We start from the raw sequence: 52,326 nt of genomic DNA on the forward strand, positions 1-52,326 counted from the left end.
AGAAAAAGCACCGTCAAAAGGTAGTGTTTTGACAGTGCTCGTATGGTTATCGCCCCTGGTCACGCTGCTTTCGCTTTTGCCACTGTTCCAGCAGCTTGATGATGGTATCCTGCATCTGCTGGGTGGAGTATGACTTGGGGAAGTATTTGCGGAGCGTTTCATTTCGAAAGGTGACACGCTCCAGATCACCCTTCTTCACTTCGGTCATAATCTCTCTGACGGCATCCAGGGTAAAACCGCCCTCCTGACTCAGCTTTTTCATGCGCTGTGCCTGGGAGAGGGAGGGAGCTGTTTGCGCCAGGTCCATGGCCTCCATAAAGATTTCCTGTTCTTCGGGTTTCAGGTAGGACAGTTCAACAGCTGGGTTGAAGGATATCTGCTTCTGATCCACCATTTCAAGAAGGTCGGGAATCAGGTTGGTGAGGCGGATAAAGCGTTGGATCTGTCTTTCGCTTTCTCCAATTTCAGAGGACATTGTTTTTACAGAGGTTTGAGACTTCTCGCCAACTTGGCGAGAAGTTAAATCAGCCCTTTCACCTTGATGTTTCATCGCCTCCAGCTTCATCTTATAAGCAAAAGCTCTCTCACTGGGCAGAATGCTTTCTCGCTGCAGGTTGCTGTCTACCATGAGGACCGTTGCCTCATCATCCGTCATATCACGGACAATGACCGGAACCTCATCCAGCCCTGCGGCTTCAGCTGCGTGAACTCGCCGGTGCCCGGAGATGATCTCGTAGCCGCCCTCCTCCAAAGGCCTTGCGATGATTGGAGTCAGCACTCCGTACTGGGCAATGCTTTCGGTCGTCCTGAGCATCGCCTCATCATCGACTACCTTAAACGGATGATTCTCGAAAGGAACCAGATCAAGTATCGAAATACTCTGAATGCGTTCCTGTTTTGCCTCAGCGCGGCTCGCATCTGTTTCGAAGATATCATCGTAACTGCTCAAGCTGATGTTTGCGCCTTTTTTCGGCATCGTGGATCACCTCCTTTGAAAGCTTCCTGTAGGCATCAGCTACCTTTCCGCCGGGATCATGAGCAAAGATGCTCTTGCCCTCGGCGCTGATCTCGGCTGCACGGACAGATCTCGGTATCTCCACATCGAATACCTTCAGCTTGCTGCCGTAGGCTTCTCGGATAAGAGATGCGATCTCCTTGGCGTTGTTGGTTCGAGAATCTACCATTGTGAGGAGAATTCCTTCCACCCGAAGCTTCGGATTGATCTGCCGTTTCACCTTGTTAACCGTCTGAAGCAGCTGCTCCAGACCCTTTGCAGACAGATACTGTGCCTGAACCGGCACCACCAGCTGGTCCGCCGCAGCCAGTGCATTGACCGTAAGCATTCCAAGGGAAGGCATACAGTCCAGGATAATGAAGTCGTATTCCAGAGGCTCCAGGTACTGCTTGAGAATAGATTCTCTGCTCATGGCATTTACCAATGAAACCTCTAATCCTGACAGAGCAATGCTCGCAGGCATCAGGTCCACGCCTTCTTCGTGAGTCAGGATACCTTCCTTTAAGGGGACAGGCATATCCTGCATGACCTTTGCCATCTGATCGGATACCGTCACCGGCAGGTCATCGGGCCTCGGATACCCTAAGGAAATCGTGAGGCTGGCCTGCGGATCCATATCCACCAGAAGGACTTTCTTACCTTCCTGCACCATGCCGATACCAAGATTCTCAGCTGTGCAGGTCTTACCGGTGCCGCCTTTCTGGTTTACACAGGCGATAACCGTTGCTTTGTTCTGCATTTCTTTTGAACCACCTCCTTAAAACTTGCCGGAAGCCATGTCGTTGTTTACCCATGCCTGATAGTATGGGCTGATGGTCGTCGGGGCATTGAAGAGAGTGGCCAGCAGATACTGCTTCATGTTGCGGACCTCGGTACTGTTCTTCTGGAGACAGATCAGCACATAGTCAATATGGTCCTTTGTCAGCTTCATGAACCGGCTTTTGACCACTTCGATCGGCTTATCATCTCCGGCAATGCGGATAGTCTTTCGTTTGGAACAGCAGGTATCCACCAGCAGATCCAGAATACCTTCCAGAGTTTCCTCGTCGAAGCGATGCTCCTGAAGCAGAATGTCGAAGTAAAGACTTTCTCTGAAATAGCTTTCATACTGAGCATGCTCACGCATCCCTTCATTCCTATCTGCCGATAAGAAAGGATCAGTATCACTATCCTCAGTATTATTAATCTCAGTATTACTACCTCGTACTTCGGCAGATTCCAGAATCTGCGTTTCTACGACTCCAGAATCGTCCATTTTACGATTCAAGAACCGACCATTCTGTCCGACGGACAAAAAGTTCTTCACATAGATGAGATTTGGCTTCCCAAGCCCCTGCCGTTTTCTCTCGATCAGTCCGGCAACCACCTCCAGCTCACGAAGCATCCGGTTGACCTTTTTATCACTGCAGCCGATGGCCTTCATGATCTGGTCGATGGTGTAGATGATATACACACGGCCCTGTTCATCCACCCAGTTGTTTCTGGCAGATAAGCCCATGCGGTCCAGGAACAATCCGTACAGAATCTTGGCTTCTGCGGACACATCCTGAAAGGCAGGATCCGTAAACATCACCTTAGGGACACGATAGAAGGAAAACTGATCTGACTGCGCCCCGTAAAAATAATCAAACACCCAACTTCACCACCTCCTTCACGAACTTGTCCTTCTTCAGAGGCTTATCGCGAAGAGTGGAGCAGTGCTTCTCGAAAGGGCATCTGGCATACAGACAGCTGCGGTACTTGAATTCCGGCTGGAAGTAAGGGCATTTTCTGCAGCTTGCAGGTGCCTGATCTCCGGCCTTTTTCATCAGCTTCTCGTAATGACGGAAGCGTTCCTCGGCTTTACTCATGGGAACCACCTGCTTTCTTACGTCTTTCCTGAAGCCATTTGTCCAGGTCCTTGTAACAGCAGGCGCTGACACAGGGCTGGCCTTTGGCATAACAGCAGCCTTCACATTTCTTTTCCTGTTCGGTCTTTACGACCTCTGCCAGGTAGTAGCAGTTTTCCTTGCCCAGAATGCAGCCGATCTTCCTGTTTTTATAGAAGTAACAGGCGCGGCAGCTGTCCGGACGGTCTGCATGGTATCTGATACCATCGATCACTTTTGTCTTACTCATAGCGATATCCTCCTTGAAGTGTTACATCTCAGGGAAGCCCTGAGACGACAAAAGCCCCGCAGTGATTTGTCGTCACTACGGGGCTATGTAAGATATCGATTATTTAATTGTGAGAGAGCGCGAACTAATATTTAACTCCCAATCAGATAGGCTCATCGAATTGCAATTCATAAAGCTTTCTTGGGACAAGCTTTTACACATTCCATACAGAGAATGCATTCTGTTCCGTTTTCCCGTTTCCTGGAATTATCGGTAACGTCGACATCCATCGGGCAGACTCGTTTGCATTTTCCGCAAGAAACACATTTCTCTTTGTCACATTTTACTCTGAGCAGAGCGAAATAACTCATCGGCTTCAGAAACACCGTGATAGGGCAGATATATTTGCAAAACGCTCTGTTATCCTTGAAGGCAAATGCAAGAATAATTCCGACAGCATAATACAAAACGTTGCCGATAATGAATGCCCAGAACATGATTTGTTCAATATTGCCGACATGACTCAAAAACAGAGATGCCATGAAAACAAGCGCTGCCGCAAAAGAAATGTAGCGGATAAAGCCGATCTTTTTTCTTGGAGACTGCGGTACTTTATACGGCAGAAAATCCAACACCATTGCCGTCCAGCAGGCATATCCGCACCAGCCTCTGCCAAATAGAAGCGGTCCGAAGATCTTCGCCACTGCATAATGAATCGTGGCAGCTTCAAACACACCCGTAAACAGATAGTACCAAAAGCCCTCTATCTGCATATTTTCCCGACAGATGAGTCCGAGATAGAGCAACATATATGATCCAACTAGCAGTTGAACGATTCTGCGGGCATGCTTGTAATTGCGCTGAAACAGAAAAAGGCCGAGCGCAATCGATGTGCCAATATAGCTGAAATTCAAAAGATAGAACAGGTTATCCTTCGCAAGCCACAAAGTGACAGCAACGATTTCAAAAACGGTCCACATTCCAAGAGGGATCAACCAACTTCGCTTATTATTCATATGTCACTTCCTCTACAAACATGGGTTTATTATCCATCACAGAGCGATTAATTACAATTTATTATCATTCGCTAAATCGGAATTTCGAACATCTATAGTTCTTTTGTAGCCTTTCCACCTAAATATAAAGCATAACCACCGGCTACAACGATAATCACAATTGATATTACAATATCGAGTGTTTTCGAACTTTCCCCTGAAAACTTTGATGCTACATCAATAAAACTATGCGTAATAATACAAGGCCATATACTCTTGCTCTTATAAAATACCATTACAAAAGCAAAGCCAATTGCTATTGCATATGCTATCTGCAATAGGGTGTCGAATGAAGCATGACCTGTAAGTAAGTTTATGATATGACCAGCTCCAAAAGTGATTGCAGAAATTATAATCGCCTGTTTCACACTATCTTTCTCTATCGCTTTGAATAATAAGCCACGAAATATTACTTCTTCAACATAACCGACCAACGCCATAGTAAGTACTGCATATATCTGACCAGGGAGAGCATAGTGCACTGAAAAACCAGGCCAAAAGTTTACAGACATCAGTATGATAAATGGTATGAAGAATAAACATCGTTTATGATCTTTCACCTTGACAAATCCATATTTTTCTCCAAGCTTATTCTTAAAAATAAAGCATGTAATAACGGTCGCAATAGCCAAGAGCCCAACAAATGATAAAACACTGTCATCGCCAAAATTGTTTCTTAAATTTCCCATCACAACGACATATATGATTATCCACATTACAGCAAACCATATCTCACTTTTTTCATAAAATTTCTTCATATCCGTATTGCTCCTATATCATCAAAATCAGAATTAAGCATAACAAATTATAATTTCTCTTCCCACCGGCTAACCCAGGCGGGCGATTTTGGCTTTTCAAAGATTTGAAAATCTCTCCGCTAAAGGCCTCTCAAATTTCTTTGCAGAAAAATTTCTCACGATATGGAATCCTCGGAAATTTCAGCCCGAAAACAGGCTTTTCTGCACAGAAATACATAGAGAAACAACGGAGAACAGTTGACAGGCCGCCGAATTTAGCAGAAGCCTCAGAAACGGCATTTTCGGCCGATTAGCATTTCGGCTCGAATATTGGATATCTGCAAGAGGCCCCCTTTTTATATTAGCGGAAAACGGCCTCAAAATCTCTGAAAAAAGTAACGCGGAAGACATTTTTCGTATCTTCCGCGGCTGTTGACTGGCGTCCCTGGCGGGATTCGAACCCACGGCCTTTCGCTTAGGAGGCAAATCAAGGCTTCCGGGTTATCCGTTTTGTAACGGATTCGTGACGTTAGTACCCGGTTTCTGTATTTTCTCCGTGACGATTATAGAGACATCAAGCCGATTAAAACTGGTTACCACGGCTTATACTTAAAAACGCAACTGTACAAATAGCTTGATGTCTCTACAAAATATCACTCACTAAACCACAATTTCGTTTATCGAAGTTGTGGTTTTCTTTTTACATGAAAAAAGCTTCTGTATGGGCAAATACACAGAAGCTCAGACCATGCTATGAACTAAGATATATTACATTATAGCATGGCGAATCTCAAAATACAATAGTACGCAAAGGAGTATTCGCAATGAACGAATTGACTGCAAACATGAAAACCGAAGAAGCGATAAAAGAAAAAATAAAGGAGAGCCGCTTTGAATCCATCAACGGAAAAGATTTGATGGAAATGGACTTGCCACCGCTTCATTACACCATCAGCACCATTTTACCGCACGGTTTCTTTATCCTCGCCGGAGGTGCCAAAGTGGGTAAATCGTGGCTTGCTGAGCAGATATCCTACGCTGTTGCCAGTGGTGGGCAAATCTGGGGCTATCAAGCCATACAGTCCGAGGTCTTGTATCTCGGTCTGGAAGATACCGTAACACGCTTACAGAGCCGTTTTGAGATGCTTGAAGCCTATGAGGGGATGGAGAACATCCACTTTGTCTTAAAGGCAAACAGCATCACTTCCGGCGTTGAGGAAGATATCCGTGATTACTTAACGCAGCATCCCAACATCAAACTGGTGGTCATTGATACGCTCCAACACATCAGAGGGAATGAGTTTGTAAAGAACATCTACGCCGGAGATGTGGAGTTTACCAACATCCTGCGCCAGATAAGCATGGAGTTTGACCTTACCATCCTTGCGCTCACGCACACCAACAAAGGCAAGCACGATGATGATATCAGCAAGATTTCCGGCAGCGAGGGCATGGCAGGAGGAACGGACGGGAACTGGGTGCTGACAAAGAGCAAGCGCACCGACACCAGAGCCAACCTCACCATTTCCAACCGTGACACCGAAGCTTTTGAATTTGCCCTTGAATTTGACAAAGAATCCTGCCGTTGGAACAAGCTCACCCGTGACGAATCGATTGTCAATGAAAAAGAACGGTTTTTACACGCTATCGTTAATTTCATCAAGGCAGAAGAAGCGCACCATTGGGAGGGGACAGCAACAGAGCTGCTGATAATCTTGCAGGCACGAGAGCCGATTCTTGTTAGTTACAGTGCGGCTGTGTTCTCAAAGAGCTTGAAAGCAGCGCAAGATTCGCTGAGAGAGATCTATGGGGTTTCTTATGTGAGCGCATTCCATAACAAGAAAAAATGGATAACTCTTGACTATATCGAAGTCAAATAACTACGGGTACTACGCCAACACCGTTGTTTTTCATAGGATGATGAAGAAAATTTACCCGTAGTCGGGTTTCCGAGGACAACGGCAAAATTCTGCCGCTTATCCTAACGAAAACAACGGTGTACCCGTTGCTGCCGTTGCCCTCGGTTTAAATCAATCAATTTTACAAGCAAAGGAGACGAAATGAGAGATTACAGTTCACAAAAAAATGAGATTGAAACCATAAAACCAAGAACCATAACAGTGAATCTTTCCGATGCAGATGTGAAACGCCTTGCTGAAAAATCCGGCGAGGGTGGGCTGACGATTTCAGAACTGTTAGAGAACTTCATCGGGGATTTAATAGACGGAACATATTCCAACGGAAGTGATGAACGGATGTATGCGGAACAGTGGTATCAGCGTTGTTGGTTCGCCATGTTTTCAGATGATACATTTCTGAAATTTTTGCTGCTGTGGGGGGATTTGGACGATTATATTGATTTGATGGATGAACTTGAAAGCAATAAAAAAGAAATGGCGGAAATGACCGCTGACACCGAAGAATATTCCGCTGAGGAACGGGACGAACTGCAAGAGTATATCAATGAGTTGCAGAAAGAAATTGATTATTATTGGGGCAAATTTTTGGAGCGAAACCGCCAAAAGGAATCCTATATTTTTGAAAAAGAAATCGAAAATATTATGGTATGGAAATCGCAGCTTGACACAATACTCGACCCTAAAAATCCATAGCAAAACATTATTAGCAAGCAGGGGGAAAATGTACCCATTCCCTCATACTTGCATATAGCAAGCATGGGGAAATTGTACCCACTCGCTGTCCATTATTCTCCCTATACTTGCAATAGCAAGCATAGGGGAAATGTACCCACTCGTGTCATTTTCCCACTTGTTAGCCGTTGCACTGGGGCAACGCCCCCTAATACCCCCACCCGTACTATTTTGCAAAACGGCAAAATGATTGTCCCACAGACGGCACAACAAAACTAAAATCACTGACGAACAATTTTGTAATTTCCTCACGGTGAGGAAGTTTTGAAAGGAGAAATAATAAATGGCTGAAAAAGATAGAGTTCGCACAGAGCAATTCCGTTTTACTTTGCTTCCAGAGGAAAATGCTATGCTCACAAAAAATGCTTTTGAGTATGGCTTATCGAAAGCGGATTATTTAAGAAAACTGATTCTTGCAGAATCGTTGTCGGGTAAGCAGTGGCACATGGATAGAGACCAGGCAAAGCAGTTGATTTACGAGGTGAACCGCATTGGAAATAACGTCAATCAAATTGCTTATAACACAAATGTTGTTCGATTTTCTTCTAATAAGGATTGGGGAGAACTCCAAACAAAATATTTTGAGTTAATGACACTGTTTTGCCAGTTTGCGTTGCGAGAAAACGGAGAGGAAAAACACTGGTATAAAAAGATTCTGGAGCTGATGCCAAAGGATGATTCCTCAACAGAGCGCAATTTATGATTCGGAAATATTCCTTACCACCCGACTTATAAAATGAAATTCCATAGCCCTCTCATGCTATATGATTTGATAGCTGGGAGGGCTAATCTTATAGTTTACATTTATGCTATAGTCATAAAACTCATAGCTATGCCCACACATTTTGATGCTAATATTTTAATAATATAATGCGCGAGAGCAATGTATAATTTAAGTTTATGCAAAATATTTCAAAAATATTGATAGTGATATTGGTTTTAGATGATGCAGTAGTTTATAACATTTTAAAAATGTTATCTAATATTTTAAGAATATTGTTGACTATTGGGTATCTAAGTGCTACCATGTAACTAAACAGGAAGGAGGATTTCTCATGAAGAAACAGGCCGAAGAAAGCAAGCACGATAAGTTCGTTAGGCTTGCTGAAGCCAGAACTAATAAAATTATTGACACTTTGCAGCTACTTGGCAATTGTTCAAATACTTCTGTATATGAATATACGCAGGATGAAGTTGAGGAAATTTTCCAAGCCATCGAACAGGAACTGCGAGAAGCTAAAAAGAAATTCACAAAAGTAGAAGCCGAGAAATCAACCAGATTCTCGTTAAGCAAGCGCAAGGGGTGAGAAATATGTTCAATCTTACACAGAAATGGAACTTTCCATCAAATAATTACGGTCAGATATTCGGTATTGCTGATTCTGGCGTTGAAACATTCAAAGGAACTCCTATTAAATCTTTGGCACGAGAAATCTGCCAGAATTCGCTGGATGCTGCTCTTGAAAATGGAAAACCAACCCATATCGAGTTTAAAACCTTCGACATTGATCCTCGTAAAATTCCTGACTACAGCAGTTTAGAAGATGCCCTTAAAAGAGCTTTGGATTTCTGGTCACAACAACAGTCAACCAAAGCTAAGAATTTCTTCAAACAGGCATTGGCTGTAATTCATAAGCCTACTATCACTTGCTTGAGAATCAGTGATTTTAATACTTCTGGACTTGTTGGCTCCCGTGAAGAATATAATTCTCCTTGGTGTAATCTAACAAAATCTTCGGGCGCATCTGATAAATCTGGTAGTCATGGCGGCTCTTTTGGTATTGGAAAATTTGCGCCGTATGCCTGTTCTGCTCTTAGAACGGTTTTCTACAGTACCAGCGATAAAGATGGCGTTTGTGCATCACAGGGAGTTTCGAGATTGACTTCATTCAAGAACAAGAAGAATGAAATCACTCAGGGGACGGGGTTCTATGGCAATGACAAGAACAGTCCTATGTACAAGCAGTATTCTTTAGACCCTGCATACTCTCGTAGCGCTGATAACTCTGGAACCGATATTTTTATTGTTGCATTCAATGGCGATAGTGGATGGCAACATCAAATGGTTGCTTCCGTTTTAGATGGATTCCTTTATGCTATTTACAACGGAACGCTAGTTGTCGATGTTGACGGGACTGTTATTTGCAAAGACTCTCTTGCTGATTTGATGATTTCCCACAAAGAATACTTCAACGAGCACGCTGACGAATACTATCAAACGCTTACAGATGAGAACGTAGCAAGAACATTTACCAAAGAGTTTACTGATGATTCGGAAATCATTGGAAAGCTCACTTTGAAGCTAATGATTATGCCGTCTTTCAGTAGGCGAGTTGCAATGATTCGTCAGACAGGCATGAAAATTAAAGATAAAGGTAATATCAATGGCTTAATTCCCTTTGCTGGAACCCTGTTTATTGAAGGCGATGCTATTAACTCTTACCTCCGTAGTCTTGAAAATCCCCAGCACCTTGAATGGGAAGTTGAACGTGCTGACAACAAGAGTAAAGCCAAACGTCTCCTTACTTCACTAACACGCTTCATTAAGGCATCTTTGGATGAAATGAAAAATGATGAAAGTGAAGAGACCCTTGACCCAACTGTCGGCGAATATCTATCTGCCAATGACTTTGATAAATCCTCCAATCAGGAACGTACCGAAGCACTGCAAGATAGTATTAAGGATATTAAAATTCATGTAACCGAAGTAGCACCAAAGCCGACCGGAACCCAAACGGGAGACCCCGGACAAACTCTTGTAGACGATGAAGATGGTGACATTGTTATTACCGACCTTCCCGGCGAAGGTGGTAGCGGTAGTCAAGGCAAGGGAGGTCATGGCGGTCTTGGTGGTGGAAACAATCCCGGGGATGGCGGTGGTAATGTTCCTATAGAACACCGTAAGAAACTGTCTGCTATTTCCGCAGCCAGTGTTCGTAATGTGGTTCGAAACAAGGCGACAGGTGAGTATACGATTGTATTTACCCCTGATTCTTCTGCTACAGATGGCGTTTTAGAGGTGTTTATGTCGGCTGAATCCCAAAACTACGAAGCTTCTATTGTTACAGCTTCTTGTTCCGAGTGCCCTGATTTAAAATTCGATAAAAACAGAATTATGAATCTGGTATTTACCGAGAAAAAGGCTCTCAGGCTTAATATTCAGCTTGATTATCACGATTATTGTTCTTTGGAGGTGAAGGCGTATGGAAATCAAGTATAAATTATATCCGTATCCTGTCTTGTCCTCTTATTCAAACGATTACGGAACTGGTTCATTTGATGTAGCCATTGATATTGTGCGTGATGGTTATGATTTACGCATCGACTTCCTTGCAACACTTACTTGCAAAAGCCTTCAGGACTGTATCAAACAAGGGCTTGCAAAATTTGTTTACCACTTAGAGTGTGCCCAAACTGGCTTTCGGACTGTTGTTCAAACAGACAAAGTTAGTGAAGTATACACGTTGCTAAATAAGGCTGTGAATGGCAAACTGCAAATATGCCCGTTTATTGTAGCCGTTGATGATTTGAAAGGCTTTACTAGCCCGGATTTCCACGAGGATTATCAAGGAATTGCATTTGATATCGAAGCCGGTTGCGTGATGGCTGTAGGGAAAATGGTTACTGTAGATATTTCCAAAGATATTGATGATTTAGCAAATACACCGTCTATTTTCAATATCAGTAAAAATCCAGATGAAAATTGTAAGCAAATGCTGGTTGACATGTCTCAGCGTAAAATCATCATTAAGCTTCCGCTTAGCGATTTTTATAGCTACAAAGCCTTGAGTGCAACCCCTTTGGCGCTCCCAATTCTCAATTCTCTCACTGTTATACCTGCTCTTGTATACGTTTTGGAAGAGCTGAGAGCTTTACCAATTCAAGAGCGTAGTGAAAATTCAGACACATTGTGGTATAAGGTCCTATCAAAGGCACTGCTAACGCAATTTGATTGCGATATTGAAAGTGAAGAATTCAGCAACCAAAACTGCTTAGTTCTTGCTCAAAAATTGATAGACAATCCTGTTACAGATGCATTCACATTTTTGACAAGTAGCTTTGGTGCGGCGGGAGGTGACGAATTATGAAGCTACAATTTGTAAGCTACGATAACATTGATATTATCAAGTCTAATCTCAAAAGCTGGGTTGATAATTTTAAACAGGATTCTTCGGAATGGTTACAGGAGGAGTTTGGAAACGCATTGTTTTCTGACACAAAATTTACTGAAATACCTGATTTTAGTCTGGATATGTCAGAAGACAAACCATTTCTCACGGAAGCTGAAAATGTCAAACGCATTTACGGCCATTTCCGCTTTCTATCTGACTCGCAAGCTTCTGATGAGCGTTTGTGGGCAGGTCTGTGTCTTGGACCTTTCTGGAACTATGTAAAGTACAGATGGGACATTGACAAGAAATGCACCGTTGGCAATGTGCAGCAGCATTTTCTGTTTGGCTTTGGTGCCAGACGATCTCTAACGAGAAATGCTTTATCCAGATTGTGGTGGATTGGTCGTCTTACATACGATGAAAAGCGTTCTGACCCATGGGAACTTACAAAATTCGTATGTGAAAGCTCCGACTACATCATGCACATTCTGGAACGTAATACATCCAACAATCCGGCTATTATTCGTCCATTCCTTGGCGCAATAATAGAAGCCAAGGCACAGGGACTTCCGATTGACACAAACATTGTTGGAGAACTGGCTAAGTATCTTAACTTACTTGGTGGTATCTACATTTTGGACTGTTTACCTGAACAGCGCATTTACGATAAGATTCTGGCTAAAGCAAATGAGATTTGCAAGGTTCAAGAAAAAGAAACGGCATAAAGCTAACGGGTCGCTCCTTAAAGCAAAGGAGTGACCCGTTTTTTTATTCTATTGACTTGTTCAGAATATTGATAACGCTATCAGCGATAGCTTTTGCCAGATACGGAGGTACTGCATTACCAACCTGCTGGTATTGAGAATCTTTTGTTCCTTCAAAAATGAAGCTATCAGGGAAAGTCTGTAATCTAGCTGCTTCACGGATGGAAATGGCACGATCTAGCTCAGGATGAATCCACATGGATTTACGCACATTAACAACTGTTCCGCACGGTTCATTATACTTCAAACGCATATAGATAGTATTTTGCGTACGCTCTGCGTTGCTATAGGTTGTTTTAAGCTCAGGATTAAGATTATGGAAATTTTCACCTGCTTTGAGTGCCTTGAATCTCTCCATCGCTGTTGCTCTAGTGGCTGTTGTAATATGATTATACAGCGCACGACCTCTCAGCTCTTTTTCCAGTCCTTCCGCATTAGGATGTGCTTCAAGCTCAATATAGTCTCCGGTTACTTCGGTAACAGGTGCTACATCCTGAATGTCTGCAATTGCATCATGGACAGTTCTATAGTTACCCTCTGCAAATCTGATTTCAGGAGCAATATATTTGGCATTCATTTCTTTTTTGAGACCAACAATAATGAAACGTTCCCGTCGCTGAGGTGCGCCATAGTGAATTGCGTTAAGCGTGTTTTCGCTTAATATGTAATTATAAGGCTCATTCTCTAAAATTGCTCTAATGTAATCTAACACAGGATAAGACTTAACTACCGCAACTAAGCTACCGTTATCTTCGGCATACTCGAAAATATGAATATTATTGTCGGTTAACTCCTTGATTTTTATGATAGCTCTCTGTAGTAAAATTGAATTACTAATTGCCGATACTGTATCATCAAAGTTATCCTTCTGCTCAATGTATTGCAATATTTCCCTTGCCATTTTTGCATCGTTTTCCTGCAAAACATTAGGGATTTCAACTTCCGCAGTTATTTTCAAAATTTCGTCGAGTTGTGCAACCAGCTTCTTTTGATACTTTTCAAGGGTAGCATCAAATTTGGAAACGTTAATTCGGTAACGATAAAGAATATTGATAATTTTATAAAAGCTTTCAGCCCATGCAAATCCTATTTCAGTCCGTGCATTTTCAAGGAAGGTAATAGAGTTATTAAAATTCACAGATTTAGGCAAAAGCTCTATCTTATCTTCTGAAAGAGGGAGCGCCATGATTCTTTCGTTATCAAGGTCTTGTTCTTCAAGAAAAAATCTATGAACCTGAGAACGCAACATGGCAACATTTTCCATAACAAAGGCTTTTGGCTTCAGTTCACAGATTGCACGAACATACTCTTTGACCAGTCTGTTGTTCATACTAATTACTGTGGTATGCTGGCGATTTGCATTTGAAAAGCCCTGACACGGAGGGCCACCAATTACAATATCAACGGGGCCGACTGTATCTTGCAACTCTGTATAGTCTATTGTTCTCACGTCCGAATACAGGCGTGCCAATTTGAAATTTCTTTTATAAGTTTTTCTGGCGTTCACATTATTTTCTGCGGCGGCGATTATTTTTACTTGTCCTGTTTGCTTAAAGCCCAAACTTAATCCACCGGCTCCTGCAAACAGGTCAATCACATTATATATCATATTTGTTCTTCCTCCATTAGCTGCTTGCTTACATCGAAGTCGATTCCATGAGCTTCGCAAAAATTATTGATTAACTTCATAGTTTTGAAATTCGGCTTGCTTTTTCCGGATTCCCACCGATTAACGGTAGCAAAAGATACGCCCAAAGCATCTGCAAACTCTGTTTGACTCATCAGGCATTTATGACGAATCATCTTTATATCATTACAAAAGCCCATTTATAGCACCTCCACCGCAAGTATATATCATATATATAGCATCTTTATCTCTTTTTTGCAAGAAAATTCAACCATCACAGATGAACTAGCGTTATTGAGAATCGACTTCGGATGCTAGGAATGTCTAATTCGATTCAAAATAAGAGCGGCGTATCGCAAAATACACCGCTCTTTGGATATCAATAATCTTCCCCGGTAATAATACGCAGAATCAGATTATTGATTACTTTATTCTCTTTAATGCTTTCTTCGACTTGTTCAAGCCACATCTCTTCATTTTCTTTATCAAATGCTTCCAGTTCGGCACGCTGCTCCGGTGATAAGCCCTTGTATCGCTGCTCAAAATATTCTGCTCGTTCTTCCGGGGTTTCCTCTGGGTCTGTGAATCCTGCGATATCTGTTGGGAACGTATCCGGCACTAACTTTCCCTGTCTTGTCAGCCAAGCCAAGGCATCAATGAATCCCATCATGTACGTAAGGCGTTCTTTTGACGTTAGATAGAAGTTCTCCGTCTTTAGGTACTTTGTACGGGGAGACTGTCCAAACGCCTTGTAAAGCCCCTTATCGCTTTCTAAGAGTATTCTAAGACCGTCATGGTACTGCTCGTAGTTATCAAGCACCATGCTTTTCAGCGTATATAATTCGTCCGAGTTCATTTCAATCCCTCCAATATAATTTATAACATAAATTATAACATATAAATCACATCTATGGAAACATAAAATCTAACATAGAGGTGATTTAGCATGAAAGAGGAAAAATTGATAATCCATCCGAAACGTCCCAAGGGGGATGACGGTTATAAGACCTTTTCTGTTCGTATCAGAGAGGACGTTGTGCAGCGCATTGATGAAATATCGGCTCAGACAGGGCGTAGCCGAAATGAACTGATTGGTATACTATTGGAATTTTCATTAGACCGCTGCTCCATCGAGCCCAAGTAACAAAAAATCACAGGCAGCTCCTTTGCGTAATGCAGTAGGAATCGCCTGTGATTTCTTTATTTACCGTATCGTTTAATATCCACCTGTGACAGCGTATGAACAGTGGCTTTAAGCGTTCTCAAATGCTCACGACCCGCTTTATAATCCTTATGAGCAATGCAATCCTCAATCAGTTCTACATTGTCATTCACAATCATATCAAGCTGCTCTAACGAGGATTTCAACCCCAAAATGCGTTCAAAGTCTGTATAACGGGATTCAACTTTTTCTGCCGGGGATTCGTTTTCTTCACACTGCAAAGGGAACGCATCCATCCACTCTTGCAGTTCGGCTTGTGTGATATCCCCGTTCTCCCATTTGCGCCTTTCGTTGTACCATGCTTGTAACGCTTGAAGAATTGTCTCATCCTTTGTCTGGATAGCGTATTTAGGCTCTTGCGGAAGTTCGATAGGAACAAGGTCGTATTTATCCGACAGTTCAAAGAGAATGTGCATGGCATCATTATAGCTGTCGATCTGGCGGTCAACAAGCGTTTCCACAGGAACGCCGAGCCTTTGAGCAATCAATTCCAATTTATCTCTGGAAATTTGGCGATATCCAACCTCATAATTTCTTATTGCAGCTTCATTTACCCCTGCGGCTTCTGCCAATTCTGAAACGGCAGTCTTATTACGCAAACGGATTCTCTTGATTTTCTGTCCCGTTTCGATTCTCTTTTCTATCTTTATATTGTTCAAGAATTTATCCAATAAACTCATTTATTTCCCTCCAAACTGTTATGGTGTAGCGATACACCATAACACTTCAAATAATAACATCCTTTTAGGAAGAAAGCAATGGTAATCTATCGCAAACGGGGTAATCACGCAAAAATTGCCACGTCAAAAAACTGCAAGCCACATAATCGTGTCAAATCACTTGACGCCGGTAAAGCAACTGTGCTATAATGCCGTTGTGGCATAAAAAAGAATAATGCCACATAACCGTGTCTAACCAGTGATAATATAAAGGAGATGAATACTATGGCAGGAGTAACCCCGTCCATCATGGAGTGTCGCAACTACTCTGTGCAGGACATTATGAACATCTATGGTGTCGGAGAGGAAAGTGTCCGCAACTTTATCAAAAAGCATCAGAAAAACAATGATTTCCGTGTATTCATGGTGGGAAAATATCTTCGTATCGACAAGAACAGTTTTGAAGATTGGTATAACAATCATCCGAACGAGTTCTAACGTCTGGTATGGGCAGAAAACCTAAGAAGAAAGACATAGCTGAATATTTGTGGCATAGCGAGCCAACCAAAATTAACGCTACCAATGACAACTGGCGCATCCGCTACGGGTATCTTGATTCTGAGGGTAAGGAACACCAGACCACCGAAACAGTGAACAACGAACGTGCGAAAAACCAGTTCGTATCCTATCTTCTGCTCCGTGAAAAGGAACATAAGGCTGCCAAGGGCACAACGGTAGCTTCCAAAGTTGATAAAACGGAGATAGAGACCGTTGAACAGCTCTTGTATGCCTATGCCGAGCATACCAAGTATCTACATACCATCGGAGACAGATATGGGTGGGACGAGGGCACTTACAGAGCGAATATCGGCAAGATTCGTAATTACATTGTTCCTGTGTTTGGCTCATTCCCTATATGGAAAATAACCCGTGTCGATATGAGACAGGGCTTCAAGGATATGCTTCAATTACCGCAAGCCAACGGGAATCATAAGGCAAATGGGGCAAGGGTATCACAGCGTACTGTTTATGATTGCAAGAAAATCATCAGCCGAGCATTTAAGTACGCTACGGATGATTTGGAGCTTATCACAGAAAACCCCATGTTGGGTGTGACTGTAAAGCAGCCGAAGTCAAGCAGGCGTGAGGTGTGGACAGAAGAACAGTTTAATTTTGCGTATGATAACTGTTCCGATCCACAGCTCAAGCTTCTAATCAGCCTTATGGTGGCATTGAGCAGCCGTATTGGAGAATGTCTTGCCTTAACATGGTCTGATGTATACGATAACGAGGACAAGCATGAACCGTCCTATATTCGTAACTACAAGGAGTTGACTTACCGCACTGAGAAATTTATTAAAGAAACAAATGGTCGGGGGATTCTCAAAGTATTCGACCAAGTTCGCAGCACTCGACCGGATGCAAAGAGACGTGCGGTCTTTCATGTTACCAAGACGGAAAAGGAAATCGAAGCAAAGACGGACAGAATCTATATAGCGCCGGAAGTCATTTTCATGCTCCGTGATTATAGGCTTGTTCAGAATCAGCATAAGCAGCTTGCAGGAGACAGCTACATTGATGATGATTTGATATTTGCTCACGAGGATGGTACGCATATCAGTTCACAATACGCCGATGATATGTTCCGCTCACTCTATGAGCCTTTAGGACTTCCAAAAGTAGACCTGTATAGCCTAAGGCATTTCTCAATCACAAAAAAACTTGATTATAACAGGCATGACTATGTGAGCTTGGCTAAGGATACCGCCCATCGTCAGTTGAGTACGATACAGGACTATTACGAAACGCCGGAGGACAGCGTAAGAATTGATACAGCGAAAGCGATTGGAAAGTTCCTTAGTCGCTCTGGCAAATCGGATTCTGAATCTAAAGTGACAATCTCTCTGGCAGATGAAGATTTTGCAAAAAAGCTTGAGGAAGTGGCTTCTGATTCAGCCGGAAAACAGATGCTTGAGTTTGCCATTGCTATGTACGAGAAGAACAATTCGGGCAAATAAAGTTCATTCGACACCAACCCTATTTAACGCCGTTAATCACCTAAATATTTAGCTACTGTACAAAACCACTGAATTTACTGTATAATATAAGCGATACGAAACACCCGAACCATGATTCCCTTGTAGCAATAAAAGAGAACGTTCTCTCCAAGCGAAGCTTGATTATTTTTTCTTTTACTGCTCAATAAAAAAGCCGAAAACCCTTGAAAACAAAGGCTTTCGGCGTTATTATCTGGCGCGCCAAAAGGGATTCGAACCCCCGGCCTTCCCCTTAGGAGGGGGACGCTCTATCCAACTGAGCTATTGGCGCGTATATCAAATGAAATTGTAAATAGTGAGGATTGAACAACCGCTTAGGAGGCGAACGCTCTATCCTACTGAGCTACAGAGACATTTATTCAATTTTTGGCTTATTTCCTGGGTTTTTGGAACTTCAGCCTGTATTAAGAAGGCTCCGAAGAGCGGTTCTTCTAATCAAAAAGAGATCGATTTTCGACCGGTTTATTAGCGGCTTCCGTATAATTGACCCTTCCGCCATTGTTAGACGGGAAGTCGGAACTGTCGCGTCGGGAGTCATTTCTCAAGAGAAATCGAACTCACAACAGATTTACTGTTTTTCAGCAGACTCGTGCTCGCCCTTTTTCTTAGGAGGCGAACGCTGCTATCCAACTGAGCTACGGGGGCTTATACAGAAAATATTCAATTTTGCAGGGCTTTAGGATTCGAACGATTCGATTTTTAGGAGGCGACCGCTCTATCCTGCTGAGCTATTGGGGCAGCTGACATACACGATCATGCGGGGAAGCGTGCTTTTTTATTTTAGCCCAGGACCGCGGCGGTGTCAACGGATTTCTCTTCCGCCCCTTAAAAATGCCGGACGGTAAAATCTGACCACTTATCCCCGAAAAACGGCCATCCGTCTCAAAAGGATAGACGGGGTAATTAGAATCAGATATACTGGCATTGAAAGGAAGAGGAAAGGGGGTGCGGCCCATGAAGGTAAAGATGGAGATCGAGCCGGGACGGCAAGAGCCTGAGATCATCATTCTGGCAGGTGCGGAATCGGCGGAGCTTGACCGTCTGGTTCAGGAGTTATCCGGTCTGGCCCTGGACCCCATTCCGGTGTGGCGGGGAGATCAGACCCGCCGTCTGCCCCAGGGGGACTTTCTCCGCTTTTTTGCCGATGGTAAGGGGGTATCCGCCCAGACGGCGGAAGCGGTCTATGCCGTCCGTCTGCGGCTGTATGAGTTGGAGGAGCGTCTGGACCCACGGCGGTTTGTCCGCATCTCCAACTCAGAGATCGTCAATCTGGAAATGGTCACCGCCCTGGACCTGTCCCTCACCGGCACCATTCGGATGACTTTGAACGGGACGGTCACCGTCTATGTATCCCGGCGGTATGTAAAAAAGATCAAGGAGACACTGAATTTGGGAAGGAGGGAGCGGACATGAAAAAGCTGTCAGGATGGAAGGCCCGGGCCCTGCTGGGCTTTCTTCTGGGCGCGGCGCTGACACCCCTGGCGGTGTGCCTGCTCAGTACCATGATGCTGCCGGCAGAGGCCCAGGCTGTGGGCTCCGCCTGGGCGGCGGGCCTCCATGTGGTGACCCCGGCCATGGCGGAGGCTTTTGGCTCGGTGGGGCTGGCGGCTCTGGTCCAGTCCCTGCTGGGGGGGCTGTTCGGCGCCGTGGTGGCGGTGTCCACCCTGCCCTTTGCCGACGGCGGCCGGGAGCTGGTGGTCCGGTCCCTGGCCCACTTCTGCGCCACCGCCCTCTCCTTCTCCGCCCTGCTCTGGGTATGCCGGTGGCTGGACGACCCCCGGTTCATCCCCCTGTGGGTGGCCCTGCTGGCCCTGCTCTACGCCTTGATCTGGCTGGGGCGGTGGGTAGGCTGGTATGTGGAGGTGATGCAGCTGCGGACCCTGCTGGGGCTGGATCCGGGACCCACCCCCCTGAAATGGCGGGAGACCCTGCCCTATCTGCCCTTCGTGCTGCTGGTGTGCGACGGGCTGCCCCTGGTCCTCCGCTGGGTGGACCGGACTTTCGTGGTGGATGTTCCGGTGCTGTCCGGGCTGATCCTGCCCTATCTCCTGCTGCCGGTGGCCGGGTTCTGCTCTGGGGTGTCTCTGGGCAAGCGGCAGGGGGTGTGTCCCCTGTACCCCCTGGCCTGCTTTGTGTGCTACATGCCCATGGTATGGCTGCTGTTCAACAGCTCCGCCTTGTTTCACTGTTTCATGGTGGCCATCCCGGCCCTGATGGGCAATGTCCTGGGGTGGCTGTACCGCCGGGCGGTGCCGAAAAAAGGGAACGTGTAACGGCCCGACAGGGCATCTTTCCACTAAGCTGCACGGAAAGGCTTTTCACCGTAGATCTCACCGATCCTTTCATATCTGAGAACGGAGAGTTTTTATGGAAACCTTGATATTTTTTATCATTCTCCCCGCCGCATCAGGTCTTTTACAGTTTTTTCTCACCCGGAGTTCCACCTCACGACGGGTCAAATGTTCCCCGGCAGTGGTGACAGGCGTGGTGTCCCTCACCTGTTTTCTGGGAATGACCGGATGGCTCCCCCTGCCGAAGACCTATTATCTCAGCAAACCAGCCTTTGTCCAATTCCCGGATTTCTGGACGGTGTGGCTGTTCTGTTTTCCCATCTTGTTTGGCCTTGGGATGGGCGCGCTTTTCGGGGTATCTGATCTTACCGAAAGTTGATGGCCTGATCGCCCATGAAGAAAGGAGTCACAATGCAACGAAATTCAAGCGTCTGCCTCCGGTTTCTGGGTTGGTTATTTCTCCTCCAATTATCGGGGGAGCTAATCGGCCTTGCGGTCCTGTACCTCACCTTTGACCCCTTTGCAGATGGCGCGGCGATGTATGGCTATGGTCTTTTCATGCTCCCCCTCTGGGCAGTCTGGGGCTGGTTTACTCCAAAAGCCGCCCGTCCCGAAAGAAAAGAAGCGGTCGGCTGGCTGATGCTGTGGACGGCGCTGATCTGTGGACTGACCATGTTCTTGTCCAGTTATAGGATGCTGTTTGCCATGCCCCAGCAGATGGCCGGAGCCGGGCTGGCCCGACTCACGCCCGTCCACTATGGCTCAGCTTTTTATTTGAATGTGGTGGAACCCACCGCTATCGGCGCGGCCCATATACTTTTGCCCGTCCTGTTGGTGTCAGGACTGTATATGAACCAGCAGAGAGCACTCGACAGCAAATAAAAAAGACGCCTTCCGGCGTCTTTTTTATTTGCTTCAGGACAGCTGGAACTGTCCGGTATACAGGCGGTAGTAACGTCCCTGCTTCTCCAGCAGCTGGTCGTGGTCGCCCTTCTCCTCGATCTGTCCGTGCTCGATGACCACGATGCAGTTGGAGTTGCGCACCGTGGACAGCCGGTGGGCGATGACAAATACCGTTCTTCCCTCCATCAGGGCGTCCATGCCCCTCTGGATCAGGGACTCGGTACGGGTGTCGATGGAGGAGGTGGCCTCGTCCAGGATCATTACCGGGGGATCGGCCACGGCAGCCCGGGCAATGGCCAGCAGCTGGCGCTGGCCCTGGGACAGGTTGGCCCCGTCCCCGGTGACCATGGTGTCATAGCCCTGGGGCAGGCGGCGGATGAAGGAGTGGGCGTTGGCGCTCTTGGCGGCAGCGATACACTCCTCGTCGGTGGCGTCCAGCCGGCCGTACCGGATGTTGTCCATAATGGTTCCGGTGAACAGGTGGGTATCCTGGAGCACCGCTCCCAGGGACCGGCGCAGATCATCCTTGCAGATGGCCTTCACGTCGATGCCGTCATAGGTGATGAGGCCCCCCTCGATCTCATAGAAACGGTTGATGAGGTTGGTGATGGTGGTCTTGCCCGCCCCGGTGGAGCCCACGAAGGCGATCTTCTGGCCGGGATTGGCGTAGACGGACACGTCCTTCAGGATGGGCTTGCCCGGGACATAGGAGAAGTCCACATGGCTGAACCGGACGGCGCCCTTCAGTTCGGTGAGGTAGTAGTCCTCCCCGGGCACGTTGCGGACGGTGCCCCGGATCAGGTGCAGGGCAGCCTTGCCGTCGGGGCCGGGGTACTTCCAGGCCCAGCCGTGGCCGACCAGAGCAGACAGGTCGGTCACCTCGGTGAGGGAGCCGTCCCCGGCCACCTTCACCCAGAGGCCATCCTGGGAGTCCTGGTGGGGAGGCAGCAGCTTCAGGCCGCCCCCTTCCCGCACCGCCTGACCCAGCTCGGTGAGGGTCTCTTTCTCCCCCACCAGCACGGGGACCAGCGTCATGCCGCTGTTCCGGGGCGTCTTCCAGGCCCAGGTACGGGACCGGCCCTCCCCGGTGTGGATGGACAGGGAGCCGTTCTCGTCCTTCTCCGCGGACACCAGGGTGACGGAGCCCTCGTCCACCTCGGGCTTGGTGTCCATCACATCGAAAATACGCTCGGCGCCGGCCAGGGCGGACAGCAGGGTGGTCATCTGCTGGGAGATCTGGTTCAGCGGCTGGCCCACCTGCTTGGAGTAGTTCAGATAGACCACCAGACCGCCCAGGTCGAAGCCCTGAAGGACGGCCAGCAGGCCGCCAAAGGCGGCGGTAAGGGCGTAGCTGACGTTCATCAGATTGCCCGCCACCGGCATGATCATGGTGGAGTAGAAGTTGGCCCTCTGGGCGGCGTCCCGGTAGGCGTTGTTGAGCTGCCTAAATTCGGCTTTGGCCTGTTCCTCGTGGGTGAAGGCCTTGACCACCTTCAAGCCCTCGATCATCTCCTGGATCTCGCCGTTGACCTTACCCAAAGCGGCCTGCTGGGCCTGGTAGTATTTCCGGCTGCGGCCGCCCAGGTTTTTGAACAGGAACATGGTCAGGGCCAGAACCAGGGCCGTGACCAGAAACAGCTTCCAGTTGATGGTCACCATCATGACCACCAGGCCCACGAACATGAGGCAGCTGGACAGCAGGGAGACCACGCTCTGCTCCAAGGCGGTCTGGACGTTGTCGGCATCGTTGGTAAACCGGCTCATCAGTTCACCGTGGGGATGCTTGTCAAAGTAGCTCAAGGGCAGCTGCTGGAGCTTGTCGAACAGGTCCTTGCGCAGGCGGTTGACTCCACGCTGGGCCAGCCGGACCATGGTGGCGGACTGGCCGTAGGTGGCCAGACAGCCGATGAGGTAGACGCCCACCAGCTTCAGGATGGCCAGCCCCAGGCCGGCGAAGTCGGTGCAGCCCGACCAGATGAAGTTGTTGATGATGCCCCGCATCATATAAGAGCCGCCGATGTTGGTACACACCGAGATGAACAGGCACAGCAGGACAAAAAACAGGGGCAGCTTGCTGCGGGTCAGATAGCCCACCAGACGGCGGATGGTCTTGCCCATGTTTTTGGGCTTCTGATAGCCCCCGCGGGGAGGCCGGTTGGGTCCGGGCATTATTCCCCCACCCCCTCTTGCTGAGATTGATAGATCTCCTGATAGATCTGATTGGAAGCCAGCAGCTCCTCGTGAGTGCCCTGGCCGGCGATGTGGTCGTCGTCCAGGATCAGGATCTCATCGGCGTACTGCACCGACGAGATGCGCTGGGCGATGATAATGACGGTGGTGTCCTTCAGATTCTTGGCGAAGGACTGGCGAATGGCCGCCTCGGTGGCCGAATCCACGGCGGAGGTGGAGTCGTCCAGGATCAGAATGGCAGGCTTTCGCAGCATGGCCCGGGCGATGCACAGCCGCTGCTTCTGGCCGCCGGAGACGTTGGTGCCCCCCTGGTCCAGAACGGTGTCGAATCCGTCGGGGAAGGACATGATAAAGTCATAGGCCTGGGCGTCCTTGGCGGCCTGAACGATCTCTTCCTCGGTGGCGTCGGGCTTGCCCCAGAGCAGGTTCTCCCGGATGGTTCCGGTGAACAGCACGTTGTTCTGCAGCACCATGCCGATGCGGCCCCGCAGCTCCTCCAGAGGGTAGTCCCGCACGTCCACCCCGTCCACCAGGACGCAGCCGCCGGTGGCGTCATAGAACCGGGGGATCAGATTGACCAGGGAGGATTTTCCGGTGCCGGTACCTCCCACGATGGCCACAAACTGGCCCGGCTGGACGGTAAAGCTGATGTGGGACAGCACGTCGTCCCCGGTGCCGGTGGCCACATATTTAAAGGACACGTCCCGGAACTCCACCTCGCCCCGGGGAGCGGGGAGGTCGGAACGGACGGCGGTCTCCTTGTCCTCCACTGAGGGCCGGGTGGTCAGCACCTCGTTGATCCGGTGGGCGCAGGCCTGGGCCCGGGACAGCTGGAGCAGGGACATGGCCACCATCATCACGCTCATGAGGATCTGGGTGATATAGGAGATAAATGCCTGGAGGCTGCCCAGATCAAAGGTGGCTCCCATGACCATCCTGCCGCCCAGGTAGAGCACCGATACCACGGCGCCGTTCATCGCCAGCATCATGATGGGCATGATGGCCACGATCCGCATTCCCACGTTCAGACCGGCCTCCATCAGCTCATCGTTGGCCTTTTTAAACTTGCCCCGCTCATGGTTCTCCCGGACGAAGGCCTTGACCACCCGGATGGCAACCAGATTCTCCTGGAGGGTGTTGTTCAGACCGTCGATTTTCTTCTGCATGACCTCAAACAGTCTGGTACAGATCCTCATCAGAACAGCGATAGCCGCTACCATCAGGGGGATGATGACCACCAGCACCAGCGCCAGACGGGCGCTGAGGCGGAAGCAGATGACCAGGGCGACAATCAGCATCACCGGAGCCCGGACCAGCATCCGCAGGCCCATGGCCAGCATCATGGTCATGGCGTTGACATCGTTGGTCATCCGGGTGATGAGGGATGCGGAGGAAAACCGGTCAATGTCGGCAAAAGAGAATTCCTGCACCTTGTCAAACAGGCACTGGCGCAGGTTGCCGCCAAAGCCCTGGCTGGCAAAGGCGGCGTATTTGGCGGCCATGACGCCGCAGAACATGGAGACGGCGGCCAGGACCAGCATCATCGCCCCCAGCTTGAAGATATACCCCGCGTCTCCGGCGGGAATGGCCACATCCACGATCTCCGCCATGACCAGAGGCAGCAGCAGCTCGCAGATGACCTCCAGGATAATCAGGATCGGCGCCTTGACGGCGTCCTTTTTATAGCCCTGGAGGTGGGTAAGAAACAATGAAAGCAACGGTTCAGCCCTCCTGTTCGTTAGAATGGTGGTCTTGTTTGCTCAGGTTTTTCAGCATCCGCCGTCGGAAGGCCAGCAGCTGTTCCCGCTCCTCCTCGGAAAAGCCCTCCAGCATCCGGCCGCTCACCCGCTCAAAGGCCCGGTAGCAGTCCTTCACCGCCGCCGCCCCCTTGTCCGTCAGGAGCACCAGATTGCGCCGGGCGTCTCCCGTGCTGGGCTGGCGGTGGATATAGCCGCCCCGCTCCAGGGATTTCAGCGAGTTTGCCACCGCGGCCGGCGAGATATGCAGCAGCTCCGCCAGCTCCCGCTGGGCGTGGCACTGGCAGCCGGGCTCGCCTTTTCCGGAGCTCTCCAGAATGGTCAGCAGCATGGGGTGCCCCACCTCGCTCAGCCCGGCGGCGGCCAGTTCCTCCTGGACCGCGGTCCGGTGGGCCTGGTTGATCTGACGGGCCAGCAGCTCCATCTCGTGTGAGGATACCATCCGGATCATGCCTCCCTGCGAAATAATTAACCCATTAACGATTAATGCGTTGATTATTGTAACACCCGCCGCAAGAAAGTCAAGAACTTATGACGCAGATTCAAAAAATGTTTACACTTTGGCCCCTTCGTCCCGCAGCCGGCTGTTGGTGTTTCAAAAACCTCCGTTCCGTGTACCCCGTCATACAACCCTCCCCCCGTTTTTCCCATAAGTAGAGAGGCATTTGCGCCCCTTCCGCCCTTTATAAATAAGCATGATGGAGGAGATACACAATGGCAAGCAATCACACGCCCCAATACGGGCTGAACCAATGGCTCAGCTCGGACACGGTGCTCCGCACCGACTTCAACCAGGACAACACCAAACTCGAAGCGGCCCTGCTGGCTCTGGCGGACGGCATCCAGACGCTGAACAGCAATGTTCAGACCATGTCCGGCGAGATCCAGACCCTGTCCAACGGCCTGCAGGAGCTGTCCGGCCGGGTTCAGGCTCTGGAGACCCTTCCCGACAACGTCCAGAGTCTGACGGCCCGGGTCCAGTCCCTTGAAGCCCTTCCCAGCCAGATCCAGACGCTCACCGACCGGGTGAAGGCGAGTACCTATGTGGGTACCGGAAAATACGGGAGCAACAACAAAAACAGCGTCACCTTCCCCGCCCGCCCCAAAGCGGTGTTTGTTTCCGGACCGAATTCGGCTGTCTTTCCCGGAACAGCCGCGTCCGGATTTGTCAACAGCGACGGCTACGACATGATTCCCTTCTCCTGGTCCGGCAACACGTTGTCATGGTACAACGCTCAGGATCCGGCCTACCAGCTGAACGAGAACGGCGTGACCTATACCTGCCTGGCCCTGTACCTGTAAAGAAACGGCCCCGGACTTCTTGTTTGAAGCCCGGGGCCGTTTCTTGTCCTTTCTTTCCATCACCGGGGCCCGGCACAGGGCAGCACCGCCCGCACCAGCAGTCCGCCCTGGGGCCGGTTCTCCGCCGACACGGCGCCTCCGTGGGCCCGGATGATGCTGCGGCAAATGGACAGTCCCAGGCCGGACACCTTCCGCCCCCGGTCCGAGGTATACAGGGGCTCAAAGATCTGTTGGAGCAGCTCCTGGGGCACGCCGGCACCGTTATCGCAGAACTCCAGGATCAGTTTTTGTCCCTCCCGGCGGCACAGCACCTCCAGCTTCAGCGCCCGGGCTCCGCTGTGCTGGATACTGTTTCCGATCAGATTGCCGAAATACCGCTTCATATGGGCGGAATTGCAGATCAGCTCCGCCTGGGGGCAGGTGCAGCTCACCGTCAGCTCCACGCCGGCGTCCTCCAGCTCATCCCGGTACTCCCGCAGCAGGCTGTCGCACAGCGCCTGGGCGGTAATCAGCTCCATGGGGGCCTCGTCCCGCAGGCCCGCGTCCAGGTAGTCGTCAAATTCATCCACAATGGACTTGATGGCCACCCCCTTGTCGTGAATGCTGCGGAGGTACTGCGCCTGCTTCTCCGGGCTGAGCCGGGCGGACAGCAGCCGCTCGGAGTAGCCCAGCACCGAGGTCAGCGGGGTCTTGATGTCGTGGGAGATGGAGGCGATGAGCCGCCGCTCCGACTGCTCCTTGGCCCGAAGCACGCCGGTCAGGTCGGCAAAGGTGTTTTGGAGCTTGCCCACCTCGTCCTTCCGGACGCTGCGGGGGGGCAGGGTGCCCTTTTCCGAATACTCCCGCATGGTCCGGCGCAGTCCGATGATCGGGGAGACGATCAGCAGGTAGAGCAGGACCCCCGCCAACAGGAACAGGCCCAGGTTGAACAGGATCAGCCCCTCAAAAGCCTTCCGGGTCACCAGGTCACTCAGATCCCGGCGGCTCAGGGGGGCGCTCTCCACCCGGACCAGCAGGGTCTCTCCCGAGGGCAGGTGTACAGCCGCGCCGTCGGACACGGTGAGCTGGACATCCGTCCAGATGCCGGGCATGAACTGGAACAGGACCTCCCCCTTGCCGTCCTGCACACCGCAGCCCAGTCCTCTGGCAGCCAAGTATTCCTCCAGCCCGGCGCAGTCGCCCCCGCTCTCCTCCAGGAAGGCGGCCACCTGCCGGGTCTGCTGCCGGGTCTCCTCCACGGCCTGGTCATAGCGCTCCCCCACATAGGCCCGCAGGTAGGTGAGAAACCAGAAAAAGGACAGCAGCCAGCCCAGAATTGCCGCCGCCAGCAGGATGGCAATCATTTTTCGGGACAGCTTGGCGCTGAGCCAGCCCGCCCCCGGGACACGCCACTTTCTCTTTTCAGCCCCCATTGGCCGCTCCTCCCGCCTGCTCGGTATACCCGCTCTTGGTCACAAATCGGTAGCCGGAGCCCCAGATCGTCTTGATATACTCCCACTCCGGGTCGATCTTGGTCCGCAGCTTTTTGATGTTGATGGCCACGGTGCCCACGTCGCCGTAATCGGTCTTCCACACGCTGTGGAAGAGCTGCTCTTTGGACAGGGTCTGGCCTGCGTTGTGCATCAGGCAGGCCAGCAGGTCAAATTCCCGGGTGGACAGCTCCACCGGCACACCGTCCTTGGTCACCGTCCGTTCCTCCGGGTCCAGCCGGATCTGTCCGATCTGGATGGCCGCCTGCCGCTCCCGCTCCCGGGGCGTCCGGTTCCGGTTCTGGGCCCGCAGGTGGGCCCGGACCCGGGCTACCAGCTCCTCCAGGGCGAAGGGCTTGGTCATATAGTCGTCGGCCCCCAGGCCCAGCCCCCTGACAATGTCTTTCACATTGTCCTTGGCGCTGAGGAACAAAATGGGGCAATTCACCCGGTCCCGGACCAGGCGGCACACCTCCAGACCGCTGATTCCCTTCATCATAATATCCAGCAGCACCAGATCGAAGGTCTCATCCTCCAGCAGCGCCAGAGCCTCCTCTCCCGAGGAGGCCGTCCGCACCTCCATATTCTCCTCGCTGAGCACATCGGACACCAGCTCCAGGATGGACGCGTCGTCGTCCACCGCCAGGATCCGTTCCTTCATATGGCTCGCCTCCTTATAACATTCTCGCAAAAATGTCTTGATCCGGGGCTATTATATCATGAAGCGGCCGGTTGAATCATGAAGAATTATTAAGCCCGTCCATTTATTAAGGATTATTAGAAATGGGCCCGATCCGTTGACTTTGCCCCATTGGAATCATAAAATGCGGACCGAGAAAATAATCTTCATTTCAATCCAACAGAGAGGGTGGCCCACTTGCTTGAAAAAATCGCTCAAAAGCTGACCCGGAGGCCAAAGCTGGTCATTCTGATCGCCGTGCTGATGCTGATCCCCAGCATGCTGGGGGCGGCCTTCACCCGGATCAACTACGACATTCTGTCCTATCTGCCCCAGGACCTGGATTCGGCCCGGGGCGAGGCTCTTCTGGAGGACCCCTTCCGGATGGCCGCCACCACCATGCTCATCGTGGAGGGTATGCCTCCCGAATACACCCACCAGCTTCAGCAGCAGGTGGAGGAGGTCCCCGGCGTCAGCAATGTGGTCTGGGTCTCCAGCATGGTGGGTATTCAGCTCCCCACCGAGATGATCCCCCAGGACCTGCGGGACATCTTCTTCTCCGGCGACGCCACCATGATGATCGTCCAATACGACCAGCCCGGCGCCTCCGAGGCCACCATGAAAGCCATCCAGCAGGTGCGAAACCTGTGCAACAAGAACTGCTTTCTGGCCGGTTTCTCCGTCTTCACCAAAGACACCAAGGATCTGATCTCCAAGGAGATGCCCCTGTATGTGCTGATGGCCGCCGTTCTGTCCGTGGCCGCCATGTGCGTCACCATGGACTCCTGGCTGCTGCCCGTGGCTTTGATGCTCAGCATCGGCCTGGCTATTCTCTACAACTTCGGCACCAACATTTTCCTGGGCCAGATCTCCTACATTACCCAGGCCATCGCGGCGGTGCTCCAGCTGGGCGTCACCATGGACTACTCCATCTTCCTCTATGACCGCTACCTGGAGGAGCTTCCCCACTATGAGGACCGGCGGGACGCCATGGCCACCGCCATCGTCTCCGCCTTCCGCTCCCTGTCCGGCAGCTCCATGACCACCATCGCCGGCTTTTTGGCCTTGTGCTTCATGCGGCTGACTCTGGGCCGGGACATCGGCATCGTCATGGCCAAGGGCGTGGTACTGGGCATCGTCACCGTGGTCCTGGTGCTGCCCTCCATCCTGCTGGTGATGGACGGCCCCATCCAAAAGCACCGCCACCCCTGCCTCAATCCGAATATGGACCGGCTCAACGGGTTCATTATCCGGCACCGGCACTTCTTTGTGGTGCTGTTCCTTCTTCTGTTCATCCCCGCGGTATACTCCAACAACCACACCCAGGTCTACTACAAGCTGGATGAATCCCTGCCCCAGGATATGCCCTCCATCGTGTCCACCAACAAGCTGAAGGACCAGTTCAACATGGCGTCCTCCCATTTCATCATTCTCCGGGACGGTCTGGACCGGGCGGACATGCGGGAGCTGGAGGAGGCCATCGACCAGGTCCCCGGCATCACCAGCGTGATTGCCTATGACAATCTGGTCCCCGGCACCATTCCCGACTTCTTCATCCCACAGGAGATCAAGGACCTGTGCAAGCAGGGCGGCTACCAGATGATGATGGTCAACTCCGAGTACGTCACCGCTTCGGACCAGGTGGCACAGCAGCTGGATGAGCTGAACCGGCTGGTCAAGGCATACGACCCGGTGGCCTACATCACCGGCGAGGCCGCCATGACCGCCGATCTGATCTCCACCTCGGCGGTGGACTTCCAGGTCACCAGCTACCTGTCCATCATCGCCATCCTGATTCTGGTGGCCATCGCCTTCCGTTCTCTCTCCATCCCCATTTTGCTGGTGGCAACCATCGAGCTGGCCATCTTTATCAACCAGGGCATCCCCTACTTCACCGGCGCGGAGATCCCCTTCATCGCCCCTACCGTCATCGGCTGCATCCAGCTGGGGGCCACGGTGGACTATGCCATTCTGATGACCACCCGCTTCCAGGAGGAGATCCAGAAGGGCAGGGACCGGAAGCAGGCCATCCGGTCCGCCGCATCCGCCGCCGACGTGTCCATCCTTACCAGCGCACTGGTCTTTTTCTGCTCCACGTTGGGCGTGGCGCTGATCTCCACCATGGACCTGATCAGCGGCATCTGCCTGATGCTGGCCCGGGGCGCCATCATCTCCGCCCTGGTATGTATGTTCATTCTCCCCTCGGTACTGGTGGTCTTTGAGCCCATTATCGCCAAGACCACCCTCCACTGGCGGACCCCCAAGGCCCCCAAGCCGAGAAAACCGGGCCGTCCCGGCCTGCCCCACCGGCAGAGAGAACCCCTGCCCGCCTCCGGGGAGGGCACGGCCGAACCTGTTCCGGCGGAAGAGAGCCTTCCCGCCGATCCCATTTGCTGAAAGGAGCCGCACACCATGAAACGTCACTGCAATTTCATCCGGCGGGGGCTGCCCCTGTCTCTGGCCCTGATTCTCACCGCCGGGCTGGTCACCCCCGCTTTTGCCGAAGAACCCCGGATCGCCGCCGCCCACGACGAGACCTATTACGCCACCCTGGATTACTACGGCGGCGTGCTGGACAGCAGCGTGGTCAAGAGCTACAAGACCTACGGGAACGACACCATCACCGATTACGGCGTCTACGACCAGGTGACCAACCTCACCGACGACCGGCTCCCTGCTCTGGGGGACGGCACCGTCACCTTCCAATTGGGAGAGAACGCCCCCAGCCGCTTCTACTTCGAGGGCAAAACCACGCAGCCCCTGGACGAGTTTCCCTGGAAGCTGTCCCTGTCCTACACGCTGAACGGGGTGCCCACCCCCGCGGAAGAGCTGGCGGGCCAGACCGGTCTGGTGGAGATCACCCTGGACGCGGTGCCCAATCCCGCCGCCTCCGAGTACAGCCGGAACAATCTGGTCCTCACCGCCATGTCCATGTTCAACGGGGACGACATCCTGTCCCTGGAGGCCCAGGGGGCCCAGGTCCAGCTGGTGGGCAACCTGTACTGCGTGCTGTACATGGTGATGCCTGGGGAGGAGCAGCACTTCACCATCCGGGTGGGCGCCGAGGACTTCTCCTATAACGGCATGATCTTCCTGGCCGTCCCCGCCACCCTGCAGCAGCTGGACCAGATCGCCGACCTGCGGGAGGCAAAGGAGAAGACAGAGGACTCCTATGAGGCCATTCAGGACAGCATGGACGTAATTCTCAGCTCTCTGGATGGCATGAGCGGTTCCCTCAACGCCACCGCCAACGGACTGGACCAGCTGAACCAGGCCCGGGGCACCATCTCCGGCGGCAAGGACAAGGTCTATGACAGTCTGGACATCGCGCTGGACGCCGCCGGTCCCCTGGTGGACTCCATCCAGCCCGCGGCCAGCCACCTGGCCACCGCCCAGCAGGCTATCGCCGACGCCGCCGCCCTGCTGAACGAGATGAACGGCAACGTTCAGGCTCTGAAGCCCGAGGTGGAAAACACCCGGAAACTCATCAAAGACCTCCAATCCGACCTGGACGAGCTCCAGGAGCTGCTGGACGACCTGGAGGACAACGGCACCCTGGCCCGGGCCCGCCAGTCCGCCAAGGCGCTGAAGAGCGACTTTACCAAGCTGGGGACCAGTGTAGACCAGCTGAACGGCAGCCTGTCCCAGCTCCAGTCCCAGCTCAGCGACCTTGACCGGCAGCTGGCCCTGCTGGACGACAGCGACGGCAGTTCCATCACCATCCAAGGCAAAAGCCTCAGCTACATCAAGAGCAAGTGGCCCCAGGTCCAGGCCCTCCACGACCAGTACGAGGCCGCCGGACTGGAGGGAGTGACCTTCCAGGAGTACATCCTGGCCGGCGCTCTCCAGCAGTATAACGCCGCGGTGACAGGGGCCGGCGGAGCCCCCGTCACCATGGAGGAGTTTTTGGCCACCCCCACCGGACAGGCCGCGGCAGAACAGGCCCGGGAAGCGGATGAGCTCTACTCCATGGCCTCCCAGACTCCCGACTTTGAAGGCCAGCTGGAGCAGCTGGAAAAGATGGGGAACGCTCTGCAGAAACATGACGTCAGTGTAAACCAGCTGAAGAAGGCGGTGAGCGCCGGTAACGAGATGACCTCTGCCCTATCCGGCCTGTGCGCCGCTCTGGGCAGCAGGAACCTCAGCGGCGATCTGGAGGACCTGTCCCATCTGCTGGAGGACACCTTCGACACGCTGGAGGACCACAGCGGCTCCCTCTCCGGTCTGACCGGCACCCTGAACTCCGCCGGTGACCTGGCCATCCGTGTCAGCGCCAATCTGGACACCGCTCTGGACCAGACCCAGTCCCTCACCGATCTTTTAAACACCTATGAGCCCCAGGCCCAGCAGGCTCTGGAGGACGCCAAGGCCTTCGCCGACTCCGCCTCTACCGGCATTACCGCCCTGGTGGACGCCGCCAAAGCCACCGAGGCGCTGGCCAAGCAGAGCGGTCAGGAGCTGGACGCAGGCACCAAGCAAGCCCTGGCCGGCCTGTCCGCCGCCCTGCGCCAATCCACCAAGGGGCTGAGCCAGACCAGCACCATCCGGAACGCCAAGGACACCATCGACGCTTTGATCCAGGACGAGTGGAACAGCCACACCGGCGGGGAAAACAACCTGCTTCTCATGGACGCCGGCGCCCAGCCCGTCTCCCTCACTGACAGCCGGAACGAGGGCACCGCCAGCATCCAGTACATTATGCGCAGCCAGGAGATCAAGACCCCGGAACCCGAAGCCGAGCAGCTGCCCGCGGCCCAGAAGGACAACGGCACCGTCTGGACCCGGATCGCAGACATGTTCCGGGACATCTGGAACACCATCACCGGCTGGTTCCGCCACTGATACAAGCCCTCCAACAAAGCATACATTTGGATAAAAGCGCCCCTCCTGCTGATGCAGGAGGGGCGCTTTTGTATTTCTTTGGGCGGTCGGAATCAGAGTCCGGCGGGAGCGGAGCTTTTCTTCCCCTTCCGGCGGAAGATATGGCTGATGTTGTCGATGACGGAGTAGTACACTGGGGTGAAGATCAGGGTAATGACGGTGGAAATAACCATGCCCGAGATCATCGTGATACTCATGTCGCTCATCATCTCGGCGGCTCCCTCGGCCATGCCCATGGCCATGGGCACCAGGGCCAGGATGGTGGTCAGGGTGGTCATCAGCACCGGGCGGACACGGAGGGGACAGGCGTGGAGGATGGCCTCCTCCCGGCTCTCGCCCCGCTCCCGGCGCTGGCGGATATAGTCCACCAGGATGATGGAGGCGTTGACCACCGTGCCGGCCAGCATAATGAGGGCTACCAGGGAGATTATGGACAGGTCCCGGCCGGTAAGGGGCAGGGCAAACAGGGCGCCGGTAAAGGCCACCGGCAGGATCATCATGACGATGACCGGCATGAGGAAGGACTCAAACTGGGAGGCCAGCACGAAGTACACCAGACCCAAAGCCACGATCAGTGCCAGCAGCAGATCCCCGAAGCTCTCCATCATATCGGTGTAAGCGCCGGAGATCTGGGCCGTGTAGCCCTCGGGCAGGGTGTAGTTGTCCAGGATCTTGTTGATCTCCCGGGTCATGGCAGTGACGTCTCCGCTGATGGTGTCGCCGGTGACGGACACCTGGCGGGACTGGTCCACACGGGTGATAGTCTGGGGGGCCATCACCACGTCCACATTGGCCACCGAGGACAGGGGCACGGTACCCCCGAAGGCGGTGGTGATGGGCATGGAGCGCAAGGCATCCAGATTGGCGGCGGCTACCCCGTCGCCCCGGATCACCACGTCCAGTTCTTTGTTGTCAATGGTGACGGTGGTAGCCGTGGTGCCGGTCAGCTCCGACCGGACGGCGGAGCCCACGGAGGCGGCGGTGAGGCCGTACTGGGCAGCCGCCTCCCGTTTCATGGTCACCTTGACCTGGGGCACCTGTGTGGCCAGAGAGGTGCTCACATCCACCGCGTCGGGCAGCTGGGCGATCTGGTCCTTCAGGTCATTGGCGATCATGGACAGGGTTTCGTAATCGGTCCCGGTAATATCCACGCTGATGTCGGACCCGCTGAGCATGGCGGTCATATCGGTGGAGACGATGGTGATCTCCGCCCCGGCAATGTCCCGCAGCTTGTCCCGCAGGTCATTGGCCACCTGTTCGCTGGACCGGGTCCGCTCGCTCTTGTCCACCAGGTTCAGGGCCACTGAGGCGGACTCGGACTGGGCGGTGTAGTACAGGTCGTGGAGCTCCGGGACCTGTTCCTGGGCCACCGCCGCGATCTGATCGGCAATGGCGGCGGTCTGCTCCACCTCCGAGCCGATGGGCGTGCTGACGGTGATGGAGATCATGCCCATATCCATTTCAGGCAGCAGCACCGACTTGGTGGACAGACAGGCCACGGTAAACAGGGCCACCAGCGCCACCGACGCCCCAATGCCCACCCAGAGATGGTGAATCAGGAAATTCAGCACCTTCCGGTAGCCATTCAACATCCGGTCGAGGAGGCTGCCCTTCTCCTGCTTGCCAGCCGCCCTCTTCAGCTTCTGCTGGCGCACCTTCTCCTCGTCCAGCAGGAAGTAGCACAGTAGGGGCACCAGAGTAATGGCAATGATAAGAGAGGACAGGATCAGGAAAGAGATGGTCAGACAGAAATCGTCAAACAGCATCCCCGCGATGCCGCCGGACAGCCCCAGGGGCAGGAACACCGCCACGGTGGTCAGGGTGGAGGCGGTGAGGGACAATGTCACTTCCTTCGTGCCCTCCACACAGGCGGTCATGCGGTCACAGCCGTCGCCTGCGTAGCGGTAGATGTTTTCCAGCACCACGATGGAGTTGTCCACGATCATGCCCACGCCCATGGCCACGCCGCCCAGAGACATCATGTTCAGGGTCAGGTCAAAGACATTCATCAGCACGAACACCGTCAGGATACACACGGGCATGGAGACGGCGATGGTGGCGGTGGCGCCCAGGCGGCGCAGAAACAGGAATACCACGATGGCGGCCAGAATGACGCCCAGGACGATGTTTTGAAGGGCGGCGTTCACCGCCAGATTGATATAGTCCGAAGCCAGGTAGGGGATGGAATAGACCACCGAGTTGTTCTTCTGCCGCAGCTGCTCCATGGTGTCCGCCACCGCGTTGGCGGTAGCCACCTCGTTGGCCCCCGACTGCTTGGACACCTGGAGGATCACACAGTTGGTGCCGTCCATCTTGGCGATGGTGTCCGACTCTTCGTTCTCCAGCCGCACGTCAGCCACCTCGGACAGGCGGACCGTGCCGCCGGTGGGCAGGGCCAGGATCATATTGGCCACATCCTGGACCGACTCAAACTTGGCGTCGGTGGTGACGGTAAGGGTCTGGGAGCCGTTCTGCAGCTCGCCGCCGGGGTAGAGCAGGTTCTCCGCCGACAGGAACTGGGCGATGTAGGAGTTGGACAGGCCATACCCGGCGGCCCGGGTGGGATCCACCTCCACGACGATCTGCTGCTCCACGCCGCCGGCGATGGTGACCTGGGCCACGCCGTCGACGCGCTCCAGGGCGGGGATCACCGTCTCCTCCGCCAGGGTCTGGATGTCGGCCAGATCCTCACCCATCAGAGCCACCATGGCGGAGGGCATCAGGTCCCCGATGTTCATGTTGACGATGATGGGGTCCATGGCCCCGTCGGGCAGGGAGAGCATGTCAAACTTCTCCCGCAGCTTGGTGGCGGCAATGTCCAGGTTGGTGCCCTCCACATAGGTGATCTGGACCTGGGTCACGCCGTCGGAGGAAGTGGAGCTTACCGACTCCACGCCGGACACCGACATGACCGCAGACTCCAGGGGGCGGGTGACCAGCTCCTCCATATCGCTGGGGCTTGCGCCGTTGTAATAGCAAAGGACAATGGCCGCCGGGGCCTCCATGTCGGGCAGAAGGGCCAGCTGGAGCTGGGTGGTGAAAACCACGCCGAAGATGCTGACCATAATGACCGCCATCAGGGTGGTGACCTTGTGCTTGATACAGAATTTGGAGATACTCACTTAGGCTCAGCCCTCCCCGGAGACGACCCGTACCGGATCGCCGTCGGCCAGATAGGACTGGCCCACTGTCACCAGCTGCTGACCCGGAGTCAGTCCGGTGAGCACCTCGGTCACGCCGGTTCCGGTCAGGCCGGTGGTCACTTCCACATACCGGGCCACACCGTCCTCCACCACATAGACATACTGGACGTCGCCGCTGGTGAGGATGGCCTCGGTGGGCACCACGATGGTGTTGGCAGAGGTATCGGTACGGAAGGTCACGTCGGCGAACATACCAGCCATCAGTCCGCCCACCTCGGCGGGGACGGAGAGGGTCACGGTATACAGCTTGGTCTGCATGTTGGCGGCCTGCTCCACCGAGCGGATGGTGCCCACGAAGGAAGCTTCCACAGCGCTAACGGACACATCCGCCTCGTCCCCGATGGCAAGCTTGGGCACCAGGGCCTCGGACACGGAGACCTGGACCTTCATCTGGTCCACTCCATCGATGACGGCCACGGGCATGGAGGGGGAGACGAAACCGTTCTCCACCGCGGACAGGGAGACCAGGGTGCCCGAGGCGGGGGCGATCACGTTGCCTCCCGTGTCCACGTTCTCCAGGACAGCGGCCAGCTGCTCCACATTGGACTTATAGCTCTGCATCCCAGCCTCCAGCTGGGCCAGGGTGGAGTCCCGGCCGGCCTGGGCCTGCTGGAGGGACAGCTCCGCCTGGTCGATCTCCAGCTGGGAGGCGGCGCCGATCTCGAAAAGCTGCTTGAGGTTGTTCACGTTGTCCTGGGCCAGCTGGATCTGCTTGTCAAAGATGGCCTTCTGGTCCTGGTAGCTCTGGACAGCGGAGGAGTAGCTGATGTTGGCGGCGTTATAGCTGGCCAGGGTGCTGGCCAGGTCCAGGGTACAGATCTTGTCTCCGGCCTGGACCACATCGCCCGCCTCCACATAGACGGCGGTACACTTGGCGCTGGTGGCCACCATAACGGTATGCTCGTTGTCAGCCACCACCTTGCCGGACACCTTGTTTTCGGTGGAGATGTCGCCGGCGGTCACCTCCTTCACCTGGACCGCCACGCCGGCGGTCTCTTCCTGACTGCCGGAAGTGGAAGATTCCTCTCCTCCGCAGGCACTGAGAGACAGCATCAGGGCAGCCGCCAGGGCGAGGGATAAAATTCGTTTCTGTGACATAATATGCAGGTCCTCCAATTAGTTCAGGATGCCGTGGTCCACGGCCCAGCGGTAATCGTTGTAGGCGGAAAACAGGTTGCGCTCAGCAGTCGCCACCGTGTCCCGTGCAGTATTCAGATCGTCCTCGGCGGTGAGCAGCGCATTTTTGGAGATTGTGCCCTGCTCATATTTCAGTTGATCCACCCCATAGTTGTCCTGCTCCACGGCCAGCGCGGCCTGGGCGGCGGTCAGCGCCTGGGCATAGTCCTTGACCTGGGCGTACAGGGCGCGGAATTTCAGTTCAAAGGTCTGGACGGCGCTCTGATAAGTATACTGGGCGCCCTGCCAGGTATGCTGGGCCTGGAGATACTCATACTTTTTCTCGTTGTAATTGTACTCTTTACCCGCGTCCTTGAAGTCCTCCTGGGCGTCGTCCAGGGTCTTTTGGGCATCGTAGAGCTCAAAGCTGGCTTCCTTGGCGGCGGCCAGATCGTTCTCCCGATTCATGGCCTCCAGTTCCTGGGCGGACACCGTGGGCAGGGCGGTCAACTGGACCGTCCCGGTGAGATCGGCTCCTACCATGGCCTCCAGATTCATGGCCAGGGTCTGGGCGGACATAGACAGCGTCTCCCGCTTGCTGACCAGCGTGGTGCGGCCCGCCTTGGCCTGCTGAAGCTGCATGGCGGAGATCTGGCCCAGCTTGTACCGCAGCTCTAGTTCTTCAATCTGCCGGTCCAGGGCGTTCAGCGAGCGCTCCAGAGCCTCGTCGGCGGCTCTCAGCTCGCTGAGCTGGATGTACATTCCCTCCGCTACCATGACGATACTGTCCTGGGCGTCCCGCAGCTGCCGGACCTGGTCGGCAGCCTCCGCTTGGAGCTTACCCTCCTTTAAGTCGTCAAACTTCTCCCGCAGGGTATCGTACTGGGCCTGGAGAGACTGGGCGGCGGTAGAGGTGGACATGGCGGCAATGCTCTGGAGGGCGGCGTCCAGCCCCTCCATGCCGGGGATGCCCGTGCTGATCTGGGGGCTGCCGGTGGTGAGCTCCCAGTGGGCGTTGGCCACGTCGTTCAGGCCCTTCCGCAGGTCCTCCTTCAGCTTATCATAGTCGATGACCTCAATGATGGAGATGTTTTCCTGGAGGAACAGACTGTTCAGATTCCCCGCACGGACCCGCCGGTCCAGGTTGTCAAAGCTGATGGTGCCCGCCGGGTCGGGGGTGGGCTCGGGCTCCTCCGGGGTCTCTCCCTCAGACTGCGCTCCGGAGGCGTCGCCTTGGGACGCCCCCTGCTGGGTCTCTCCGCCCTCCTCGGGGACTGCATCCCCGTCCTCCCGGGGGATATCCTGGGATACGGCGGACTCCGCCGTATCCGTCTGGACGGCGCTCTGATCTTCGGCCGGGGCGGAGCCGTCCTCTTTGACAGGGTCCGCCGCGAACACGGACACCCCGCACAGGGTCAGAGCCACCGCCGCCGCCAGAAGAATGGCTGTCATTTTTCGATTCAACATGTATGTCCTCCTTGCTCCGCGGGTCCGCCTTTCCCCTCCGGGAACAGGCCGCCCCACTTGACGATCTCGATCCGCTCCTCCAATATCTCCCGCTGCCGCTTCCACTGTTCCGGATCCTGGGTGGTCTCCATGACCGCGTAGGCCAGGGCAGCTACCAGCAGTATACAGATATGGTTGACAAAGGCCGGGTCCTTTCTTCGAAATCCGGACAGATCCACCATCTTCAGCAGAGGCACCGTCATCAGCTCCCCTCCGCGAAGCAGGAGATTCCGAAAATCAAATCCGGGATTGAGCTGCATGATCTGGATACAGCGCTTTAAAATAGGGTCCGTGCTTCCGGTCGGGTCCATGAACCGGTCAAAGACATGGACGGGAAAGGGAAACAGATCCCCCCGGGTCTCTCTGAGGACTTCCTCAAAGACGCCGAAAAAATACTGCCGGATCTCGCCCAGCAAATGCCAGAACAGATCCTCCTTGTCCTGAAAATACTGATAAAAACTGCCCCGCGGGATGCGGGCACTATGGATGATCCGGTTGATGGAGGCATCGGTAAAGCTGGTGCTGGTAAATTCCGCCCAGGCGGCGTCCATCAGCCGCTCCCGTTTTTCCTCCGGTAATCGAAAAAAGGTACTGGTCGGCATGTGATCCCCCCAATGTGACATTTTGTCATTATGACAATCTGTCACAAATTATACCTGCGCTGTCCTACTCTGTCAATCGGAATCATGTGAATGTTTTGTGAATATTGTTTCCCTCTTTTTTCAGAAACAAAGGACGGCGTTCCCGCCGTCCTTCGCCTCTGAATTGTGATGATACATCAACCGTTTCTCTTCCTGCGGCTCCTTGCGTAAAACAGCTCAGCCAGAGCTCCGGGAGTCATGTTTTCCCGCTCTTCCCCGGACAGGTCCAGCACCACCCGGCCCATATCCAGCATAATGGTGCGGCTGCCCACACTGAGGGCGTAGTCCATGTCGTGGGTGATCATCAGGGTAGTGATCTGGTTCCGGATGACGATCTCCTCGGTGACTTCCATTACCTTCTCCGCCGCGCCCGGGTCCAGAGCGGCAGTATGCTCATCCAGCAGCAGGAGTTTGGGCTGGGCCACCGTGGCCATGAGAAGGGAGGCCGCCTGGCGCTGGCCGCCGGACAGCAGACCCATCTTGGTCTTCATCCGGTCCTCCAGCCCCATATTCAAGGTAGCCAGCAGGTCCCGGAAGTAGGCGTTGTCCCGCCGGTTGACGGCGAAAAAGCTCTTGGACGCTTTCCGGGTGTAGGCCAGGGCCAGGTTCTCCTCCAGGGTCATGGTGGGTGCGGTGCCCCGGAGGGGGTTCTGGTACAGGCAGCTCATGTTCAGGGCCCGTCGGTAGTCCTTCTGCCTAGTGATGTCCTCCTCTCCCAGGAGGATGCTGCCGCTGTCGGGAAGGATCCGTCCCAGGATGGTGTTGAACAGTGTGGATTTTCCCGATCCGTTGGAGCCCAGAACAGTGACGAACTGGCCGGCGGAGACCTCCAGGTCCAGGTGGTCCAGGGCCAGCTTCTCATTGACGGTGCCCGCCTCGAACCGTTTGGTCAGGCCCTGTACGGATAACGAACTTCCGCTCATTGCGCGCCCCCTCCCTTCCGGCGTCTGGGCAGCTTCTGGCGGACCAGAGGGACTGCCAGTGCCGCCACCACGATGAGGGTGGACAGCAGTTTGACAGCGTAGCTGGGCATATCCACCTGGTAGGCCGCCTGGATGATGATCCGGTAGAGGAGGGAGCCCCCCACGGCGGACACCAGGCCTCCCACCATTCCCTGGTCCCCAAAGAGGACCTGGCCGATAATGACGGAGGCCAGTCCCATGACCAGCATACTGCTGCCGCAGTTCAGGTCGGCGTACCGCTGCTGCTGGCACAGCAGGGCCCCAGCCAGGGCCACCAGGGCGTTGGCCAGCATGACCCCGGCGGTGCGGGTCAGGTCTGCGTTGATGGAGGAGGAGCGGACCATCTCTTCGTTGTCGCCGGTAGCACGGATGGCCATGCCGGGCCGGGTAAAGAAGAACACCCCCAGAGCGGCGGTCAGGACCGCCACGATGGCCAGAGTCAGGAGCAGCACCTGGACATTGCTGTCGGCAAACAACCCCTCCGCCCCCGCAAAGAGGGCGGCAAAGTTTTTATAGATCGTGGGGCTGGCAGCCTTCACCGCCGCCCCGGCGGAGTTCACCGTGTCGTACTGGAGGTACAGGTTGGACTGTCCGCCCAGCACGGCGTAGTTCACGGTGTACAGTCCTGCCGCCACCAGGATGCCGGACAAAATGGGCTCGATGCGCAGCTTTGTCTGGAGCAGGGCGGTGAAAAAGCCCGCCATCGCCCCCGCCGCCGTCCCAGCCAGCAGGGCCAGCACCGGATGTCCGGCAATGGTGACGGCGGCACACACCGTCATGCCGAAAACGAAACTGCCGTCCACCGTCAGATCCGGGGTCTTTAAAATGCGGAAAGTGACGAACACCCCCAGAGCCATAGGGGCGTACAGCATTCCCTGGCTCAGGGCGGAGATGAGCATACTCAAATAGGCCATAGGCGCCTCCTTTGTCAAACGAGCGGGGTCCGGCGGGAAGCTCCCGCCGGACCTATTATTATAATGTATCCTCAGGTACCGAAGTGGCTGGTGCCGTCGGCCTCCACCAGGACGTCGTAGTCCATGTAGGCGCTGTCAGGGAAGTCGGCCCCGAAGCGGCTGGCGGCCTGGAGGTTGACGAACTTGGCGTAGTCGCTCAAAGTCTCATAGGGCAGGTCAGCGGGGGCGGCGCCATCCAGGATCTTCAGCACCATGTCGGCCACCTGCTCGCCCAGCTGGACGTAGTTGACGCCGATGGTGGCGAAGCCGCCGTCAGCCACCATGGAGTCGGCACCGCAGTAGACGGGGATACCGGCGGCGTAGGCCACGTCGGTGTAGGTGGCCATGGCGGAGGCGATGGAGTTGTCGTTGCCGGTGTACAGGGCGTCCACCCCTCGGGAGATCAGGGTCTCGGCAGCGGTCTGGAGTTCGGACAGGTTGGCGATGGAGACCTCCTCGTAGGCGATACCCTCCTGATCGCAGTAAGCCTTGGCGGCGTTGATGGTGGAGACGGAGTTGGCCTCGCTGGAGGTATAGAGGAAACCGATCTTCCGGCAGTCGGGCTGGAAGTTGAAGATCAGCTTGACGATCTCGGCGGCAGGAATGTTGTTGGATACGCCGGTGATGTACTGGCAGTCGTCCCCGGTGAGGCCGGCGGCCGCGGGATCAGAGACGGCGGCAAAGACGATGGGGGTGCCGTCCCCGTCAAAGACGGCCTTGGCGGACTGGGCAGTGGAGGTTGCGATGGGCACCACCAGGTCCACACCCTCGGCCTTGCAGTTGCTCAGGATGGTGGACAGGGCGGTGGAGTCCCCGTTGGCGTTCTCGGTGGTGATTTCAACGCTCTTGCCGGAGGCCTCCAGTTCGGAGACGATGGTGTCCCGGATTTGGTCCAGGGAGGTGTGGCTCATGGGCTGGACGATAGCAATGCGATACACATCCTCCGATGTGCCGGAGGTGCTGGCCGAGGGGGCGCCAGAGCCGGAGCCGGTGGAAGCAGAGCCGCAGCCGGCCAGAATACCGGCAATAACCAGGGCGGAAGCCATAACAGAAACAAATTTTTTCATTTTATATTACTCCTTATTATCAAATTGTGGGCGGTCACAGGGCCGCCGCCATCGTAATATGCTTTCGGATGACCTGGCAGGAGGCATCCAGCATCCGCTGTTCCTCGTCATTCAGGTCCAGTTGAACGATCTCTTCAATGCCGTTTTTTCCGATGCGGCAGGGGACGCCGCAGTGGACGCCCCGCTGGCCGTACTCTCCATCCAAGAGGACGGAGACGGGAAGGACCCGTTTCGCGTCCCGGAGGATGCACCCGGCCAGCTCGGCCAGAGCACGGCCAATGCCAAACTCCGTGGAGCCTTTGCCTTCAATAATGTCCATTCCTGCCCGGCGGGTCTGCTCCAGGATCTTTTCCTTGTCCAGGCCCAGCTTTTCAAAGGGGAGGCCCCCCACTGTGACGGCGGAAAAGGGAACCATGGAGGAGTCGCCGTGCTCTCCCATGGCGAAGGCGCACACGCTCCGCCGATCCGTCCCGGCCTCCTGGCTGATGACCCGGACCAGCCGGGCGGTGTCTAGGAGGGTCCCGGTGCTGAAACACCGCCATCGCTCCAGCTCCAGGCTCTTGCGCAGGTAGTCGGCCACGATGTCGGCAGGGTTGGTAATGGTCACCACCGGACAGGTGAGCTTCAGGGGCTTCAGTTCCTTCCCGAGGCCCTTCAGCAGCTCCACCGACCGGCCCAGCAGATCCAGGCGGGTCTGGCCCGGGAGGCGGGGCTCCCCAATAGCCACCACCGTCAGGTCGGCGTCCTTGCATTCCCCGTATCCGCCGGAGCGGACGGTAACATTCCGGTCCAGGAAGCTGACGCTATCCGCCACGTCCAGGGCCTGGGCGGCGGCCTTCTCCGCCACGCTGTCCACCAGAACGATCTCTCCGCACACCCCGGAAGCGGCCAGGGCATAAGCACAATGGCTGCCCACATGGCCCGCTCCGATAATGACAACTTTTCCCTGATTCATATCGGTATCCTCCCTTTTGGAACATAAAAAACGCCCTTGACCGAATTTCACTTCGGTCAAGGGCGAAATAACAACGATTCCGCGGTGCCACCTTGATTCAGCCCTTTGACAGGGCCCTTAAGCGGGATACCAACATATCCCCGACGGGTAACGTCCGTCCTAACGTCGGTCCATTTAGAACCGCCCTCCGCAGACCATATTCCTCAGAGCCCTGTGGGGAGCTTCCACCGCCCTCCCCTCGCTGCGACGGGACCGACCTGACTTTTTTCTGCGTCATCAGTTTAGATGGGTGAATTATAAAACCGGCTTTTTACTTTGTCAAGAATTTTTCGCGGAAAAATTTCAACGCGGGTCCCCACGCAAAATCACTCTCTGACGGATCACGGTTTTTCGCGGAATGTCGGTCACATCGCTTCACAAAATGGAATTGTCTTACAGCTCCAGCGGTTTTCTCCCTTTTCTCCGAAAAAATTTCTCCCCTCCTTCCTCTCTTCCCGTCATTTTGCACAGGAATTCTCTCATTTTGTTTTTTCCGGTATTTCCTCCTTTCAATTGTAACATAATTTATATTCTTTTCCGCACCCTCCTGTTCCCGCTTCACTCAAAAGTCCGTTTTTTCTTACTTTTCACTTATTTAGGAAAGTGTTTTCGGAATTTTAACCTTTTTCCTCCTTTTCTCGTCACTTTTTCTTCTTCCCGTTCCGGCATCAAGTTGTGTATTTTTACGATTGACATTTGTTTTTTTCCTCCATATAATGGGCACCAAACCTGAAAAATTCAAAACGGATTCTTTCAGGTACGCGGGCCGCTCCAGACCCGTTTCGGTTTTCCATTCAAGGAGGTAAATGAATATGAAAAAGTATCTTGCCATGCTCCTGGCCGGCGCCATGTGTGTCAGCCTTCTGGCCGGCTGCGGCGGCGGCGACAAGCCCGCCGACAAGAGCGCCGCTTCTTCCAACGCCGCCAGTTCCAGCGCTTCCGCCGAGGCCGGCGTCCTGAAGATCGGCGGCATCGGCCCCCTGACCGGCGGTGCTGCCGTGTACGGCGTCGCCACCAAGCAGGGCGCTGAGATCGCCGTGCAGGAGATCAACGCCAAGGGCGGCCTGCAGTTGGCTCTGGACTTCCAGGACGACGAGGCCGACCCCGAGAAGGGCGTCAACGCCTACAACAAGCTGAAGGGCGACGGGATGCAGGTCGTCTACGGCTGCACCACCACCGGCTCCTGCCTGGCCGTAGCCGCCGAAACCTTCAATGACCGGATCTTCCAGCTGACTCCCTCCGCCTCCTCCGCCGACGTCACTGCCGGCAAGGACAACGTGTTCCAGATCTGCTTTACCGATCCCGGCCAGGGCATGACCGCCGCCAACTACGTCACTGAGAACAAGCTGGCCACCAAGGTCGCCGTCCTCTACAACAACGGCGACGCCTACTCCACCGGCATCGCCCAGGCCTTCATCGCCCAGGCCAAGGCCAACGGTCTGGACGTGGTCACCGAGCAGACCTTCCCCGACGACACCAACACTGACTTCACCGTGCAGCTGAACGCCGCCAAGGACGGCGGCGCCGAGCTGGTGTTCATGCCCATCTACTACACCCCCGCCTCTCTGGTGCTGAACCAGGCTAAGAGCATGAACTACGCCCCCATCTTCTTCGGCGGCGACGGCATGGACGGCATTCTGGAGATGGAGGGCTTTGACAAGTCCCTGGCCGAGGGTCTGATGCTGATGACCCCCTTCAACGCCGCCTCCACCGAAGAGCGCACCGCCAACTTCGTAAAGCAGTATGTGGACGCCTACGGCACCACCCCCAACCAGTTCGCCGCCGACGGCTATGACTGCATGTACGCCATTTACGAGGCCTGCCTGAAGGCCGGCGTCACCGCCGACATGAGCGCTCAGGATATCTGTGAGCAGCTGATCGCCACCTTCACTGCCAGCGACTTCAGCGTGGACGGCCTGACCGGCTCCGGCATGACCTGGGGCACCAACGGCGAGGTCTCCAAGGCTCCCCTGGTCTTCCAGGTGGAGAACGGCGGCTACACTGCCCGCTGAGCATCCCAATTCAAATTTCAGGGGACCCCAAAGGGGGTTGCCGGGCCTCCCCTCGGCAACCCTCTTTCCCCATTTTTCCCGCCGCGTGCTGTATGGCGGAAACATCTGCGTCCCTCATCGCCGGGGCCGCCGATGTTTCTGCCATTCAGTGACTTCTGAATCTCTTCCGACCGGACCCATATTACAAGATCTTAACGAGGTGAGTCGATGTGAGTCTTTTGAGCAACCTCATCAACGGCATCAGCCTGGGCAGCGTATACGCCATCATCGCCCTGGGCTATACCATGGTCTACGGCATCGCCAAGATGCTGAACTTCGCCCACGGCGACGTCATTATGGTGGGCGCCTACATCTGCTTCTTCGCGACCCAGAATTTCGGCCTGCACCCCGTCGTCGGGGCCCTGCTGGCTATGGTGGTGTGCACCGCTCTGGGCGTCGTCATCGAACGGCTGGCCTATAAGCCCCTGCGGCAGGCCCCCTCCCTGGCCGTCCTCATCACCGCCATCGGCGTGAGCTACTTCCTCCAGAACAGCGCCCTGCTGCTGTGGAAATCCGACCCCAAGGTTTTCCCCACTTTCTTCTCCTTCCCCGACAAGGCCACCGGCGAGATGAAAACGGGCATCAGCCTCTTTGACGGCGGTCTGACCATTACCTATGTAGCCATCTTCACCGTGCTGATGTGCGTGATCATCATGGTGGGACTGACCCTGTTCACCGGTAAGACCAAGATGGGCAAGGCCATGCGCGCCTGCTCCGAGGACAAGGGCGCCGCTCAGCTCATGGGAATTGACGTGAACTTCACTATCTCCATGACCTTCGCCATCGGCTCCGCCCTGGCGGCCATTGCCGGCGTGCTGCTGTGCTCCAGCTACCAGACCCTGATGCCCACCACCGGCTCCCTGCCCGGCATCAAGGCCTTTACCGCCGCCGTCTTCGGCGGCATCGGCTCCATCCCCGGTGCCTTCCTGGGCGGCATCCTGCTGGGCGTCATCGAGATCTTCGCCAAGGCCTTCAACACCCAGATCTCCGACGCCGTGGTCTTCGCCGTGCTGATCGTGGTCCTGCTGGTCAAGCCCACCGGCCTGCTGGGCAAGACCATCCATGAGAAAGTGTGAGGTGGCCGCTATGAAACAACTTACCCCCTCCCGCAAAAAACTGGTGAACAATTCCATCACCTACGGAATCGTCATCATCGCCTACATCATTATCCAGATCCTCAACGCCGGCGGCATGATCTCCCCCGCCATTCAGGGCCAGCTGGTCCCCATTTGCGCCTATATCACCATGGCCATCTCTCTGAATCTGGTGGTAGGCTTTTCCGGCGAGCTGTCCCTGGGCCACGCCGGCTTTATGAGCGTAGGTGCCTTCTCCGGCGTGGTGGTCTCCCTGTCCCTGCAGCAGGCCATCCCCTCCGGCCCTGTCCGGCTGGCCGTGGCCATGCTGGTGGGCGCCGTTCTGGCCGGTCTGGCCGGCTTTATCGTGGGCGTGCCGGTACTCCGCCTCCAGGGCGACTATCTGGCCATCGTCACCCTGGCCTTCGGTGAGATCATCAAGAACATCATCAACATCCTCTATGTGGGCGTGGACGAAAACGGCCTGCGCTTCTCCATTGCCAACGAGATGGCTCTAGGGCTGGGCGAGGGCGGCCGCGCCATTCTGAAGGGCCCCATGGGAGTCACCACCAACGTGAAGCTGTCCTCCTTCACCGCCGGCTTTATCCTGGTCCTCATCGCCCTGACCGTGGTGCTGAACCTGGTGAACAGCCGGGCGGGCCGGGCGGTCATGGCCCTCCGGGACAACCGCATCGCCGCCGAGTCGGTGGGCATCCAGGTCACCAAGTACAAGCTGATGGCCTTTGTCACCTCCGCCGTTCTGGCTGGCGCCGCCGGCGCCCTGTACGCCATGAACTACTCCTCCATCGCCGCCAAGAAGTTCGATTTCAACACCTCCATTCTGGTGCTGGTCTTCGTGGTGCTGGGCGGTCTGGGCAACATCCGGGGTTCCATCGTGGCCGCCGCCTTCCTGACGGTGCTGCCCGAGTTCCTGCGGAAGCTGAATCTGGACCAGTACCGGATGCTGGTATACGCCATCGTGCTGATCCTGGTCATGCTGGCCACCAACAACGAGTCCTCCCGGATTTTCTTCTCCTCCCTGCGTCAAAAGCTCTTTGGTTCCTTTAAGCGGAAAGGAGGCGCCCGCTGATGGCAAAAAAGTTTGAAAAGCCCAAAATGGTGCCGGTGCCCAGCCACTCCATCGTCCCCGAGCGGGATCTGGGCAAGCTGCCGGTGCTGGAGTGCCAGCACCTGGGCATCGACTTCGGCGGCCTCACCGCCGTCAACGAGTTCAATATCACCATCGGCCCCTCCGAGATCGCCGGCCTCATCGGCCCTAACGGTGCGGGCAAGACCACGGTGTTCAACCTGCTGACCAAGGTGTACCAGCCCACCCGGGGCACCATCCTCCTCAACGGCAAGGACACCCACGGCATGAACACTGCCCAGGTCAATCAGGCGGGCATCGCCCGTACCTTCCAGAACATCCGCCTGTTCAACAACCTGTCGGTGGAGGACAACGTGAAGATCGGCCTCCACAACCAGATCCGCTACCCCATGTGGGACGGCATTCTCCGCCTGCCCAAGTACTGGAAGCAGGAGAAGCTGGCCCACGAGAGCGCCCTGGAGCTGCTGTCTATCTTCGGCATGCAGGACCTGGCCTCCCACGAGGCCGGCTCCCTGCCCTACGGCGCCCAGCGCCGGTTGGAGATCGTCCGGGCTCTGGCCACCAACCCCTCCCTCCTGCTGCTGGATGAGCCCGCCGCCGGCATGAACCCCTCCGAGACCGCCGAGCTGATGGAGAACATCGTCAAGATCCGGGACACCTTCCACATCGCCATCATGCTGATCGAGCATGACATGAGTCTGGTCATGGGCATCTGCGAGGGCATCTGCGTGCTGAACTTCGGCCAGATCATCGCCAAGGGCACCGCCGAGGAGATCCAGGCCAATCCCAAGGTCATTGAGGCCTACCTGGGCAGCCAGAAGAAAGGAGGCGGCAAGAGATGAGCACGGTTTTAAAGGTGGACGGCATCAACGTCTATTACGGCGCCATCCACGCCATCAAAAATGTCTCCTTTGAGGTCAACGAGGGCGAGGTCGTCACCCTGATCGGCGCCAACGGCGCCGGCAAGTCCACCATTCTGAAAACGGTGGCCGGGCTGCTCTCCTCCCGCACCGGCTCCATCGAGTTTATGGGCGAGAAGCTGGGCGCTATCCCCGCCCACAAGATCGTCACCAAGGGGCTGGCTCTGGTTCCCGAGGGCCGTCAGATCTTCCTCCAGATGACGGTGGAGGAGAATCTGGAGATGGGCGCCTTTACCCGCCCCAAATCCGAGATCGAACCCGGTCTGGCCGACGTGTACGAGCGCTTCCCCCGTCTGAAGGAGCGCCGCCGCCAGATTGCCGGAACCCTGTCCGGCGGCGAGCAGCAGATGCTGGCCATGGGGCGGGCGCTCATGTCCAAGCCCAGCCTGCTGATGCTGGATGAGCCCTCCATGGGTCTGGCCCCCATTCTGGTGGAGCAGATCTTCGACATTATTCAGGAGCTGAACCACCACGGCACTACCATCCTGCTGGTGGAGCAGAACGCCCAGATGGCCCTGTCCGTGGCGCACCGGGGCTATGTGCTGGAGACCGGCAAGATCGTCACCACCGGCTCCGGCGAGCAGCTGCTGGAGGATGAGGCCGTAAAGAAGGCCTACCTGGGCGGCTGATCTCGGCGTTTTCCTCTCATTCCTTTTTCTCAAACAGGGGGCCCCGTTTGCCAATGCAAACAGGGCCCCCTGCACTTATTTTAAAACCCTTTCGGAATCCGCGTCCTCGGTCGCGTCCTTTTCGCTTCTCTGAGCGTCTCAGCGTTTGTTGGAGGCCCGCCAGATCTTCTGAGCCTCCGCCGCCCGGATCAGCTCCTCCCGGAAATCCGGATGGGCGATGGAGACAAGCATCTCCGCACGCTCCCAGGTGCTGCGGCCCGCCAGATTTACCGCGCCGTACTCGGTGACGATAAAGTGGGCCTGGCTCCGGGGGGCGGTGACGATGTCTCCACTGAAGTGGGGCAGGATACGGGACTGGCGCTCCCCGTCCTTGTTGACAAAGTAGGAGGTCATGCAGATGAAGGCCTTGCCGCCCCGGGCCATGGCCGCCCCCGTCACATAGTCCAGCTGGCCTCCGGTGCCGCTGATGTGCCGCAGGCCGGCGCTCTCGGCGCAGATCTGGCCGTACAGGTCCACGGCGATACAGTTGTTGATGGACACCATATTGTCCAGCTGGGCGATGGTGGCAGGCGCGTTGACGTACTCCAGGGGGGCGATCATGATGCTGGGGTTCTGGTCCACCCAGTCGTAGAGGGACTGGCTGCCGAAGACGATGCCGGCCATTCCCTTGCCCCGGAAGTGGGACTTTTTGGCGTTGGTCAGCTTGCCCGCCTTGAACAGCTCATAATAGGCGTCGGAGCACAGCTCCGTGTGCATCCCCAAGTCCTTCAGGTCCGACTGGGCCAGCCGGGCGCCTACCACGTCGGGCATACCGCCGATGCCCAGTTGGATGGTGGCCCCATCCACGATATAGGGGATGATGTGGTCGGCGATCTGAACGTCCTCGGGCGTGGGCTCGGCGATGGGGAACTGGGGCAGGGGGTCGTGGGGACCCTCCACCACAAAGTCCACCTCGCTGATGTGGATGCACTCATCATACATCCCGTGGAGACGGGGCAGATGCTCGTTGACCTCCAGGATAACGATGTCCGCGTCGTCCAATATCCCCTTGGCTACGCCGGTGGCGCAGGAGAGATTAAAATAGCCGTGCTTGTCCATGGGGGTCACGCACATCATGGCCACGTTTACCGACAGGAAATGGCGGTAATAGGCCACCAGGTTCCGGAAGATCATGGGGATATAGTTGCACAGCCCCCTGTCACACAGCTTCCGCTCGTAGGCGGAGCAGTGCCAGCTGTTATAGATGAAGTGCTCCCGCTCCGGGTCGCACTCCACCGTCTGGATGGGCCCGAAGAGCAGGTTGCCCCGGATCTTCACGTCCCGAAGCTCGTCCTTCCGTTTCGCCAGAGCGGCGTCCAATAGGGTGGGGAAGCAGACGTTGGTGGTGTAATCCACCCAGTCCCCACTTCTGACCGCCCGGACCGCCTCCTCCGGCGTGCGCAGCTTGAGCCGATACAGTTGCTGAACGTCCATGCCGTACCTCCTGTCCCCGCCCCTTCGCCTTCCACCGGGCGGGACCTGATCATAATTTGTATCTGATGTCCTTCATTATACCATACTAGTGTCCCGTTATCACTATCATTTCGCTCCGGTTCTCCAGATTCCCTTGCGGCGGCGCGCTCCGGAGTAGTATAATAGTGCCGAACCGGTCCAACTGCCGCGCCGGACCTTCCGGCGTAAGACACCATGAAAAGGAGACACGGCATATGATCTATGACAGTTTAAAGCACCTGGAGGCCTACAAGGGCATCCACCCCGGCATTTACCGCGGTCTGGAGCTGCTGCGGGACACGGACTTTTCCAAGCTGGAGGACGGCCGGTACGAGGTGGATGGAGACGACCTGTTCTATTCCATCCAGAGCTATCAAACCAATCCGGCCAACGACACCCCCGAGGCCCACAGGAAATACGCGGACATCCAGTTTCTCATCTCCGGCCAGGAGAAGATGGGCGTGGGAGCTCTGGAGGATATGACCGACCTGGCGGAGGCCCGCCCCGAGGGAGACATCTGGTTCTACCATGGCCCCCTGGACGAGGTGACCCTCTCCGGTGACAAGTTCGCCGTCCTCTTCCCCGGCGACGCCCACGCCCCCTCCATCGCTGTCAACGGCATTCCCGCCCCTTGCCGCAAGTGCGTGGTCAAGGTCCGCATGGGATAAGCCTTCCGCATTCTTTTTTGCGGCCGACACCCTCGGCTGTCACTGTTCCACCGGCAGAGCCGGCGGGTCAAGCAGTCAAGGGTCCGCAGACGCCAACATACCGTGAAACCGCCGGTTCTGTTGAGAACAGAACCGGCGGTTTTCCCTTTCGTTTTCCAAACCGACGAACCGGTGTGAACGCATGGATACATTCCGCAGCCTCGGCACGCAAATCTTCTCCCCTGGTGGCGGCAGTGCTTGGACAGCGGACTTCCCCCACCCAATGATCGCCCATGCCGGGCAAGCAAGGACGCCAGTTCTCACTTTTTGAGAACTGGCGTCCTTCGGTTCATTGGAACGTTTCTCTATTGTACTGTTCGGAGCGGCGCGGGATCAAAGCCGTTTTTCCAGCTCAGCCTGCTTATCCTCGTAGCCGGGCTTGCCAAGAAGAGCGAACATGTTGCTCTTGTAGGCCTCCACACCGGGCTGGTTGAAGG

Annotated in this window: 48 protein-coding genes and 1 tRNA gene; 23 read left to right on the forward strand and 26 right to left on the reverse strand. The window is 54.7% G+C overall.

Features of this window, described 5'->3' with window-relative positions:
• Positions 1 to 46: 46 nt before the first annotated feature.
• From I6E39_RS03505 to I6E39_RS03535, 7 genes are all read right to left on the reverse strand, one after another.
• Entirely contained in the window at positions 47 to 976 is a 930-nt protein-coding gene (locus I6E39_RS03505) for a ParB/RepB/Spo0J family partition protein (protein ID WP_235380065.1), read from the reverse strand.
• Positions 933 to 1,754, reverse strand: a complete 822-nt coding sequence (locus tag I6E39_RS03510) for a ParA family protein (RefSeq protein WP_235380066.1) — start codon at positions 1,752 to 1,754, stop codon at positions 933 to 935. Before I6E39_RS03510 ends, I6E39_RS03505 begins: the two co-directional genes overlap by 44 nt.
• A gap of 18 nt (positions 1,755 to 1,772) precedes the next feature.
• Positions 1,773 to 2,648, reverse strand: a complete 876-nt coding sequence (locus I6E39_RS03515; RefSeq protein ID WP_235380067.1) for a DUF6017 domain-containing protein — start codon at positions 2,646 to 2,648, stop codon at positions 1,773 to 1,775.
• A complete protein-coding gene (locus I6E39_RS03520) occupies positions 2,641 to 2,865 on the reverse strand; it encodes a hypothetical protein (RefSeq protein ID WP_235380068.1) in 225 nt (74 codons plus the stop codon). The genes I6E39_RS03515 and I6E39_RS03520 overlap by 8 nt, the downstream gene beginning before the upstream one ends.
• The gene (locus I6E39_RS03525) at positions 2,858 to 3,133 is read right to left on the reverse strand and encodes a hypothetical protein (protein WP_235380069.1); all 276 of its coding nucleotides are present in this window, start codon (positions 3,131 to 3,133) and stop codon (positions 2,858 to 2,860) included. The genes I6E39_RS03520 and I6E39_RS03525 overlap by 8 nt, the downstream gene beginning before the upstream one ends.
• 167 nt (positions 3,134 to 3,300) lie before the next feature.
• Entirely contained in the window at positions 3,301 to 4,128 is an 828-nt protein-coding gene (locus tag I6E39_RS03530; protein ID WP_235380072.1) for a 4Fe-4S binding protein, read from the reverse strand.
• Positions 4,129 to 4,220: 92 nt separating this feature from the next.
• Positions 4,221 to 4,925 carry a CPBP family intramembrane glutamic endopeptidase gene (locus I6E39_RS03535; protein WP_235380074.1) on the reverse strand — a complete coding sequence of 235 codons (705 nt, stop codon included), beginning with the start codon at positions 4,923 to 4,925 and terminating at the stop codon, positions 4,221 to 4,223.
• Between the two features lie 803 nt (positions 4,926 to 5,728).
• On the opposite strand from I6E39_RS03535, the gene I6E39_RS03540 reads away from it, so the two are divergent.
• The 7 genes from I6E39_RS03540 to I6E39_RS03570 all read left to right on the forward strand — a co-directional run bounded on the left by I6E39_RS03540 (position 5,729) and on the right by I6E39_RS03570 (position 12,392).
• The gene (locus tag I6E39_RS03540; protein WP_235380076.1) at positions 5,729 to 6,784 is read left to right on the forward strand and encodes an AAA family ATPase; all 1,056 of its coding nucleotides are present in this window, start codon (positions 5,729 to 5,731) and stop codon (positions 6,782 to 6,784) included.
• Positions 6,785 to 6,964: 180 nt separating this feature from the next.
• Positions 6,965 to 7,516, forward strand: a complete 552-nt coding sequence (locus tag I6E39_RS03545; protein WP_235380078.1) for a molecular chaperone GrpE — start codon at positions 6,965 to 6,967, stop codon at positions 7,514 to 7,516.
• A 322-nt stretch (positions 7,517 to 7,838) separates the two neighbouring features.
• Positions 7,839 to 8,258 (forward strand): plasmid mobilization protein, encoded by a 420-nt coding sequence (locus tag I6E39_RS03550; protein WP_235380080.1) that lies wholly within the window; start codon positions 7,839 to 7,841, stop codon positions 8,256 to 8,258.
• A 352-nt stretch (positions 8,259 to 8,610) separates the two neighbouring features.
• Positions 8,611 to 8,862: a hypothetical protein gene (locus I6E39_RS03555; RefSeq protein ID WP_235380082.1), complete on the forward strand. Its 252-nt coding sequence runs from the start codon at positions 8,611 to 8,613 to the stop codon at positions 8,860 to 8,862.
• A 5-nt stretch (positions 8,863 to 8,867) separates the two neighbouring features.
• On the forward strand, positions 8,868 to 10,775 hold the full coding sequence (locus tag I6E39_RS03560) for a hypothetical protein (protein WP_235380084.1): 1,908 nt from the start codon (positions 8,868 to 8,870) through the stop codon (positions 10,773 to 10,775).
• Positions 10,759 to 11,643, forward strand: a complete 885-nt coding sequence (locus tag I6E39_RS03565; protein WP_235380086.1) for a hypothetical protein — start codon at positions 10,759 to 10,761, stop codon at positions 11,641 to 11,643. Before I6E39_RS03560 ends, I6E39_RS03565 begins: the two co-directional genes overlap by 17 nt.
• Positions 11,640 to 12,392: a DUF6339 family protein gene (locus I6E39_RS03570; RefSeq protein ID WP_235380087.1), complete on the forward strand. Its 753-nt coding sequence runs from the start codon at positions 11,640 to 11,642 to the stop codon at positions 12,390 to 12,392. Before I6E39_RS03565 ends, I6E39_RS03570 begins: the two co-directional genes overlap by 4 nt.
• A 43-nt stretch (positions 12,393 to 12,435) precedes the next feature.
• Here I6E39_RS03570 and I6E39_RS03575 read toward each other — a convergent pair whose 3' ends face one another.
• The 3 genes from I6E39_RS03575 to I6E39_RS03585 all read right to left on the reverse strand — a co-directional run bounded on the left by I6E39_RS03575 (position 12,436) and on the right by I6E39_RS03585 (position 14,914).
• On the reverse strand, positions 12,436 to 14,040 hold the full coding sequence (locus tag I6E39_RS03575; RefSeq protein ID WP_235380088.1) for a DNA cytosine methyltransferase: 1,605 nt from the start codon (positions 14,038 to 14,040) through the stop codon (positions 12,436 to 12,438).
• Positions 14,037 to 14,258, reverse strand: a complete 222-nt coding sequence (locus I6E39_RS03580) for a helix-turn-helix domain-containing protein (RefSeq protein ID WP_235380089.1) — start codon at positions 14,256 to 14,258, stop codon at positions 14,037 to 14,039. The genes I6E39_RS03575 and I6E39_RS03580 overlap by 4 nt, the downstream gene beginning before the upstream one ends.
• 179 nt (positions 14,259 to 14,437) lie before the next feature.
• On the reverse strand, positions 14,438 to 14,914 hold the full coding sequence (locus I6E39_RS03585) for a hypothetical protein (RefSeq protein WP_235380090.1): 477 nt from the start codon (positions 14,912 to 14,914) through the stop codon (positions 14,438 to 14,440).
• A gap of 90 nt (positions 14,915 to 15,004) precedes the next feature.
• Here I6E39_RS03585 and I6E39_RS03590 point away from each other — a divergent pair, with 90 nt between their 5' ends.
• Positions 15,005 to 15,202: a ribbon-helix-helix protein, CopG family gene (locus tag I6E39_RS03590; RefSeq protein WP_006773348.1), complete on the forward strand. Its 198-nt coding sequence runs from the start codon at positions 15,005 to 15,007 to the stop codon at positions 15,200 to 15,202.
• A 56-nt stretch (positions 15,203 to 15,258) separates the two neighbouring features.
• Here the strand turns inward: I6E39_RS03590 and I6E39_RS03595 are convergent, their stop codons facing one another.
• Entirely contained in the window at positions 15,259 to 15,960 is a 702-nt protein-coding gene (locus tag I6E39_RS03595) for a helix-turn-helix domain-containing protein (protein ID WP_235380091.1), read from the reverse strand.
• A gap of 264 nt (positions 15,961 to 16,224) precedes the next feature.
• Here I6E39_RS03595 and I6E39_RS03600 point away from each other — a divergent pair, with 264 nt between their 5' ends.
• Together I6E39_RS03600 and I6E39_RS03605 are read left to right on the forward strand one after the other, a co-directional pair.
• The gene (locus tag I6E39_RS03600) at positions 16,225 to 16,437 is read left to right on the forward strand and encodes a helix-turn-helix domain-containing protein (RefSeq protein WP_118040979.1); all 213 of its coding nucleotides are present in this window, start codon (positions 16,225 to 16,227) and stop codon (positions 16,435 to 16,437) included.
• Positions 16,438 to 16,445: 8 nt separating this feature from the next.
• A complete protein-coding gene (locus tag I6E39_RS03605; RefSeq protein WP_235380092.1) occupies positions 16,446 to 17,957 on the forward strand; it encodes a tyrosine-type recombinase/integrase in 1,512 nt (503 codons plus the stop codon).
• A 233-nt stretch (positions 17,958 to 18,190) separates the two neighbouring features.
• Here I6E39_RS03605 and I6E39_RS03610 read toward each other — a convergent pair.
• Positions 18,191 to 18,267: transfer RNA gene (locus tag I6E39_RS03610), tRNA-Arg, on the reverse strand.
• A 683-nt stretch (positions 18,268 to 18,950) separates the two neighbouring features.
• Between I6E39_RS03610 and I6E39_RS03615 the strand changes: the two genes are divergently transcribed.
• The 4 genes from I6E39_RS03615 to I6E39_RS03630 all read left to right on the forward strand — a co-directional run bounded on the left by I6E39_RS03615 (position 18,951) and on the right by I6E39_RS03630 (position 21,169).
• Complete coding sequence (locus I6E39_RS03615) at positions 18,951 to 19,409, forward strand: LytTR family DNA-binding domain-containing protein (RefSeq protein ID WP_235380093.1); 459 nt, start codon at positions 18,951 to 18,953, stop codon at positions 19,407 to 19,409.
• The gene (locus I6E39_RS03620; protein ID WP_235380095.1) at positions 19,406 to 20,269 is read left to right on the forward strand and encodes a DUF3021 family protein; all 864 of its coding nucleotides are present in this window, start codon (positions 19,406 to 19,408) and stop codon (positions 20,267 to 20,269) included. The genes I6E39_RS03615 and I6E39_RS03620 overlap by 4 nt, the downstream gene beginning before the upstream one ends.
• A 94-nt stretch (positions 20,270 to 20,363) precedes the next feature.
• A complete protein-coding gene (locus I6E39_RS03625; RefSeq protein ID WP_235380097.1) occupies positions 20,364 to 20,666 on the forward strand; it encodes a hypothetical protein in 303 nt (100 codons plus the stop codon).
• 32 nt (positions 20,667 to 20,698) lie between these two features.
• Positions 20,699 to 21,169: a hypothetical protein gene (locus I6E39_RS03630; RefSeq protein ID WP_235380099.1), complete on the forward strand. Its 471-nt coding sequence runs from the start codon at positions 20,699 to 20,701 to the stop codon at positions 21,167 to 21,169.
• Positions 21,170 to 21,202: 33 nt separating this feature from the next.
• Here I6E39_RS03630 and I6E39_RS03635 read toward each other — a convergent pair whose 3' ends face one another.
• The 3 genes from I6E39_RS03635 to I6E39_RS03645 are packed head-to-tail and all read right to left on the reverse strand — an operon-like array spanning position 21,203 to position 25,579.
• Positions 21,203 to 23,308, reverse strand: coding sequence for an ABC transporter ATP-binding protein (locus I6E39_RS03635; protein WP_235380101.1), 2,106 nt, complete (start codon positions 23,306 to 23,308; stop codon positions 21,203 to 21,205).
• A 50-nt stretch (positions 23,309 to 23,358) separates the two neighbouring features.
• Positions 23,359 to 25,098, reverse strand: coding sequence for an ABC transporter ATP-binding protein (locus I6E39_RS03640; RefSeq protein ID WP_235380102.1), 1,740 nt, complete (start codon positions 25,096 to 25,098; stop codon positions 23,359 to 23,361).
• Positions 25,099 to 25,102: 4 nt separating this feature from the next.
• Complete coding sequence (locus tag I6E39_RS03645; protein ID WP_235380104.1) at positions 25,103 to 25,579, reverse strand: MarR family winged helix-turn-helix transcriptional regulator; 477 nt, start codon at positions 25,577 to 25,579, stop codon at positions 25,103 to 25,105.
• A gap of 272 nt (positions 25,580 to 25,851) precedes the next feature.
• On the opposite strand from I6E39_RS03645, the gene I6E39_RS03650 reads away from it, so the two are divergent.
• The gene (locus I6E39_RS03650; protein WP_235380106.1) at positions 25,852 to 26,439 is read left to right on the forward strand and encodes a hypothetical protein; all 588 of its coding nucleotides are present in this window, start codon (positions 25,852 to 25,854) and stop codon (positions 26,437 to 26,439) included.
• Between the two features lie 59 nt (positions 26,440 to 26,498).
• Here I6E39_RS03650 and I6E39_RS03655 read toward each other — a convergent pair whose 3' ends face one another.
• Positions 26,499 to 27,851 (reverse strand): sensor histidine kinase, encoded by a 1,353-nt coding sequence (locus tag I6E39_RS03655; protein ID WP_235380108.1) that lies wholly within the window; start codon positions 27,849 to 27,851, stop codon positions 26,499 to 26,501.
• Positions 27,841 to 28,569 carry a response regulator transcription factor gene (locus I6E39_RS03660; protein WP_235380110.1) on the reverse strand — a complete coding sequence of 243 codons (729 nt, stop codon included), beginning with the start codon at positions 28,567 to 28,569 and terminating at the stop codon, positions 27,841 to 27,843. Before I6E39_RS03660 ends, I6E39_RS03655 begins: the two co-directional genes overlap by 11 nt.
• A 216-nt stretch (positions 28,570 to 28,785) precedes the next feature.
• Here I6E39_RS03660 and I6E39_RS03665 point away from each other — a divergent pair, with 216 nt between their 5' ends.
• Positions 28,786 to 30,984: an efflux RND transporter permease subunit gene (locus I6E39_RS03665; protein WP_235380112.1), complete on the forward strand. Its 2,199-nt coding sequence runs from the start codon at positions 28,786 to 28,788 to the stop codon at positions 30,982 to 30,984.
• 15 nt (positions 30,985 to 30,999) lie between these two features.
• A complete protein-coding gene (locus tag I6E39_RS03670; RefSeq protein WP_235380114.1) occupies positions 31,000 to 33,429 on the forward strand; it encodes a hypothetical protein in 2,430 nt (809 codons plus the stop codon).
• Positions 33,430 to 33,521: 92 nt separating this feature from the next.
• On the opposite strand, the gene I6E39_RS03675 is transcribed toward I6E39_RS03670, so the two are convergent.
• The 8 genes from I6E39_RS03675 to I6E39_RS03710 form a co-directional block, all read right to left on the reverse strand.
• Entirely contained in the window at positions 33,522 to 36,590 is a 3,069-nt protein-coding gene (locus tag I6E39_RS03675) for an efflux RND transporter permease subunit (protein WP_235380116.1), read from the reverse strand.
• Positions 36,591 to 36,596: 6 nt separating this feature from the next.
• Positions 36,597 to 37,769 carry an efflux RND transporter periplasmic adaptor subunit gene (locus I6E39_RS03680; protein WP_235380118.1) on the reverse strand — a complete coding sequence of 391 codons (1,173 nt, stop codon included), beginning with the start codon at positions 37,767 to 37,769 and terminating at the stop codon, positions 36,597 to 36,599.
• Between the two features lie 18 nt (positions 37,770 to 37,787).
• The gene (locus I6E39_RS03685; protein WP_235380120.1) at positions 37,788 to 39,254 is read right to left on the reverse strand and encodes a TolC family protein; all 1,467 of its coding nucleotides are present in this window, start codon (positions 39,252 to 39,254) and stop codon (positions 37,788 to 37,790) included.
• Entirely contained in the window at positions 39,248 to 39,895 is a 648-nt protein-coding gene (locus I6E39_RS03690) for a TetR/AcrR family transcriptional regulator (RefSeq protein WP_235380122.1), read from the reverse strand. The genes I6E39_RS03685 and I6E39_RS03690 overlap by 7 nt, the downstream gene beginning before the upstream one ends.
• A 176-nt stretch (positions 39,896 to 40,071) precedes the next feature.
• A complete protein-coding gene (locus tag I6E39_RS03695) occupies positions 40,072 to 40,857 on the reverse strand; it encodes an ABC transporter ATP-binding protein (protein WP_235380123.1) in 786 nt (261 codons plus the stop codon).
• On the reverse strand, positions 40,854 to 41,810 hold the full coding sequence (locus I6E39_RS03700) for an ABC transporter permease (protein WP_235380125.1): 957 nt from the start codon (positions 41,808 to 41,810) through the stop codon (positions 40,854 to 40,856). The genes I6E39_RS03695 and I6E39_RS03700 overlap by 4 nt, the downstream gene beginning before the upstream one ends.
• Positions 41,811 to 41,881: 71 nt before the next feature.
• Positions 41,882 to 42,916 carry an ABC transporter substrate-binding protein gene (locus tag I6E39_RS03705; RefSeq protein WP_235380127.1) on the reverse strand — a complete coding sequence of 345 codons (1,035 nt, stop codon included), beginning with the start codon at positions 42,914 to 42,916 and terminating at the stop codon, positions 41,882 to 41,884.
• Positions 42,917 to 42,950: 34 nt separating this feature from the next.
• Positions 42,951 to 43,871 carry an L-lactate dehydrogenase gene (locus I6E39_RS03710; RefSeq protein ID WP_235380129.1) on the reverse strand — a complete coding sequence of 307 codons (921 nt, stop codon included), beginning with the start codon at positions 43,869 to 43,871 and terminating at the stop codon, positions 42,951 to 42,953.
• An 851-nt stretch (positions 43,872 to 44,722) separates the two neighbouring features.
• Here I6E39_RS03710 and I6E39_RS03715 point away from each other — a divergent pair.
• The 5 genes from I6E39_RS03715 to I6E39_RS03735 all read left to right on the forward strand — a co-directional run bounded on the left by I6E39_RS03715 (position 44,723) and on the right by I6E39_RS03735 (position 49,691).
• Positions 44,723 to 45,922 (forward strand): ABC transporter substrate-binding protein, encoded by a 1,200-nt coding sequence (locus I6E39_RS03715; protein WP_235380131.1) that lies wholly within the window; start codon positions 44,723 to 44,725, stop codon positions 45,920 to 45,922.
• A 209-nt stretch (positions 45,923 to 46,131) separates the two neighbouring features.
• The gene (locus I6E39_RS03720; protein WP_235380133.1) at positions 46,132 to 47,037 is read left to right on the forward strand and encodes a branched-chain amino acid ABC transporter permease; all 906 of its coding nucleotides are present in this window, start codon (positions 46,132 to 46,134) and stop codon (positions 47,035 to 47,037) included.
• Between the two features lie 10 nt (positions 47,038 to 47,047).
• A complete protein-coding gene (locus I6E39_RS03725) occupies positions 47,048 to 48,124 on the forward strand; it encodes a branched-chain amino acid ABC transporter permease (RefSeq protein WP_235380134.1) in 1,077 nt (358 codons plus the stop codon).
• A 26-nt stretch (positions 48,125 to 48,150) separates the two neighbouring features.
• Positions 48,151 to 48,984 carry an ABC transporter ATP-binding protein gene (locus I6E39_RS03730; protein WP_420908176.1) on the forward strand — a complete coding sequence of 278 codons (834 nt, stop codon included), beginning with the start codon at positions 48,151 to 48,153 and terminating at the stop codon, positions 48,982 to 48,984.
• Positions 48,981 to 49,691: an ABC transporter ATP-binding protein gene (locus I6E39_RS03735; protein WP_235380136.1), complete on the forward strand. Its 711-nt coding sequence runs from the start codon at positions 48,981 to 48,983 to the stop codon at positions 49,689 to 49,691. Before I6E39_RS03730 ends, I6E39_RS03735 begins: the two co-directional genes overlap by 4 nt.
• A gap of 138 nt (positions 49,692 to 49,829) precedes the next feature.
• On the opposite strand, the gene I6E39_RS03740 is transcribed toward I6E39_RS03735, so the two are convergent.
• Complete coding sequence (locus tag I6E39_RS03740; RefSeq protein ID WP_235380137.1) at positions 49,830 to 51,164, reverse strand: acetyl-CoA hydrolase/transferase family protein; 1,335 nt, start codon at positions 51,162 to 51,164, stop codon at positions 49,830 to 49,832.
• Between the two features lie 233 nt (positions 51,165 to 51,397).
• Here I6E39_RS03740 and I6E39_RS03745 point away from each other — a divergent pair, with 233 nt between their 5' ends.
• A complete protein-coding gene (locus I6E39_RS03745) occupies positions 51,398 to 51,850 on the forward strand; it encodes a NanQ anomerase/TabA/YiaL family protein (RefSeq protein ID WP_235380138.1) in 453 nt (150 codons plus the stop codon).
• Positions 51,851 to 52,326: the final 476 nt, after the last annotated feature.

This window comes from Pseudoflavonifractor phocaeensis (assembly GCF_021531375.1).
GTDB classification, from domain to species: Bacteria; Bacillota; Clostridia; order Oscillospirales; family Oscillospiraceae; genus Lawsonibacter; species Lawsonibacter phocaeensis_B.

Bases quoted from the DNA above. Each gene is read 5' to 3' on its own strand.
- I6E39_RS03505 (WP_235380065.1), bottom strand. From the start codon at position 976: ATGCCGAAAAAAGGCGCAAACATCAGCTTGAGCAGTTACGATGATATC.
- I6E39_RS03510 (WP_235380066.1), bottom strand. From the start codon at position 1,754: ATGCAGAACAAAGCAACGGTTATCGCCTGTGTAAACCAGAAAGGCGGC.
- I6E39_RS03520 (WP_235380068.1), bottom strand. From the start codon at position 2,865: ATGAGTAAAGCCGAGGAACGCTTCCGTCATTACGAGAAGCTGATGAAA.
- I6E39_RS03525 (WP_235380069.1), bottom strand. From the start codon at position 3,133: ATGAGTAAGACAAAAGTGATCGATGGTATCAGATACCATGCAGACCGT.
- I6E39_RS03530 (WP_235380072.1), bottom strand. From the start codon at position 4,128: ATGAATAATAAGCGAAGTTGGTTGATCCCTCTTGGAATGTGGACCGTT.
- I6E39_RS03535 (WP_235380074.1), bottom strand. From the start codon at position 4,925: ATGAAGAAATTTTATGAAAAAAGTGAGATATGGTTTGCTGTAATGTGG.
- I6E39_RS03540 (WP_235380076.1), top strand. From the start codon at position 5,729: ATGAACGAATTGACTGCAAACATGAAAACCGAAGAAGCGATAAAAGAA.
- I6E39_RS03545 (WP_235380078.1), top strand. From the start codon at position 6,965: ATGAGAGATTACAGTTCACAAAAAAATGAGATTGAAACCATAAAACCA.
- I6E39_RS03550 (WP_235380080.1), top strand. From the start codon at position 7,839: ATGGCTGAAAAAGATAGAGTTCGCACAGAGCAATTCCGTTTTACTTTG.
- I6E39_RS03555 (WP_235380082.1), top strand. From the start codon at position 8,611: ATGAAGAAACAGGCCGAAGAAAGCAAGCACGATAAGTTCGTTAGGCTT.
- I6E39_RS03560 (WP_235380084.1), top strand. From the start codon at position 8,868: ATGTTCAATCTTACACAGAAATGGAACTTTCCATCAAATAATTACGGT.
- I6E39_RS03565 (WP_235380086.1), top strand. From the start codon at position 10,759: ATGGAAATCAAGTATAAATTATATCCGTATCCTGTCTTGTCCTCTTAT.
- I6E39_RS03570 (WP_235380087.1), top strand. From the start codon at position 11,640: ATGAAGCTACAATTTGTAAGCTACGATAACATTGATATTATCAAGTCT.
- I6E39_RS03575 (WP_235380088.1), bottom strand. From the start codon at position 14,040: ATGATATATAATGTGATTGACCTGTTTGCAGGAGCCGGTGGATTAAGT.
- I6E39_RS03580 (WP_235380089.1), bottom strand. From the start codon at position 14,258: ATGGGCTTTTGTAATGATATAAAGATGATTCGTCATAAATGCCTGATG.
- I6E39_RS03585 (WP_235380090.1), bottom strand. From the start codon at position 14,914: ATGAACTCGGACGAATTATATACGCTGAAAAGCATGGTGCTTGATAAC.
- I6E39_RS03590 (WP_006773348.1), top strand. From the start codon at position 15,005: ATGAAAGAGGAAAAATTGATAATCCATCCGAAACGTCCCAAGGGGGAT.
- I6E39_RS03595 (WP_235380091.1), bottom strand. From the start codon at position 15,960: ATGAGTTTATTGGATAAATTCTTGAACAATATAAAGATAGAAAAGAGA.
- I6E39_RS03600 (WP_118040979.1), top strand. From the start codon at position 16,225: ATGGCAGGAGTAACCCCGTCCATCATGGAGTGTCGCAACTACTCTGTG.
- I6E39_RS03605 (WP_235380092.1), top strand. From the start codon at position 16,446: ATGGGCAGAAAACCTAAGAAGAAAGACATAGCTGAATATTTGTGGCAT.
- I6E39_RS03615 (WP_235380093.1), top strand. From the start codon at position 18,951: ATGAAGGTAAAGATGGAGATCGAGCCGGGACGGCAAGAGCCTGAGATC.
- I6E39_RS03620 (WP_235380095.1), top strand. From the start codon at position 19,406: ATGAAAAAGCTGTCAGGATGGAAGGCCCGGGCCCTGCTGGGCTTTCTT.
- I6E39_RS03625 (WP_235380097.1), top strand. From the start codon at position 20,364: ATGGAAACCTTGATATTTTTTATCATTCTCCCCGCCGCATCAGGTCTT.
- I6E39_RS03630 (WP_235380099.1), top strand. From the start codon at position 20,699: ATGCAACGAAATTCAAGCGTCTGCCTCCGGTTTCTGGGTTGGTTATTT.
- I6E39_RS03635 (WP_235380101.1), bottom strand. From the start codon at position 23,308: ATGGGCAAGACCATCCGCCGTCTGGTGGGCTATCTGACCCGCAGCAAG.
- I6E39_RS03645 (WP_235380104.1), bottom strand. From the start codon at position 25,579: ATGGTATCCTCACACGAGATGGAGCTGCTGGCCCGTCAGATCAACCAG.
- I6E39_RS03650 (WP_235380106.1), top strand. From the start codon at position 25,852: ATGGCAAGCAATCACACGCCCCAATACGGGCTGAACCAATGGCTCAGC.
- I6E39_RS03655 (WP_235380108.1), bottom strand. From the start codon at position 27,851: ATGGGGGCTGAAAAGAGAAAGTGGCGTGTCCCGGGGGCGGGCTGGCTC.
- I6E39_RS03660 (WP_235380110.1), bottom strand. From the start codon at position 28,569: ATGAAGGAACGGATCCTGGCGGTGGACGACGACGCGTCCATCCTGGAG.
- I6E39_RS03670 (WP_235380114.1), top strand. From the start codon at position 31,000: ATGAAACGTCACTGCAATTTCATCCGGCGGGGGCTGCCCCTGTCTCTG.
- I6E39_RS03680 (WP_235380118.1), bottom strand. From the start codon at position 37,769: ATGTCACAGAAACGAATTTTATCCCTCGCCCTGGCGGCTGCCCTGATG.
- I6E39_RS03685 (WP_235380120.1), bottom strand. From the start codon at position 39,254: ATGTTGAATCGAAAAATGACAGCCATTCTTCTGGCGGCGGCGGTGGCT.
- I6E39_RS03690 (WP_235380122.1), bottom strand. From the start codon at position 39,895: ATGCCGACCAGTACCTTTTTTCGATTACCGGAGGAAAAACGGGAGCGG.
- I6E39_RS03695 (WP_235380123.1), bottom strand. From the start codon at position 40,857: ATGAGCGGAAGTTCGTTATCCGTACAGGGCCTGACCAAACGGTTCGAG.
- I6E39_RS03700 (WP_235380125.1), bottom strand. From the start codon at position 41,810: ATGGCCTATTTGAGTATGCTCATCTCCGCCCTGAGCCAGGGAATGCTG.
- I6E39_RS03705 (WP_235380127.1), bottom strand. From the start codon at position 42,916: ATGAAAAAATTTGTTTCTGTTATGGCTTCCGCCCTGGTTATTGCCGGT.
- I6E39_RS03710 (WP_235380129.1), bottom strand. From the start codon at position 43,871: ATGAATCAGGGAAAAGTTGTCATTATCGGAGCGGGCCATGTGGGCAGC.
- I6E39_RS03715 (WP_235380131.1), top strand. From the start codon at position 44,723: ATGAAAAAGTATCTTGCCATGCTCCTGGCCGGCGCCATGTGTGTCAGC.
- I6E39_RS03725 (WP_235380134.1), top strand. From the start codon at position 47,048: ATGAAACAACTTACCCCCTCCCGCAAAAAACTGGTGAACAATTCCATC.
- I6E39_RS03730 (WP_420908176.1), top strand. From the start codon at position 48,151: ATGGTGCCGGTGCCCAGCCACTCCATCGTCCCCGAGCGGGATCTGGGC.
- I6E39_RS03735 (WP_235380136.1), top strand. From the start codon at position 48,981: ATGAGCACGGTTTTAAAGGTGGACGGCATCAACGTCTATTACGGCGCC.
- I6E39_RS03740 (WP_235380137.1), bottom strand. From the start codon at position 51,164: ATGGACGTTCAGCAACTGTATCGGCTCAAGCTGCGCACGCCGGAGGAG.
- I6E39_RS03745 (WP_235380138.1), top strand. From the start codon at position 51,398: ATGATCTATGACAGTTTAAAGCACCTGGAGGCCTACAAGGGCATCCAC.